A 41,843-nucleotide genomic window follows, 5' to 3' on the forward strand; every position below is an offset into this window, starting at 1 on the left:
TATCCCTGCCAAAAGTCATGGCGCTACATCGCCGGGGAAGCATATCCCACACAGGCTGGTCATTCGATTGGAATAATCCATCGATGAACTACCTGTATCATAGAACATTTTTGTGCCCTGTGCCGTATATCCACAAAGTAGGAATCAGGGGGAAAATCAGAAATTTCCACGATTGCGGAAAGTGTGATATAATCCAGTTAAACGGCAGAAATAAAACCACCGGAAAGGAGCGTGCGCCCATGAAAGTTGCAACAAGCATACAGGAACGCCTTTGGGAACTCCGCAAAGACAAAGGCTTAAATCTGGAAGAACTATCAAAGCTGACGGGCATTTCTAAATCAGCCCTTGGCAGTTATGAAAAAGAGGATTATAAGGAAATCAATCATGGCAACCTTATCACGCTGGCAGACTTCTATGGGGTTTCCGTCGATTATCTGCTGTGCCGGACAGAGAACAGGGAGCAGATCAACACGCCACTGACGGAGCTGCATTTGAACGATGAGATGGTGGCACTGCTGAAAAGCGGTCGGATTAACAACCGTCTGCTCTGCGAACTTGCCACCCATAAGGACTTTATCAAGTTTCTTGCGGACATTGAGATTTATGTGGACGGGATTGCCACCATGCAAATCCAAAATCTCAACTCCCTTGTTGATACCGTCCGGCATGAAATTATTGAACGGTATCGCCCCGGCGAAGATGACCCGCATTTGAAGGTGCTGCAAGCCGCACATATCAGTGATGATGAGTATTTCAGTCACATGGTTCTGGATGACCTCAACCTGATTATCCGGGATATTCGGGAATTCCACAAAAAGGACAGCGAGAGTGCGCCCCAAACTACCGTTGCCGATGAACTGAAAGAAAATCTGGAAGCGGTCGAAAATTTCAAGGGCAGTCGAGATGAAAAACTGGTTATCCTTTACTGCAAGCAGCTTGGTATCAACTATAAAAACCTGTCAGAAGAAGAATTTCGCTGGTTCATTCGTATTCTCAAAAAATCAAAGAAAATGGGAACACCTATCAGCCAGAGGAAAAAACGGTAAAGGAAAACCGCTGTTGCATGGTTTGTTGGATTCCATGTAGCAGCGGTTTGTGCTGTGGTTATTATTTCATTCGTTTTCTTAATATTCGGCGATAATTTGTTTCTCCCTTTGGTGCGTCCTGTATAATTTCCAACACACCATCTTCAAGCATTTTATCAATGCGATTGGAAATCCATACATCACTAATTCCAAGTTGATATTTTCCTAAAACATTACCTATGACAATAGCCATTTTGAATTGCTCTGGCTGTTCCGCAATTTCACGAAGAATGAAACTATCATATATATCTTCTGAAACGCTTTGCAATTTACCATTTAACATTGCACGCAAAGGTGCATTTTCATTTTGAAGTTGATTCCATTTCATAGTACAAGCTGAAAGAAATACAGGATTAGCTTTCTCTTGTAGAGTTATATAGTTTCCCCATTCGCCAGGAGAGACCTCGCCCCATGCTATTTTGGATGTCATAGTATTTTCTTTTCCATATTCCCATGTAGGTAACTTAACCAAATAAATTGTTGTCTGGCAGTTTAATGGTTGAAGTTGTTTCATAAGCCAATACATACCACAAAGCTCATCTGGATTATAGCTATACCAAATGCGAATTTCTTCCCCAGCTACATATCGTTCAATCACTGAGGTCAATGTAGTTTTAATTTTCTGTATTTTTTCTTCAACCTGATAATCTAAATCCTCTACAAAGCAGACAGACAGCATTTTCTTGAAAATATTTTTCCGCTGTTCGCCAATTCCATTATCAGAAATATCTCCCACACTAAGAGCCATATCAAAACAATAAACATCACTGCTCTTGCCTCCCAATGGAATAGCATTCTCCCAAGCAATGCGTTCTTGTTCCTGTGCTTGAAGCTGTGCCTTTTTCATTTCATCTGAAGATGGAACACTCCCGTCTTCGTGCCTCATAAATATTGAAACAGCACTTCCTCTATACTTTCCCTTGCCGTAAGTTTGGGCAATTTTCAAACTTCCACAGGCACTTTCACCAAATACAATTTCAATCATCTTATATACCTCCGATTTAATTGCTCCCGTTATGAATAAATCATCTCATACAAAACAATTTCTTCTGCCCTGTTGTGAATGTTATTGCAACGCTGCACCCATTCCATTTGTCGGGTACACTTCAATTCCTCTGTCACGCCCTCGGTAGCTTTCATCTGCTCCATGATAGTGTCTAACCGTTTTTGTGCCTGTTCATTCAGGTCTGCAAGATATGTCAACAATTCTCCGGTCAGTATCAATGTATTCAATCTGGCTGGGTGGACTTCTCTTAAATATTCCCGGTGCATTCGTCCGTACTTTCCGATAGGGCGGTGTTCCTCCGGCAGTTTCAAGCCTGGAATGTAGTAATCTCCGACAAGGATATAATCAATTCCGTTTTCCGTTATTCTTGGTTTCAATTCGCTCATGTTCCTTACCTCCTGTGGAAGCAGGCTCGTCTGGTACTAACTCAATCACATCAGTAATCTCACAATTCAGAGTTTCACAGATACGGGCTAATGTATCCATGCTGATGTGCTTTCCCTCTTTGCTCATGTTGGCAATCATATTTGTTGTCATACCAGCAGCAAGCCTTAAATCCTCTTTTCTCATATCACGCTCTAACAGTGTGTGCCAGAGTGGTTTATAGCTGATGTGCATATTGTTTTCCTGCCTTTCTATCCATACCACCGGGGCGGTTGCCCCGGCAGGAACTTTTCTCTTATTATAACACCAATCTTGTGAAATCACAATTTATTCTTGTAGCCTGCCGCTGATACCGTCTGGATTGTGCATTCCCTTTCTTTTTGTTCCCTTTAATTAGCCATGAACTGCTTTGCGCCCTGGCTTTTGGACGCAGGGTTATCGCCGCCGTAGCCTTCCATGAGGTTGATAACGCCCCAGATGCCGACCACGCCGCCGATCGCCGTGACCATCGTAGAGAGTGCGGAAACCGCAGAGCTGAAAAATTCCATAAAATTGTCCTCCTATGTTTTGAAAATGTGGATATATGAAAAACTGCCCGCCGATCATGCCAAATTGGTAGATCAGCGGGCAGGTCATACCGCTTCGTCAGCGGCCACCCCAAGGTCATAGACCTCGTAGGTTTCGTCCGGCTGCAAACGCAGCCGGTGAGATAGATATTGCTTGACATTCAAGGTGTATTTCTTGTTGGCATCCGCCGTATAGCGGTACATGGGATGCTGCGTCAGGTCGTACTTCTTGGAGTAAAAGGGACGCACACCCTGCAACTGCATGATGCACCGGCTCGACGGCATGACCGCCAATTCATCAACGCTCATCAGCTCTTTTCCGAGTTTCTGATAGTTCAGACCATAGCTGCGCTGACTGCCGCGGGTGTCGCTGGTGTTCATTGCGTCGATGGTTTCCTTGCCAAGCATAGTAGACACCATCTTGAGGCTGCTTTCCTCCTTGCCGCCCAGAAAGAGCATCGTGGAACAGCATCCGGCAATGGTTTCAGCGTTGTCCTTATACATTCCCTTGAGCTGGCTATAGGTCTGCAACACAATATGTGCTGATATATTGCGGGAACGAATGACACTGACCAGATGCTCCCAGTTCGGGATCTTCTGGTTCGCAAACTCATCGAAAAGGCAAGTCACATGGACCGGCAAACGCCCGTGATAGACCTTCAATGCGCGGTCGCACAGCACATTGAACATCTGCGAGTAGAGCATTGCGGAGAGGAAGTTGAAGGTCGGGTCTACATCGGATACGATGCAGAATAGTGCGATTTTTTCATCGCCCAGCTTTTCCAATTCCATTTCGTCATACGCCATCATGTCGCGCACTTCCTGAATATCGAAGGGAGCCAGCGCCGCACTGCACGAAATCAAGATAGATTTTAGCGTTTTGCCGGCGGCTTGGCGGAACTTGGTATACTGCTTCACTGCGAAGTGATCCGGCTCGCGTTTTGCCAGCTTATCAAAAAGCAGGTCTACGGGAGATTTGAAATTCTCATCCCCCTCGCGGCACTCGCAGGCATTGAGCATATCCAGCAGCATCGCAAAGTTTTTTTCTTCCTCCGGCGCTTCATAGTAAATATAGGCGATCAGCGCTTGGAGCAGCAGTGCCGTTGCCTGTTGCCAGAAATCATCGCCGCCCTTTTCCTTGCTCTGGGTGTTCGCCATGATAACTGTGACCAGCGAAAGTATATCGGTTTCACTGTGCAGATAATGGAATGGGTTATAGTGCATGGATGCGCTGAAATCAATGGTATTCAGGATCTTTAGCTTGTAATGTCCTTTCTTGATGAGAACTTGTCCCACTTCCTCCACGACCGTACCTTTCGGGTCCGAGCATACATACGATGCGTTCATCTGCAAAAGGTTCGGCTTGATATGATAGCGGGTCTTACCGGAGCCGGAGCCGCCCAGCACCAGTACATTCAGATTCACATTCCGCTTTTCCGGGTCCGCGATCTGCCCCAATGTCAGGCGCTCGGAGTCCGTCAGCAGGATATTCTGTGCGAAATCGTCGTTGATGAACGGCGCAATATCCTTCTGATTGCCCCAGCGGGCGGTGCCGTACTCGGCACCGTGGCGAAACTTCTTTGCGTTCTTTTTCCGGTAATACACCGTCAGCCACAGCAGAACACCGCAGCACATACCGACCAATAGGTCAAACGGGTGCAGGCTCGGCAGTGGATGCTCCATCACGCGCCCCAGCACCATGACCGTATTCATCAGACGGTCGATAATGTCCGCGCCGGTCGCCAACCGGTATGCCTGCCCCAGCTTGGTCGTAAGCAGACCGATCATGCCATACGGCAACAGTGCTTTGAGGGTGGCGGCATCCGGCTTTGAGATTTTCCTCATAGCGACACCTCCTTGTCCTTGGTTTTCGCCGGAGCCGCTTCCTTGTCCAGCACTGCGATCCGCAGCTTGGCAAGCTGTTCCCGAACAGACGGTTTCTTCTCACGCTGCACGACCTTTGCCGTATATTCCTGAAAGGCAGCGGTCATCGCATCGGCGTCCCGTGCCTTGAAGAAGATGAGATAGCGCGGCTTTTCCGCCGCGCTATCCTTTCTGACCGCAAAATCCACGCCGTATTTTCGCGCAACACGCTCAAAGGTGCGGATACTGGCGCTGGACACCTCAATGGTGGATGCACCGCCGCCTTGCTGCAACAGGTGCTTTACTGACTGCTTACCTCGGTAGACTTTCGGGTTCTGCGTTTGGCGCTGCATTTCTGCCAGCGCCTTGCGGATCAGACTTTTCAGCAGCCTTTCCGTCAGCTTTGCGCCGGTCGTGATCACAACCACTGTCTTTTTTTCCAGTTCCTCCTGCATGGTGCATCACCATCCTTTCGGTGCAGGGGAAACCGAAAATCACTTGCTCCAGCTTTCGCTCTCGCCCAGCACGGCGGTGTGAGCGTTGGCGGCTTCCATGACGGCGTAATATGCCCAATGGCGCTTCGTGACATCCGGGAAGGTGTTGAGCTTGCGGAGATTGTCCGCGATATAGTCCTCGTCCGCCTCACGTCCCAGCAGGCGGTTGACGATGGTGACGACCTCGGCACGGTTGATCTCGCGCTCTGCGTGGAACGAGCCGTCCCCATAGCCGTTGATCCAGCCGTGGAGCGCAGCGTACTTGATGTACTCCGCCGCCCAATAGCCGGAGGAAACATCGTGGAAGCCGCTGAACTGTTCCATGATCTCTGCGTCACCGCTGCCGTAAACATCAAAGAAGCGGACCGCCATCGTGGTAAATTCCGCGCGGGTGATAGCATCATTCGGGGCAAAGACGGTCTTGCTCTTGCCGTAGGTAATTCCATTGTTGGCGAGGTACTTCACATAGCCAGAGTACCATGCGTGTGCAGGAATATCCGCAAATTTGGTATTTGCCGCCGTGGAAATGGTGTCACCGTTCTTCTCCGCCAGCAGGCGGGCGAAGATCGCGGCGGCTTCCGCGCGGGTCATGCTGCGGCTGGGGCCGAAGGTGCCGTCCGTGTAGCCGACGATATAAACGCCGTGGCGCTCGGTCTGCTCCACTTCGGGGACGGTCAGCTCACCGTTTTTATCGGTCTTGCCCTTTTCTGTTTGGTTCAAATCGCCCTTGACAGTGATGTTCTTATTCTCCTGCGGGTTCTTCTTGTGGTCGGTGATAATGACCGTCACCTGATGCTTGGCGTCCAGATCCGTGCCGTCTGGCAGCTTCACTGTGATATTGCCGGTCTTGCCGATGGACACCTCGCTGCCGGAGATGGGGCGCTTCGTGTCCGTGCGGATGACCTTGACGGTCAGCGTCCAACGGTCGCCGTCCGCATCCTCATAGCCGCCGGTGACCTTGCCGTCCTCGTTGGTCTTACCGCTGCCGGTGGGGACGGTGATCTGACCGGCCTTGTCGGTCTTGTCGGAGGCGTAGTTGTCATTCTTGTCCGTAACGGAAATACTCATGTCCGGCACAGCGGACTTGTCCTTGACAAGCTGCACGGTCACGGTCGTCTGATCAGCGTAGTCCAGCAGGCGGCTGTTCGGCAGGCGGATGGAGATGCTGTTATCCTTGTGGAGTGCGACAGCGGCGTTTGCCACGGGATTTTTGGTATCGGTGTCCGTGACGGTCACAAGGTAGCCGCTCACAACGGCTTCACCCTTGCTGTCCGTGGTGCCGCTGTTGTAAATTTTCTCGATCTCTGCCGTTTCCAGCTTCTCGCCGCAGTTCTCGCACTCCTTGTGCTTGCTGCCCTCGGAGTCCGTAGTCGGCTCCTTGTCGATGATCCAATCGCCGGGCTTATGACCGGCAGGCTCAGTGTAGTCAGTCTTATTGCTGTCTCCGCAGCGGGTGCAGGTGTTGGTGGTGTAACCCATCTCCGTGCAGGTGGGGGCGGTCACTTCGGACTTGTAATCATGTCCCAGCGCGTTTTTCAGCACCGCACCGCACTTGGTGCAGAGCTGCGGCTGGGTGCAGGTGGCGGCATCGCCGGGAACATGACCTGCCGCCTCGTTGCCTTCGATGCGGTGATAGCCGCAGCGGGTGCAGCGGTATTCCATCACGCCCTCGCCGGTGCAGGTCGCATTGGTGACGAGCGTACCCTCATCCCAGCTATGGCCGAGTGCGTCAGTGTAGTCCGTGACAAAGCTGCTGCCGCAGCCGTCACAGCGGTGGATGGTCTTGCCGCCGTTTTCGCAGGTAGCGGCAATGACATGGGATTCGTAATTGTGGGGCAGTGCCGCCGTGATGTCCTCAATGTGACGATCTCCGCAGACGGCGCACTCGCGGACGGTGTAGCCGGGAGTCGTGCAGGTAGCGGCTACAGGATAAGTGCGGTATTTGTGTTCGCCCTTGGGCGTTGCCGTCTGCTTCATCTCGCCGCAGCGGGAGCACAGTTCCAGCAGCTTGCCGTCCGTTTCGCAGGTGGCGTCACGGATGACGATGCTCTGCCATGCGTGGCCCAGAGAGTCCACATAATCGCGCTTTTCGATCTTGCCGCACTCCGTGCAGAGATAGCGGTCATAGCCGAGGGTGGTGCAGCCGGCCTTGGTGCTGTCCAGCAGAATATACTTGTGGTTTTCACCACAGTCCTTGTCGGTGCAGCAATTTCCATTGCAATTCTTGTTCTGGCAGCCGCAGTTTGGATTTCCGCAGCCGCAGGCACAAGAGCCGTCATCCTTGGTGGATTCGTCATGCAACCAGACCTTTGCCACGCCGTTCTCGGTCATTTCCTTGCCCTTGTAGCTGTAGGTGATTTCGTAGTAGACCATGTACTGACCGGCTTCTGTGTAGTTGGGTGCAGAGGTCATGGTGCAGCTGTCTGCGCTATTGCCGTAGCGGATAGCGGTGCGGACGCCGGCTTCCGAGAGGTCGCTGACGGTGATCGTGTGGGGCTTGCCGTCCACCACGCCGTAATAGTCTGCAATGACCGCCTTTGCCGCCGTGTAGTCATAGCGGGCGTAGTCGCACAGGCTACACTTCTCCACCGTAGCGAAGCGTCCGTTTGCCGGCTGGGGCAGCACCTCTGTTACCATGCTGTGACGCTCCAGCTTGCGGCTGACCGTATGATTGGTGCCGTAGCAGAACGCGCAGTAGGTGCCGCCCTTGGTGGTGACAGTGTGATAGGTATCGTCCGTGTACTCGTAGGAAACGGTTTCGTCTAACTTCTGCGTGAACTCAGCCGCACAGTCGTACAGCCAGTACACATTTTTCAGATAGCCGTAGTCCGTCGTTGCCATGTTGGTGTTGATGCCGCCGCAGGTTTCGCAGACGGCTTTCGTGTAGTGATACCCGGTGTAAGTTGCGTCTTTGCCGGGAACGCCGTCCATCGTGTCACCCTTGCCGGTGCCGCCGACCAGCGTGCCGTCCGAGTATTTCACATTGCGGCTGAGTGCCGGCTGACCGTTCTTCGTGTACTCCGGCACACGAAAGGCAAGGAACGAAGTCTGCTTGCCGCATTCGTGGCAAGTAAAGGTTTCATGAGTTACAACGCTGTTGGCGTCCAGCTCATTGGTGCGCCCGGATGCCTGCATCCAGTGCTCGGCGGGGTCATGGTAGCTGTTCTGCTGCGCGGCAAAGGCGGTAGGCAGCATGGAGAATACCAGCGCCATGACCAGCAACAACGCTGCTGTTCTTTTGCCAGAAATCATTTTTGTCATAAGTTCCTCCTCGATTTTGTTATTCTTTCTTTTGTGGTACGCAGGGTTTTCCAAATGCTATATCACTCTCCAGTTCGTTACCCCATACAGCCCATCCGGGCGATTTGCGGCGGGCGAACAACTCAATACGCGGAACATCTCCCATAAGCTGCTCTATGCGTCTGCGCGCTTCCTCCGGTTTTTTTACTGTGCGCTTCGATATGGCTCATAATGACCTGATGCACACCGGCAGAGTAGCGCTTGGGATGCCCGCGCACTGCAAGCAAACACAATTCAGCGTTAGAACGGGTCCAAAATCCCATGCCCCAAAACAAGCTACTGCTTTTTCGGTTTTGCTTGATCCATACGAAAGCCACGGTTTTGAACTGGAATCCCCACGACTCTATGACGGACCATACTTCTCTGAGCATGGGGAGTGTCACCCACAGAAACAATGCACAATCATGGTCTGCCAAGTTCTGCACTGGCAGGGCGCACAATTCTTTCACGCTCATCGTTGGATAGTGGTTTTCTGCAACTCCGGCACCGCGCTTTCTCTGATAGCGCCACGGCGGGTCTGCGTAGATAACTTGATATTTAGGCTGTTTTTCCATTTTCGCCTCCGTTTCTGGAACTAAATTGCTTTCAACAGTGCTCCAGGGCGGCACGATGATGCGGCGCAGGATGCAAAAGAGTCTACGCCGCTGATCTCGGTTCTTCGTCATAGGTGTCCTTTCCCGGCTGATCGCCGCAGGCACCAATGACACGAAACGCGCACCAGGCGCGTTTCGTGCCACGGTGCGCGTGAGATTTTTCAGCGTAACTTACGCCGGATATGAAAAAAGCAGCTACCGATCGCCGTACAGGTCATGATTGACCAATGCGGTGTAGTAGCTGCTGAGGGTAGTTGGGGCGTTATAGAGCGATGTGAGCAGGTAGGCGCGGATATTGCGGACTTTGGTGGTGTTTTGGAGCATACTGTCCAGCACATACTCGATATGGCTGGCGTCCAGCTTGAGCAGGCGGCTTCGCACGACCTCCGTTGGTAGGTCCTCGCCGCCGATGCGGATCGTTGGCTTTCGGCTGGTGACGGTATCTACCAACAAGTCCATGATCTCGTCCAGCAGCTCATCGTCTGCGTGACCGTTCTGCCGGAGGTAGGCAAGGTCGATATTTTCTTCGAGAAGTTCTCTGTACTCGTCTGTCGTATCCATCGTATCTATCTGCTCCGGCTGATTCTCCGGCTCTGTGACTTCCGATTGTTCCGGATAGATGGATGGATCAGTATCACTGATGTAAGTATTATTCTTGTAGTTCTTATTATTACGCTCCGCTGGGGGGAAGTCATCATACTCACTAACAGGCGTTGCGGGTACTTCCTTTTTGGGGCGCTGACTTCCGGTTTTGGGAATAAAGTTCTTGACATAAATTTTAGCAGGTCTGCCCATGCCTTGCTTCTTGCGTTCGATAAGACCAACCTTCTCCAATTCGGCATACAGGGCGATTGCCTTGTTGTGACCGCAGCCAAGAGCACTCATGATCTCGCTCATGCGAAAGTAAATGAACACACGCCCATCCTCGTCCATCCAGCGGTTGCGTGCGGACAAGCTCATGCGATCCAGCATGAGCGCATAAAGCATCTTTGCCGACACGCTGAGCGTCTTGTAGGTGGGACTGAAAAGAATTTTGGGGATGCGGAAGAAAGTGTACTGCTCGGCTTCCAAGCCGTAATAATAATCCAAAGTGATAGGTTCTGACATGATGATTGCCCTCCATTTCTGCGACAGCGTAGGGCAATCTGGGCAGCAAAAAACGGCACCGTTCTAAAACAGTGCCGTTTTCTGCTTATTTTGTTGTAACCCAAGCCTTTTCAGCCGTCTTTTGTGTGATTTGGTTTTTGTTCCTTATCAACATCAGACCTTTGCGGGCTCCTTTTTTGTATCGAGAGAAAACAGGTGCTATGATGGGAAAAGTGCGGTGTATCGCATACGGTGCAGCGTATGCGATGGTTGTTTCGACTGCACCGAAAGCAAGCGCTGCAAAGCAAATTTTCTGCAGGAATTTTCACAAAACGCTTGACTTTTCCCTCCGGATTTGGTATCCTATTTAGGCAAGGTTTGATAGACCGTTGCAAATCCGGGTGTAGCGCAGCTGGTAGCGTGCTTGACTGGGGGTCAAGAGGCCGCAGGTTCAAGTCCTGTCACTCGGACCATGTAAAACCGCTTATTCGTAATGAATAGGCGGTTTTTTGTTGCTTTTGTGGCGTTTATGAATCTCGCAGACTGCATTAAAATTCAAGCCGAAACAAAACGGATGCCTCTCCAAGCACAGAGAAGCATCCGTTTTGCAATTTCAATTATTTAACGTAAAGGTATAGCCGCAGCACACAGCAAATCACGAAGCGACAATCACACGGATTTTTCCGCCATTTTCCGCCGTTTTATTGGCGTATACGCGGAAGCTCGTATAGTTGGATTTCGCCGTCTGCAGCGAAATAAACCTGTTCTGCTCCGAGATATAAACGCCGATATTCTCTGCCAGCTCGTAATAGCCGTCCTTGGTACGGACACCGGAGGAACCGTCAAATGCCGACGGCTTTACCGTGTCGATCAATGTCAGCTTGAGCGTATCCAGTGAGGTATTGACGATGCTTGCATCGGTTGAGTACCCTCTGGGAATGCCAATCGGATTGCCGTTTAAGCCGCTCGGCAGAGATACTACACGATATTCTTTATCCTCTACCGTTTTTCCGTTCTCCCAGTATTTAGGAATAACCGCATATGTATAGTTGTAGTGATCGGGGTCTTTTTCATATTCTTTCTGTTTCTCTTCAGACATATCATTCCAATTAGAGGGTATATGAAGATTTCCTTTGATCCGCTTGCCATAGCCAATACCATAAATCCAGCTTTCTCCGGTCACATCGCCCAGAACAATATTCGTAACCGTACCTGCATTATCCTGCACGGTATACTTAATCTGCGAAGCCGGAACCGAGGTCAGGTCAATATCGCTGACGTTGATCGCGTTCAGCGGTGCGCCGGAGAGCACCTCCTCATACACGCGTACCTTGGAGGAAACGGCGTTACCGCCCAGCTTGCCCTCCGCAACAGACCAGTTTCCGGCGGTCTTTCCGGAAAGCGTGCGGCGAATCAGGTCTGCCCCATCACCGGACTGGCTGACCGTAACCAGACGACCCATCACATCGGTTTTTACGTCCTTAGCGATCGGAATATCCCGCAGGGTCAGACCGTTTGTCAGCGTGACCGTAGCCTTTTTCCCGTCAATTTTGGTGACAATGCCCTGCATCTCCGCGCTGACGTCCTTTTTCGGATACGCAGCCGCAACATTGCCGTCCGCGTCAAACAGCAGCGTGATGTAATCGTTCAGCTTCATATCCTTGAACGTTGCCGCCGCCTCGGAGGAAACCGAGAATTTCTTTCCCAAAATCTCCACCTGAGAGGGATGGCTGTACGTTGTCGAGTCGGTCTGATATTTTCCGCTCAGCTTGGTATCCGAAACGATCGCCTGACGGTTTGCGGCATCGAGCGTCACAACATCGTACTTTTTCAGCTTGCTCGCGTCGATCTTCGCACCGTTTTTGATGATCGTATACTCCGCCGGAATCCTGCGCGATGTCGCCAGGCCGTAAACGAACGAGTGCGCGGCGCCTGCTGTCGTTTTCGGCAGGACTGCCATCAGCTGCAGCACACCGTACTCATTGTAGTACAGGGCCAGCGTGTCGCCGGACTGCAGGTTCGCCCATACATTTTCATACTCGCCCATGGCATGGTCGCGGCTGATATACAGCTTGGTCTTACGGTCCGGACGCAGTGTTCCGTTCGTAGTAACGATACGATCTGCTGCCGCATTGACAACCTCATAAGTTTCGGTCTTGTTGCCGTTCGGAATCACACCGACCGCAACCTTGCTGCTGCCCTTGCCGATAACGATCGTGCCGTATACGCCGATCATGCTGCTGTCCAGCGTACCGGCGGTCTTACGGGGAGATTCCGTATCCACAACACCGTCCTCATAGAACAATGCCGCATCCGCAGCAAGGGCGCTGTATGTCTTTCCGGTCTCGAGCAGAATGCAGTCCTTGACCGTCGAGGACGCGACCTTGTCGAGCAGTGTGCTGCCTTCTTCTCCCTTTTTATCCGTATTCAGAGCGTTCAGCAGAAGCACCGCCGCGTCTCCGCGCTTGACTGCGGCATGTGCATCCGCAATCGTGACACCGTCCGTCAGACCGATGGCCTGTGCCTGCGCGATATAGTCCGCAGGCCAGAACGGACCGACGTCCTCCTCTTTATAGCCCAGCATACGCAGCAGCATGGTGCAGACCTCACCGTAGCTGACAATCTTATCCGGGCCGAAGCTGCCGTCCGCATAGCCGCGGATAATGGTCTTTTCCTTCAGTTCCGGATGGCGTACTGCCGCGTTGATATACGACGCTGCCCAGTGCGAATGCTTAACATCCGGAAAAATCGTGTAGCTGGCATACGGACTTACATCCGTCACACCCATGGCGGTAACCGCTAGCTTGCAGAACTGCGCCCGCGTCAGCGCCTTGCCCGGTGCGAAGCTGCCGCCGCCTACGCCCTGCATGATACCCAGTGCATCCAGAACGGCGGCCGTCTGCGATACCCTGCTGTCTGAAATATCGGTAAACACCGCCGAAGCCGGTGCAACCATGATCAAGCCTGCCAGACACAGGCTGACAAATCTTTTTTTCATTTTCCTACCTGTCCTTTCCTTTTACTGCGTCCGCAGCGCATCTACCGGCTGCAGGTTCGAGGCTTTATTGGCGGGATACAGTCCGAAGATGATACCCAGCAGCGCAGAAAACAGAAATGCGCCGATGACCAGTCCCGCAGAGGGCAGTACGGTGAACTGCTCCACGGTCGGCATGTAGCTGTTCTGCGTTTTCGCAAGCAGCAGATTGCCCAGCACCGCCGAAAGAAAGCAGCCGAGCACAATGCCGATCACACCGCCGCAGCACGAGACCACCGAGGCCTCTACCAGAAACTGCCCGATAATATCCCGCTTGCGGGCGCCGATTGCCATACGGATACCGATCTCGCGGGTACGCTCGGTGACAGACACCAGCATGATATTCATGATACCGATACCGCCAACAAGCAGCGAGATTCCGGCGACACCGCCGCCGAGCAGCGCAAGCATGTTGTTGGAGGACTCGCTCTGCTCCTGCCACTGGCTGTCCGACGAAGCAGAAAAGTATCCGTTTCCCGCCTCGCAGCGGCCCTGCATAAAGCCCGGCAGAAGCTCGTCTGTCAGTTCGGTAATCGCTTCCTTGTCCGCCGCCTTCACGATATACTGGCGGTCTGCCATGCCGTATACACTCATCATCGTGCTCTGCAGCGTGTACGGCATCACAATCATCTGATCCTCTGTATTCAGCTTACCGTCATACTTGCCGGCATACACGCCGATGACCTCAAAGCCCTTGCCGCCAATCTGCAGCTTCTGCCCGATCGGACTCATCGCCCCGAAGAAATACTTGCGCAGTGTTTCTCCGATCACACAGACGCGGGCGCGCGTGCGGCAGTCCGCAGCGGAAATATCCCGTCCGGCGGAAATCGCATGACTTGTCACCTCGCCGTAATGCTCGTTGCCGAAGTACATATAGGTGTAGCCGCTGTTGCTGTCGTTGTTATCCAGCCTTTTGGCCCGGTACTGGATGCCGCTGTTCTGCCAGTCGTAATACTGGCTCTGCGGCGACCATGCAGCGATTTTGTCGGATAAATCATTCGTTATATAGTCCTCAAACTCCTGCCAATCGCGGTTTTTGGCACCGTATCCGTAGATGTTGATGCGGTTGACGCCCATCGCCTCATACTGCAGGCGCTGCAGCTTGCTCGTGCCCTGAATCGACGCCACGATAGCGATAACCGATGCCACACCAATGATGATGCCCAGCATGGTCAGAATCGAGCGAACCTTGTTGTTCAGGATGGACTTGAACGCCATACGAACCGTCTGCATCCAATTCATACGGCCCCTCCTTTCGTGTCCGAAATGATCCTGCCGTCCTGTATCGTCACGATGCGTTTTGCCATCTGTGCAAGATGGTTGTCATGCGTGATGAGGATGATGGAGGTTCCCTGCTCATTGAGTGCAGTCAGCTTGCGCATAATATCCAGACCGGAGGCAGAATCCAGATTGCCGGTCGGCTCGTCCGCCATGATGATCGGCGGTTTGGCTGCTACCGCACGCGCGATCGCAACACGCTGCTGCTGTCCGCCGGACATCTCGCCCGGACGGTGATCCATGCGCTTTTCCAGACCGACCGAGACTAACGCCTCCTGCGCCAGACGGCGTCGTTCCTCCCGCGGCATACCGCGGTAGATGAGCGGCAGCTCGACATTTTCGAGCGCCGTCAGCGCCGGAATCAGATTGAAGCCCTGAAAGATAAACCCGATCTCCCGGTTGCGGATACCGGACAGCACAGACGGCTTCATATCGCTGACCAGCTGCCCGTTTAGATGATAAGAGCCGTAGGTCGGAATATCCAGACAGCCGAGAATGTTCATCAGCGTGGACTTGCCCGAGCCGGACTGTCCGAGAATGCACAGGAACTCCCCCCATTGCACCTGCAGCGAGATGTCATCCAGTGCACGTACTTCGTTTTCTCTTCCTTCGTTGTAAATCTTGCTCATGCGCTGAACGTCAATTAACAATTCAGCGCGGCGCTCCGTGTCAGGAGTCTGCGCCTTTCTTTCCCACATAAGCGCGCCCTCCTCAACCGACTGACATACTGACTGACATGCCGTTATCCGACATATCGGCATACAGGTCGCTCGGTCCGGCGAGGAATACCTCGGTGCCTTCTTCCAGACCGCCGAGGATTTCCGTGTTGGTCGAATCGGCAATGCCGGTCTCGACCGGTACAAGCTGATAGTCTTCCGGAATGCCTTCGGTACCCTCGGGGATCGGCAGGGTTTCCTCAAACGGAATCTCGTTTCCGTTCTCGTCCGTCAGCGGCTTGGCGAATACAGCTGTGCCGCTGTCCGTGTTGACGATAGCCGACGACGGTACCATCAGGCAGCCGTAGGACGAGGCCGTCGTGATTTTATATTCGATAGACATGCCGCTGTAAATTTTCTGTCCCTCCAGCGGATCCACCGAAATGACCGCCTTGAAGGTCGGCATGCTGCCCTGCCCGTTACTGGAGTTCTGTGTCGGCTCCAGCGCAACCGACTGCACCTCGCCGGTCAGCGAAATCTCGGAGCCGTCCGACGCGTACATCGTCATAGTCGCCTGCTGTCCCTGCTGCACCGAGCCGATATCCATCGAGGAGACCTCGGCGTTGACGGCAATATCATTCAAATCAGCAACCACAACGAGCGTCTCCGAGCCGGTCGCCTCCTGTCCTTCAACGGCGTTCAGGCTGACAACAACGCCGTCTATCGGAGAGGTAACGGTCGAGTTCTGAATCTTCTGCTGCAGTTCGGCAATGTGTGCCCGCTTTTCGTCTGCAACCGTCTTTGCGCTGGCAACCGTGCGGTTTGCCGCCGCAATACCATTCTGCGCGGCTGAAATCTCATCCTGAGAAGCGTCACTCGACAGGGACATGATAAGCGCACCGCCGTTGTAGGTGCTGTAGCTTGTGCCGTTCAGCTTGATGATCTCGCCGCTTATCTGTGCAGTGACGGCTTCCTCGCGGCTGTATTCCAGTGTGCCTGCGTTCGCCGGATAGATCGCACCGAGGCGTCCGGCATTGATTGTCGCTGTGGCTGTCATGCCCTTTGTCAGCGAACCGGGGTTATTCACCGTAATGCCAACGCGGATAACGCGCACACCCGCACTCGAAATCTGCTGCGTTGTCTCGACCGACGATACCGTACCGCTCACCTCGCTCATCGCAGAAGCGATGGATACCGTGGCCGCCTGTCCGGTGCGAATGCTGCGGGCATATTCTGCGCTGAACGCCAGCGTCAGCTTCATCTGGCGGTCATTTACCATGTAGCCGATGACCTGTCCCTCGCTCACCTGCTCACCGACACGGAAGGACACATCCTTGTTGTCCGAATCCTTCGTCGGAATCAGTTTGCCGGTAAACGGCGCCGTGATGTGCAGACGGCTCAGTTTTCTCTGCGCCGCGCTCAAGTCGGACTGTGCCTTGGAGACCTCCAGCTGCGCGTCCGAGACACCGCGTTCCGCCTCGGTCAGCTCCTTTTGTGCATCCGCAAGCTCCTTGCGGGTTTCGGTCGGGTCGATTACCAGCAGCGGATCGCCGGTGTGCACCTCGTCGCCCTCGGCAACCAGCACCTGTGTTACCTTGCCCTTAACCTCCCGGCCAAGCTCCTCACGTTTTTTGGCAGCAGTAACACCGCTTCCCTCTATGTAGGTCTCCAGATCGCCGCAGCTGACCGCAGCCGTGGTTTGCGTCACATTCTCCGTGCCCGCATCGCGGGATTTCACCACAGCCCAGATGCCGCCGCCAAGCAGCAGCGCAATTGCCGCCGCCGTAATGCCGATACGCGCACCCTTGCTCAGTCTGCGCTTTTTGCGATTCATTTTGTCTGCGTATTTGTTGCGCTTGGGCGACGCCTCGGCTGCAGGCTCTGCCGCGATTTCATCCTGTACCGCAGGCACTGCCTGCGTCTGCTCTAAAGGCGGTTCTTCCTGTTTCTTGTGTCTGTCGAATAACCTCTTCTCGTTTTGACTCATACTATGATGTCCTTTCTGTTCTCTATCCATTATTGATAAAGCGGCATAGCCGCCTTATTCCCACGTAAATCTGTGCTTGCAAAAGGTTAAGCATCCTAATTTGAGTGAATATGACTTTTTCAGCGGCACCTCCACTGCCGCTTCCGATCGCTGTCAGACTTTCTCGGAATTCGTTCCCGTGTCCGCATATTGTACATTTGTGCATCGGACATATATCACCATCATATTAGCATATTGCACAAATCCTTGCAAGACATGTTTGCTTACAATTTAGTGAAAAACACATCCGGACGACTGGTGACGGGCGGAAACGATAAGTTAGAATAAGCTAACCCATCTGCAGTATATACCGTAACTAATAAGGCTGTATATGTCTGTGCTTTTCTTTATTATATGAGCAGAGCAGGTTTTATGCGCTGTCCAAAAGCAAATTTTCAACGCTTGTTTTCCTGCGCTGGCAAAACGCGTTTGCTTATCATATTTTCTGGCTTCCGTCACAGCATTTGCATCTCATATTTCGACCTTTGGTGCGCAACCTACTATCAGCAAAACCCAACACACCAAACCGAATCGAAAAGGAGCGAACAAACATGACTAACACGAAAAATGGTTCTAATCAGGGCATGGTACCGGAAGCACGCGCGGCAATGGATCGCTTCAAAATGGAGGCAGCTGCCGACCTTGGTGTTTATTCGCCACAAAAACTGCGGTGATTTTTGAGGTCAATAAACGCCAACGGGGGTTGGTGTTGACCTCCTTAAAGATTGACTGCTTTGTTGACTTCACGAATGGCCTCTCCGTTCATCTCGCCGATGAAGCGGTAGAAGATGCGGATGCTCTGGCGGTACGAAGTCCGAGGGCTTGCAATCTTCTGACCCTTCGGTAAAATCTTCTCGCCGATTTCAATGCGCTCGACGAATGTGTGCAGGATGTCACGATCCAGCTTTTCGATATGAGAGTATCGCTTGGCAATATCAAAGAACAGTGTATAGGCATTGCGGATGCTCTGGTCTTCCGAGGTGTCCGTAAGCAGCTTCTGCCGCTGTTCCTCCAGTGCCTGCCGTTCCTTGCCAAACCGCTCCATCATTTCGTCGAGCAGGTCATCGCTCAGGTTGCCTACGGCGTTATCCCGATAAGCCCGCTCAATCATTTTAATGATACGCTTGGACTTGGTTTCGATGTCTGCAAGGGTCTGTTCCTTATTCTCCACGCCCAGTGAAGCATTCGCCTGCCGGATGGCTTCCTGCGTAATCTGCTCAATCTCCGCTTCGTCAAAGGACAGCAATGCATTGAGGTCACAGCGAACAATTTCGAGCAGATCCTCATATTTGATACGTGCACCGTGCTGACAGCGGTTTATCGTGCGATTCGCCAGATTGTTGCATACCAGATACCAGTATTTCTTGCGCTCACCCTTGTAGACCGAGCCGCCGGAGCACATCGCTGCACCGCAGTGCGCACAGTATGCGATACCTCCGAAAATACTGTGTCGGAATGATGGGTTTGCTGCATTCGCCTTGGTGTTTTCGCTCAAAAAGTGTTCCGCCAAATCGAACTGCTGCTGTGTTACCAGCGGTTCATGGGTGTTTTCAGTGATGGCCCAGTCCTCCTTCGGCACAGGCAGTTTCTTCTTGGACTTGACATTGACCTTTCGCGTCTTGCCGAGAATGGTATGCCCCAGATAGACCCGATTGCGTAAAATACGCTTGACCGTTGTGTAATTCCAAAATTCAGATGCTCGTGCGGCACCGCGGTCAGTGAAGTTATCTCGAAACTCCACACGATATTTCAGCGGCGGACATATACCGTCCTCGTTAAGCTGCTTCGCAATACTGCGGCAGGATTGTCCCTCGGCCGCCAGCGCGAAAATCCGCTGTACGACCGGCGCGGTGTTTTCATCCGGGACAAGCTGGTCAGTAGTGCGTTCGGCCTTGCGGTAGCCATACGGCGGGCACGCGGCGTACTTTCCCTTTTTGCGCTTCATGTCAAGCGTCTGCTTGACCTTGCGCGAGGTATCACGCAGGTAAACATCGTTCATAGCAAACTGGAACGGTGCCATCAGATTATCGCCCATAGAGTCAAAATCGTTGCCCGGTGCCAGATAGTGGATACCATGCTCCGGGAAAAAGCGTTCCGCGTAGTAGCTAGATTCGGTCATATCACGGCCCAGACGGGACAGGTCTTTGGTAATGACCGTGTTCGCTTTTCCTGCCGCCAGGTGATTGAGCATTGCCTGAAAGCCCGGGCGTTCAAAGTTGCCGCCAGAATATCCGTCATCCACGAACTCACTCACGATGATGATGCCTTGTTTTTTACAGTAGTCCCGGATAATCTCGCGCTGGTTGGTGATACTTTCTGATTCGTTACCGTATTTCTTTTCTTCGTCAGACAGACGCAGATAGCTGTCAGCCAGCTTCAAGTGGTTCGTCATAATGTTCTCCTTTCCCGAACCACTCATTTACATACCTTTATTATATCATCTGTTTGGCTGAGTGGCTAATTTTGATGCCTTGTTTGGCCGTGGTAATGATTTCCTCGACTACAACATCCTGTGGTGTCTTGCTTTGCGTGAACACCCGTTCGATCACATAGGTTACAGGTCCTATCTGATATAAGTTTTCCTTGTCTTCCAAGTTATCACCTCTCGGATAAGTATTTCCTAAAAAGAGATTATTACTCTCTAAAATACGGTTTTATTGTAAAGTGGAGCCGCCGTATACACAGCGGCCCCGCTATTCTTCTATTGTCGGCGTTTGTACCCGTATCCTGTTCCTGATGGACTGCCTGTTGTGACAGGACACCGTATTCGGCACATTGGCACGCTCGCTCCGAAACCTCCTCTCTGGTGGTCGTGGCCTGCTTCCCCTGTGCAGTATCTAATACGGACGCTCATTTCAGTTTTCAAGGTGCAAAGGTGGAAAGGTTGAGAACAATCCTTACCAGCCTTTCACAGAGGACAACGAATTGTTATCCTCTGTGAAGGATTGGCAAGGTTATTTATCGCAGTTCAAAACGGTCAAGGATGGCTTTCACCAGTTTGAATTGGAGTTCTTGGTATAGTTCTTCATCGAAGCAGGTATAGACCGTGCCGCTGGCATCGTACAGTTCAAACTGGCTGAGTTTCAGCATATATCCCTGATAATGGCGCAAAATCTTTTCAAGCGCCGTATCATCACCATTTTTCGCCTTTACGATGGTGGATAACGGCACACGGCGGATGACCGCTCGGTTATGTTTCTGATTGTTTTTCAAGTAAATTCCTCATTTCCTTCAGTGCTTTGGTTCTGGCTGCCTGTATCGTACTTCGCACGACATGAAACCGTTCGCCAATCTGCTGGTCAGTCCTATCGCAAAAATAAGCAAGCAGAACGATTTGCCGTTTTCGTCTTGAAAGCTGGCGTAATGCCTGTGCCAGTGCATCATCGGTGATATTTATTGGTAACTCCAAATCATCAAACAGGTATTGTTCCAACGGGCAGATGGGGTCGTTATGTATCGGCTCAAATAGCTGGCCGTCCGGCAGTTCCGAAAACAAAACTTCCGTTGCATGGTGTCTCTGTTTGGCTCTGTACCAGTCCCTTGCAAAATTCCGCAGGACAGTTTTGCAGAAGCTATCGAACTTGCCTTCAATGCGGGAAATGTCTTTATCAGACCATTGCATAGTCCACACCCCCTTTCCGCGCATGGCGTTGATGGGGAGGTGCTGCTTTCTGTCCTGATACTGACTAATACGATTTAGAAAAGCAGAATGCCAATCTTGCCGGTTAAATTTCAAAAAAATTTAGAGTGCAGAATATATGATTATACAATCCAAATATCATTAGACGCAGTGTGAAGATACGAAAAAAGGCAGAACGGATAATCGTTCTGCCTTTGATAAATGTTTTTTGTCATGTAATTCTGCCAATCATTTCATTGAACTGTGCCTCAGTGATGCGTTTAATTCCCAATTCGATCGCCTTTTTATTCTTTGCCGTACCAGAATCCGGTGTATTGGTGATCAGATAATCAACAGTGGGAGAAAGCGTTTCTGTCAGTGATGCACCGCAGGTCATCAAGCATTCCTTCAGCACATCTATTTTCCTGTCAGATTCTTTTCCTTATTTTTGTAGAGAGCGCTCTCTCCAAACTGGCGAAGGAAGTCTTCCGGTAGCATGGGTTTACCAATCTTATAGCCTTGTAGCTTATCACATCCGAGTTTTTTCAGCAATTCGATCTGGCTGTCTGTTTCGATACCCTCTGCCACACAGCGCATATTCAAATCGTGGCATAGGTCGATAAGATGTCTGATAACAAGTTGTTCGCGGTCGATGTGTTCAGCCTTGTCGATCAAACTTTTATCAATTTTTGCAACGCTGATCTGCGGGAGGTAGAGCATTTCTAGGCAGGCAGCCTCGGTGCCAAGGTCATCAATCGCTAGCGAAATACCTCGTTGTTTCACTTCATCCAACAGGCTGCACAGGGATTCCAGCTGGATGTTTTGCGAAGATTCCGTGATCTCAAAGATAAGCTGCGCCGGGTCAGCACCGGTCTCGGAGAGAATTTGATCAATCCGCTCCAGAAAGTCTGGCTCCATCAGTGTGTTGCGTGAAAAGTTCACATTGAGTACAATATCTGGCCATACAGGTTTCCATTTTTGGATCAGTTCGCAGGCTTGTCGCAGCATTGTGAAGTCCACCATAGAGATCATGTGCTCGCACTCCATGATGCTGATGAATTCCACGGGTGTATGGATATTACCATGCGGATCAATCTTGCGGACGAGAACTTCTGCACCATAAACACGGTTATACTGGATGCTGTAAAGCGGCTGTAGATACGGGATAAAGGTGCTATCCCGAAACTCCTGCAATAGTGCGTCCAGATAGCCGGGGCGACTATCTTTTAATTCGGCATTTGCGGCATAGAACTTATTCTTTGCTGTCTGCATTGCTTTCTCTGCCTTGCGAACGGCAATACCCGTATCTTCTTCTTTTCCCCATACAAAACCAAACGATGCAATGTTTTTCTCGGCAAACAGCGCCGCCTCCAGTTTTTTTGCGGCGCTCATAAAAACCTTATAATCAACATCTGGCCAGATCATAACGAACTCATCGCCGCTGATGCGGTAGATATACTGCTGTTCGATGTGCTCGTTGAGAATAGTGCAAATCTTTTGGATCACTTTGTTGCCCATGTCATGACCGAGCGTATCGTTGATCCATTTCAGCCCATTGATGTCCAAAAATCCTACGCCTACCGGAAACTCCTTTCCGCGCAAATGCTCCAACATCTCGTCATAGGCCAAGCGGTTGTTTAGACCGGTCAGCGGGTCCTGATAGCTTTTTTTCGTCAGTGCTTCTGTAAGCAGCCGCTTTTGCAGCTCGTTTGCGATGATATAAGTAAGCTGCGTTAACAACGTCAGCGCATCCTTGTGGCTACGAGGATTATCTATTCCAAGAAAGCCGTGCAGTTTGCCATTTATAAAAATGGGAATGGCAATGAGACTCTTGATCCCCTGCGGATGCAGACAATCATACTCGAGGCGGCGGGTAGGATCATCCTTGAGGGCATCAACATCTCCGATAAAGATGATGGTATTCTGTTCCTGGTCCTCAAAACTATCCACCCATCGTGCTACTACATCAACGGTCACTGTCTGCAGATTCTCAATCTGCGGAGTGATACCATCTCTGCAAATTTCGTAGGTATTCCGAATAAGATTTTCCTTCCATTGAAATTCAAATATGTAGGTACGATCCGCATCGTAATGTTCGAGGATAGTCGTCAGCACAGAGTTGACCGCTGCTGTGAAGTCATCGTTCATGACAAGTTTTTCAATACAGTCAAGCAGCTTCTTTTCCACTGACAGATCGTTCCGTGCGCTATCCAGTTCTGTGGTCTGATTCAAGTTTTTGTGAATATCCATATCTGCAATTTCCTTTGTCTATCCCTGTATCAATCAGTAAATCTTTCTTTGCGCGGAATATATGGTATCATTCTGAGAACCTTCTCCAAGCGCTCCACCAGTGGTCAAGCGCTTGGAGAAGGCTGGGGCAAATGCCCCAGCTTTCCGTGAAAAATAGGAATCGTTCGCAACATCCTTAACTCTGGCTGTGTCTTGAACGGAGAAAAAACAACTCTACTCTCACTATGCCGCAAGCATGGTGAATGTATAGATATTTGCCGTCTTGGAGCAGCAGAGGGGATGTTGTCTTTCTTTGAGAGCTACTGCTCCGAAAATTCCTTGTTGTATTACTGATACCGCTTCCAATCGGGTACGCTCGTCAGCTTCGTCCAGCTTTCGCCGACCTCGCCCTGACGGTTGAAGTCATGGCTGTTCGTGGCCTCCTGTACGGCGAGATAGTGCCAGTCGGACGGCTTGTTGTCCGGCCACGTTACCATGCTGTCCAGCAGGTCGCTTTCGCTCTGCGGCATACGGCAGAGTACGCGGTTGATCATGGTCATAGCCTCAGCGCGGGTGATGCGGGCGTCGGGGTGGAATGTGCCGTCCGGGTAGCCCGAAATCCAGCCGAACGCCGCCGCTCTCTCGATCTCGTTTTCCGCCCAGTGACCGGAAATGTCGGAGAAGCTGCCGCTGTTCTCGACCGGTTTGGTGTTGAAGCGCGCACAGATCGCCGCAAACTCCGCACGAGTGATCGAGGCATCGGGGTCAAAGCGGTCCGCACGGCGGCCCTTGACGATACCGAGCTTTGCCATCGTGGAAACCGCCTTGTTGTGCCACTGGCCGTCCGAAACATCGGAAAATTCGTTGTCGGCGGTCAGATTTCCGTCGCGGATGTCCGCTTTGAGCAGTCTGAAGAAGATTGTCGCCGTTTCCGCGCGGCTGATATTGCCCTTCGGGTGTACCTTGCCGTCCGGGTAGCCGATGACGTAGGCGAAATGGTCGTCGCCGTTGAGCTTGTCCGGCACACCGGTAGCCTCCCAGCCTGCATAGACCGTCTTGTCGCTGTTCATCGTTACGCTTGTGATCTTCTGCGTCAGCGCCTTGTCCGCATACCAGCCGGTAAAGGTATAGCTCTCGCGGGTCGGGGTCTTGTCAAGCGTCACCTTCGTGCCGGAAGAATAGCGCTCATCCTTGTAAGCTGTGCCGCCGTTCGACTCATAGTGCAGCGTATAGCGGGTCGAATGATGGGAGGAGGAGCTGTTTCGGGTGTTAGTAAAGGTTACCGCTGCGGTGTCATCCTTGATGATACTGCCGCTGGCGTTGACAGACGTTGTGGTGTAGCCGTCCTTATCTGCCTCCGCCTCGGTTACGGTATAGGTGATTCCTGCAGGCAGGCCGACAGCAGTCTTGCTCTCACCGTGCTTCAGAACGAAGGTTGCGACTCCATCGGCAAAAATCATCTCACCAAATGTGCCGTTGATGCTGGTATCGCCGAGCGTCACGGTGAAGTTGAACGCCTTAGAGGTATCTCCGTTGTTTCCGGCTACAGTCTTGGTAACGGACAGATTGCCGTGCGCCGCCGTCCAACGACCGTAAAGAACCGTATCCGCATTCAGAACCGTACCGTCCACATACGGCACCGAGCATGAAGTATCCGTGTACCAGCCATCAAAGGTATATCCCTGGTGGGAAACCTGCTGTGCTTTCGCCGTATATGCTCTGCCGGTACGGATATAATCATTCGCAGGGGGGGTTACATCGGTGGGGTTATCCGTGCTGACCCACTGATACTGGATTTTAACAGCCGGTACATAGGTCATCCAGTCCGTCTTTCCTGCCGCCTTGCTCTGTCCAATGACCAGACCCTCCGGCATTTTCCAGCTCGGGACGAAAATGCCGTCCTCGTCCGCCTTTGCTGCCGCAGTGTCACCGCCCGCGTCCGTCGTATAACGAACAAGCTGCGTACCGATTTCGGTATTCTCTACCGTGCGATCCTCGCTGTGGATCTGAATCGGTTTTGCGGTGCTTGCGCCCGTGTATGGGGAGATTACATTGATATAACGGCCTTCCTTGGAAATAGAGTCGCCCGCTGTCAGATAGACATCGTTATTCGTGCTGATCTCAGCATCATTCCCAAGATTGAAGGCAGTTCCTACAAAAACACCGTCACCTAAGGTCGAAAGCCGTGCTTCCTCAGTCAGAGAATTGTTATTATCCTTGATGACACCGCCTGTCATGGTATAGGTGCCGCTGTAAATGCCGCCGCCTACTTTTGCAACATTATTTTCAATAGAGCCGCCGGTCTGCTTAACAGCAGAGCCTTCGCGCAAGCATACACCGCCACCACTCCGAAGGGCTTTGTTTTTGGAAATCGTACCGCCGGAAATCGTTACATTCGTTGCTTGATACAGAAAGACACCGCCGCCGAATTGATACGCGCTATTTCCCGTTAGCGTGCCGTCCTTGATATTCAGCTCAGTTACGCCGAAGAATGCTGCGACTGCGCCGCCGCTTCCCCGTGTAACCTTATTGCCGGAAATTTCGCCGTTTTTAATATTGATTGTAATTTTCTGACTTCGCTGTGGGAAGGTGACAATACCGCCGCCGTAGTCAAGTGCCTTATTTCCGGTGATTTTGCCGCCATTCATTTCAAAAGAGGCCGGTGTAGCTGTAAACAATGTATCGCCGCCGCTTGAGTTGGCGTAATCCGCAACATAAACACCGGCACCGTAACTGCCCTGACCAGATGTCTGGTAGGTGCTGTTGTTGGAGATCGTACCATTGTTCATAACCATCGTTGAGCCAATGATCGCGACACCGCCTCCGCCATTCGCCGTATTGCCGCTGATCTCGCCGCCGTTCATGGTGAAGGTACTGCCGTTGCCGATCAGAATGCCGCCGCCCAATTCGTAGTTGCGGTTTGTATTGTTACGAATGATCGCGCCGTCTTCCATTGTTATGTTGACGCCATTATTCGCCAAAACACCGGAACCAAACTGCATTGCCTTATTGTTCTGTAAAATTGCGCCGCTGTTCAGCACGATGGTGCCGCCGTTCGCCGCCTTGATGATCGAGTCGGTTTCCGCAGCGTGTGTTGCATCCACAGTACACTCTGCGCCATCAATCACAATGTTACTCAGTGTCAGCGAGGCAGACGCACTGACGAGTTCGATCATATAGCCGCCGAGCCCATAGCGGTGCAGTGTCTTTCCGCCAAGGTCCCAAGTTTCCGTCCCCGTGACCTGATAAAAACTTGAAAGACAAATATCCTTGATATTCTTTTCGTTTGCTAGCTCGTTTGCCTTTTCAATCGTCTTTACAGCAGTCGTTTTGCTCAGTCCGTCATTATCATCTGCGCCATGCTGCTGGTCGAGATAAATGGCAGCTTCCGGGGTGGTCGAGTTACCTGTCTCTGTGCTCTCTCCGTCTGCCGCAAAAGCAGCAGTCGGAAGCATGGTCATGAGCATTATAACCGTCAAAATACTTGCAATAATTCTTTTATTCATAATGTCCTTTTCGAATAACGCTATTGTACTAAATTTCCTGTATATCGTTTTAACTTTTTTACTGATACCGCTTCCAGTCAGGTACGCTCGTCAGCTTCGTCCAGCTTTCACCGACCTCGCCCTGACGGTTGAAGTCATGGCTGTTCGTGGCCTCCTGTACGGCGAGATAGTGCCAGTCGGACGGCTTGTTGTCCGGCCACGTTACCATGCTGTCCAGCAGATTGCTTTCGTTCTGCGGCATACGGCAGAGTACGCGGTTGATCATGGTCATGGCTTCAGCGCGGGTGATGCGGGCGTCGGGGTGGAATGTGCCGTCCGGATAGCCCGAAATCCAGCCGAACGCCGCCGCTCTCTCGATCTCGTTTTCCGCCCAGTGACCTGAAATGTCGGAGAAGCTGCCGCTGTTCTCGACCGGTTTGGTGTTGAAGCGCGCACAGATCGCCGCAAACTCCGCACGGGTGATCGAGGCATCGGGGTCAAAGCTGTCCGCACGGCGGCCCTTGACGATACCGAGCTTTGCCATCGTGGAAATCGCCTTGTTGTGCCACTGTCCGTTCGAAACATCGGAAAAACCGTTGTCGGCGGTCAGATTTCCGTCGCGAATGTCGGATTTGAGCAGTCGGAAGAAGATCGTCGCGGTCTCAGCGCGGCTGACGTTCGCGTTCGGGCGAACGTTGCCGTCCGAGTAGCCAATCACATAGGCGTAGTGGTCATCGCCGTTGAGTTTGTCCGGCACACCGGTAGCCTCCCAGCCTGCGTAGACCGTCTTGTCGCTGTTCATCGTCACGGTCGTGATCTTCTGCGTCAGCGCCTTGTCCGCATACCAGCCGGTAAAGGTATAGCTCTCGCGTGTCGGGGTCTTGTCAAGCGTCACCTTCGTGCCGGAAGAATAGCGCTCATCCTTGTAAGCCGTACCGCCGTTGGATTCGTAGTGCAGGGTGTACTTAGTAGAGCTACCGGACGAACCACCAGAGGAACTGTTGTGATTACTTTTCCACTGCGCGGTAAAGGTTAATACATTATTTTCTTGTGTTTTTTGCCAACCTACAAATGTATAACCATCACGTGTTGCATCAGGGATGGTTATCGATTTTGTAACCGTCAGCGTTTGTTGCTCGCTATTCTTGCTGTTATCCCAAACCGAATCAGGCCAATTCAGCGCACCTTCATTAGGATCTACAACAATATCTGTACCATAAGCGAGTTGATCAGTAGCTTCTTGACTTGTACTACTATTCTTGTAAGTTACTTCAACATTAGGTAAAATTCGTTCGGTTACATAGGTTAACCATTGCTGATGGCCTGATTTCTGACTATGTCCAATCAGCAATCCGTCCTGCATATACTGACTTGGTACAAAAAGCATACTACCATCAGCATTCAACGCTGCATTCTCACCACCTGCATCGTCGGTATAGATAACAAGTGGCGTACCATCTGTAGCCGGCTCAGATTTTTGATCTTCTACACTTACATCCTGACTGGTGATATTGATTGGATTCGACTTCGTGGCACCTGTAAACGGAGCTGTAATCGTAATATAGGCACTCGGAATGTTATTCGCTGCATCAGCACCCTCCAACGCAACATCATTATTCTGGTCAATAACGACCTTGTCCTGAATCTCAAAAGTCGTACCACCAGATACATAAACACCATTGCCAGAGTTTGCAGTATTATTAGTAATTTGGGTATCACCGTCTACATGAACTGTTCCTTTTGCGAGGCAGATACCACCGCCGCAGCCATCAACAGCATCTGCTTTATTGCCGGTTACATTGCCACTATGAATCGTCGCTGTACCATAATTTATAATACCGCCGCCATGTGCAGATGCAATATTACCACTAATATCGGTACCATTGAGCACTACATTGCCTTCATCATTAGCAATACCGGCACCGCAACCATTATATGAAGAATACCGACTGTACGCATCTTTTTTTACAGCGGCATTATTTTGAATTGTAGTGCCATTTAATGTAATAGTATGCTGATCATCATCCGTATAGATACCACCTCCACATACGGCAGAGTTATTGGAGATGTTGATGGTATCATCCATTGTTGCATTTGTACCGGTAATATACATACCGCCGCCAATAAACGAACCTGTGTTACCGGTAATATTCACATCAGACATAGAAAGCGTGCAGTCTTCAATATAAAGGCCGGCACCTTGCCACCATACAACATATCCACGGTTGCTATCTGGTTCTTTTGTAGTAGGATTGTATCCATCACCACGACAAATATTATCGGTGATATTCACACTTTTCAAGGTTAAATTCGTATCTTCAGCTAAGATGCCAACACCACGCATGGCCATATTTTTGCTAAAGGTTGAGTCAGAAATCTTGGTCGTGCCACCGCGTAGCCACACCGGACCTACACTATTAGCTGCACCATTTTCTTCGGCAGAACCGCAACCTTCAATTTTGCAGTTGGTCATGGTAACATCCGAGTTAGTACCTTCAATCTGAATCACACCACCAATACTATTACTATTGCCCCAATATGTTGTATTGGCAACGGCGCATTCGTTCATGCTGACTTTTGAGTTTTTTGCATAAATTAGTACGCCATTATCACCTATACAATTTGACATAGCAACATTTTGCATTGCTATAGTTGCATTAACTGCATAGATTGCGCCATATCCACTACCTGCGAGAGTATAGCCAAACTTAAAATCACGAAACGACACATTAGAGAGATTCAACGTTGTTCCACTATCAGCTTCAATCAACCCTCTGCTCTTTTTTCTTTCTGTGGAATCCAGTAATGTAATACCATTCTCTGTTCCGCTAATGCTTAAGGAGGCATTGTTGGTTAACTTAAAAATCGGATTAGTAGAGTTTGCCTCAGATTGAAGTGTTCTGGTAATAGAGATGTCGCCTGCGGTCGCAGAAAGCACTACTACTTTACCATCTATATCCAACTCTGAATCAGCAGTCAAGGGTGCAGTAATATCCGCACGGAGATATTCATCGTCAGTAAGAGCAGCAACAGATGCTTTCAAATCAGCCCAATTTGATACACTTACCGTTTTCTCAGTGAGCGCAGCTACATCATCTGCTGCCAGTGCAGCCGTTGGCCATAGTCCAAGAATCAGACTAAATGTCAACAACCACGATAACACTTTTCTTTTCACATCTAATCCCCGCTTTTCTACAAATTTATTAAGTATCATTTCTGATACCGCGTCCAGTCGGGGACGCTCGTCAGCTTCGTCCAGCTTTCGCCGACCTCGCCCTGACGGTTGAAGTCATGGCTGTTCGTGGCCTCCTGAACTGCGAGGTAGTGCCAGTCGGACGGCTTGTTGTCCGGCCACGTTACCATGCTGTCCAGCAGATCGCTTTCGCTCTGCGGCATACGGCAGAGTACGCGGTTGATCATCGTCATGGCTTCAGCGCGGGTGATGCGGGCATCGGGATGGAATGTGCCGTCCGGATAGCCCGAAATCCAACCAAACGCCGCCGCTCTCTCGATCTCGTTTTCCGCCCAGTGACCGGAAATGTCGGAGAAGCTGCCGCTGTTCTCGACCGGTTTGGTGTTGAAGCGTGCGCAGATTGCCGCAAACTCCGCACGAGTGATCGAGGCATCGGGGTCAAAGCTGTCCGCACGGCGGCCCTTGACGATACCGAGCTTTGCCATTGTGGAAATTGCCTTGTTATGCCACTGTCCATCCGTTACATCAGCAAATGTGTTTTCAGTGGTCAAGTTGCCATCACGCACTTCCTCCTTGAGCAGGCGGAAGAAAATCGTTGCAACTTCGGCGCGGCTGATGTTCGCGTTCGGACGGACAGTGCCATCGGAGTAACCGACTACATAGGCGTAGTGGTCATCGCCGTTCAGCATATCCGGCACATTGGTTGCTGTCCAACCGGCATAAACCGTCTTGTTGCCCGTCATTTTCACATTGGTGATCTTGTCGGTCAGTGCTTTGTCGGCGTACCAGCCGGTAAAGGTATAGCTCTCACGTGTCGGGGTCTTGTCGAGCGTCACCTTCGTACCGGAGGAATAGCGCTCATCCTTGTAAGTTGTGCCGCCGTTCGACTCATAGTGCAGCGTATAGCGGGTCGAATGATGGGAGGAGGAACTGTTCTTTGCCCACTGTGCGGTATAAACGGCATTGTCCGTTACCGTTGCGGCTACGGACGGCTCCCAGCCGGCAAAGGTATAACCACTGCGGGTCGGTGTACCGCCAGTGAAAGCAGGGGTGGGGGTTCCGCGGCGCAGGTCGCTGGTTACCTCATCCGCAAAGCTGGTGCCGCCGATACCGTCTGTGTAGGTAACAGAAAACTTTTGGATCGCTCCGTACAGAACAAGGCTCTTCGCCTGAGAAGAAGCTCCCGTTTCTGCCGTATAATCGGTATCCGTAATAATTTCCTTATGGTTGTGTGTAAAATGCGACAGATACGGCTCGGCATCTGCTACGCTATAGGTTTCTGTGCCATAAGTAATCGTACCGGGGGCAACAACCACTCTGCCATCCAAAGACTCATCATCATAAGAGGTCAGTTCGTAATTCTGCATGGAATCAGATGCGCCTACCAATGTGACATAGCGGTTAGTCTCGATTGCTCCAGTGCGGAAATTAGTCGTACATCCTACGCGAATATCTCCGCTGACATTCATCTGTGTTCCATCCAGATAAAGCTCACCGCTCTGCTCGATTGCGTTGCCGCAATAAAGGCGCTCGGAATAACTATCATCTGTCGGATAGCCACTCGTTGCCTGGTTATCCGAGATGGTGCCACCCAGTAGATATACAGCGGCATTGGGATTTGCACCGCTGTTGCCGGAACGGATTGACAGACCTCCGCCATAACCGGCTTCATTCTCTCGGATGCTGCCTCCGGTCATAAACATCTGATCTCCATGGGCAGAGAGGTACACACCGCCACCGGCAGAGTTTGCTTTGTTGCCGGAAATCGTGCCGCCGCTCATTGTAAGCGTGTCAGTATAATTCTGTGTATTGTTGCCGAACAAGCAGATAGCACCACCATAGTTTCGAGCGATGTTATCTGTGATTTTAGCATTGCCCGACAGCTGGATGCTGGTATTGCCCTGCCAATAAATATCCGCCGCATACGCCGATATAGCACCGCCGTATCCAGCCTGGTTATCGGAAATTGTACCACCGGACATAATAAAAGCATTCGTCAGGCTGCCTGTATCACGAGTACCGATAATAGAAATCGCACCGCCAAAGGCACTGACATTGCTGGTAGCTGCGTTTCCGCTGATTGTACCTCCACGCATGGTCAGTTTGGCAGGAGCATCATAGGCAGTATCATAATCCGCACGACAAGCACGGATCATAATCGCTCCACCGTGTGCGCTGGCGGAACGATTAACGCCGTTGATCTCGTAAATGTCACCAACGGCAGTATTGTTGCTGATCTCGCCACCGTTGATCTCCATTTCGCCGCTGAGATAGACAGCACCCCCCCATTCGGCAGAACAGCCGGTGATACTGGAGCTATCCTCCATCGTCAGTTTGGCGCCGTTATCTACAACGATGCCGCCACCGCAGTCGCTGGTACCAGTCGTTCCATCCTGATTGATTGCTCGGCCATTCCGAACAGTCGCACCATCTGCAAGGATAAGCTGACTGCCAGGGCAAACACGGACGCAGCGAATATCCTGTGCCTCAGCATCAATCGTCACATTTTCAAGCGTGAGGTTCGTCTTTGTAGCTGTGCCGTATTCAACACCAACCTCAATCATATAAAGGTCAGTAGAAGTGTCTTTTTGATAGGTAATCTTCTTTGCAGTTTCACCAGCTTTACCCGTCAGCGTTACTGATTTATCACCAGTCAGGACAAGCTTTCCCACCAGTTTAATGTCGGAAAGCAGGCAGATGGTATCCCCATCGACCGCCTGCGTAAATGCCGCACCAATTGTTTTGAGGGGTGTGCTCTCATCACCAACGGCTGAATCGTTACCGGTTTCGGATACATAGATGACTGTACCGCTGTTTACTCCGGGAACTGCAGCGGCTAGCGCAGCAGTCGGAAGCATGGTCATGAGCAGACTCAGTGTCAACAGCCATGACAATAATTTTGTTTTCACATCAAATGCTCCTTTACATATAGTAATACCCACCAAGGCAATATCCTGACAGGTTTCTGATCTTGCGCGGCAGTTCTTTCGTCCGCCGCATTGATGCTGTGCTGTCCTCCTTCCGTGCAATGGCAGTTACGAGATGTCAAAAGGTGTACTTTTTGGCATCTCCACTGCTTATATTTTTTCTCTATTATAGCACTGTTGCATAGTAATTACTACTATTAATTGTATATCTTACACAATGTAAACCTCGACTAACAAAAAAGTACACATTCTTGTAAAAATACATTTCTTACGATAACTTGGCGTTTTGATAGATTGCTGCTCGATAACGAAATGTAGACAGCGGCATCCCACATTCTTTAGCTGCTTCGGTTCCGGTAATTTCACCGTGCTTCCAGCGTTGGTAGACGGTGCGGAAATTAGGTGGCAATGGTTTTGGCAATCTTCCAAACCGTACACCTCTCGCTTTTGCAGCCGCGATACCTTCTGCTTGCCGCTGGCGGATATTAACACGTTCGTTTTCCGCAACAAAGGACAACACTTGTAATACGATATCGCTGAGGAAGGTTCCCATCAGATCCTTTCCACGCCGGGTGTCTAGCAGTGGCATATCCAGCACGACAATATCAACGGCTTTCTCTTTCGTCAGAATACGCCATTGCTCCTGAATTTCGTTATAATTTCGTCCAAGTCGGTCAATGCTCTTGATATAAAGCAAATCGTCTTTTTTCAGTCGCTTTATCAGTTTTTTGTAGCGCGGTCGTTCAAAATCCTTGCCGGATTGTTTATCAATAAAAATATTCTTTTTCGGCACTTGTAATTCGTTCATTGCGATAAGTTGCCTATCCTCATTTTGTTCCCGTGTGGAAACACGGACATATGCGTAGATTTCTGCGATGATTAACACTCCTTTTAACAGTTGATGTCACACTTGAAAATCAGAGAATCCTGGCAACTTTAGTATAACAGATGTTTCTGCGTCACAAATTGTTGACGAATCAGAGTAGTAAACCTCTTAAATGAGTAAATCCCGGTACGGTAGTTGCACCGTACCGGGATTTTTTGTACTTTTTGATTAAAAACAATCCGGCCTGCCAATGCTCACAAATCCCTGCAAACCTGTCAGCACCACATTATTCTGCGAACTGGCGCAGTGGATGATAAGCGGATCACCGTTGCTGTCCTTGCCAACGAAAACGCCTACATGAGTATCGCCGGGATAAAACACCAGATCACCCGGCTGTGCTTCGCTCCATGAGATGGATTTGCAATGGTCATGCTGACTGGCTGCGCCGCCGCCATGTCCAATCACATAGCCCAGTGAATTGTTGAATACCCAATCGACGAAACCGGAACAGTCCAGTCCGTAAGGGCGGATTGTTCCGGTCGTTCTGCTTCCGGCGGCGGTGACGCGAGTGGGTTTGCCCCAATGGGAATCCCAACCGATGGCGCTGCTTTTGCCGCCCCAGAAGTAATTCACTTTGCCGAGAAGCGAATAGGCTTTTTCCGCCACAGCACGCCGCCGCTCGGAAATGTCCTTGGGCATGGCGGCAAGCATGGCGCGGATTTGCGCTTCGTCCAGCGTGACCTCGCCTCCGTAGGTCCCCACCAGCTCTGCCAGCATTTGCGCGTACTCCGGCTTCAGCACTTCCTCCAGTGCTTCACGCTGGCTCTTATTGAAGTGGTAGAAGTCCGGCATATCGGTTGCTTTTTTGCTAGTAATAGTGATATGCAAAATGGTTTCCGTGCTGTCCTCACGCTTGATGGTCTGCACATAGTAGCTGACGGTATTCATATCCCAGAACACCGTGCGAATAAGGTCGATACGCTCCTCGTCGATGGTGACAACATCGGTAGCGTCGGCATCGGCCCCAGCCGTTTTGACTGCAAACACAGCGACAACATCTGTCCAGTTGGTAATGGAAAGGTCACTGCCGCCATCCGGCTCTCGATGGATCACCACGCTGTCTGCGGGATTCTCAGCCTGTATCTGGTTGATTCTCGCAGAAAACTCACTGTTGATGAGCGCGACGGCCTGAGGAACGGATTGTGCATCGCTGTCGTTGCCAGACCAGAATACACCAAACGGAGTACCGATAACAGCCGCAGCACCACCAATTATCAAAATCAACGCAATGAGCGCACCGGCACCGCCCAGCAAACCTACTGCCGCCCGTGCAACGGCCTGTCCTGCGCGAATGACTGCTTTCTTGACCCGCTCAAAGAGTTTTACTGTGCGTTTGGCGGTCTGCGCTGTCTTTTGCGTGGTTTCCTGCATGACCTGCTGCTGCACCCGCTGCCTGGCTCTTGCCGTGACCTGTGCCTGTGCTTTGGCCGCCGCCTGTTGGCGCACCGCGGTATCCTGCCGCCCCGTGAATAGCTGTTCACGGAGCGGCTTTTTCTCTTTCGGCGCTGTGGCAGATGATTTTCGCCGTTTGGAGGTATGAGGCTGTTCAGTGTGCCTGGGCATATCAGCATTGAAGGATGACAAATCCACTTGCTGCTCTATCGCAGTAATATCCATACGCACCTGTGCGGCTTCATGCTTTTCGATGGTAGCCGCAGTTTCTCGGCGGTGTTCGGTCTGCTTTTTCGCTTGTGCCTGCCGAAATCTTTGCTTGGCACGAGTAACTTGCGGCGGTTCGGTTTGTACCGCTGCAGAGGGTGAAGCGCCGTTGTCTTTTGGCTCGGCGGCGCTGAACTTGCGGTCGAATTGCTTCTGTGCCAGCGCCTTGCCGGAGCGGAACGCCGTGCGGCTGCTGATTTCCGCCGCACGCTGTCCCTTGGTCTGAAACCGTTCCACCGGCTCTTGATAAGGTGAAGTCTGTTCTTCCTCCGGCGTATCATTCTTGTTCTTGAACTGCCGCCGAACAGCCTGTTTTGGCAGAAAGGCGGTGGTCTGCCGGGTCTGAATATCCCGGTTTTTCGGGCGTGTTCGTATCTCTTTCACAACAAGTCACCCGGCTTTGTCGTCATAAGGCGGTACAGCGCCGTGTTGCGTGGGAACTGGTTGATGAACGGCACTTTTGCGCCGCCGACTTTGATAAGGCCATGTCCCGACTCCGCATTACTGATATAGGAAAGCTGTTCTTCCGAAATGCGGGGCATTTTTACAAGCTCCTGCTGATCGGTGGGAGCCTGCGACAGCATGAGCAGGAACTCGGAGTTTGCCAGCATATTCTTTGCTGTGGGAGAACGCAGACAGTCGGTAACATTCTGTGTAATGCCGGTCGCGGCGGCGTTTTTCTTGCGGAAACGCTTCCAGCTTTCTTCGAGGAAGTTGCTGCTGTACTCATTGGCGAAGAACAGATAAATCTCATCAATGTAGATCCATGTGCGCCGTCCGCGCTTGTGGTTTTCAATGACACGGTTCAGAATCGCGTCCAGCATGACCAGCATACCCACGGTTTTTAGCTGACTGCCGAGGTCAAAAATATCGAACAGCATAATGCGGTTGCTCATATCCACATTGGTCTGATAGGCGAATACATCCAGTGTGCCATCTACGAACAATTCCAGTGCCAGCGCGATGGACTGGGCCTGCGGCTCCGGCTGGCGCAGCAGTTCCTCACGGAAGTCTTTCAGTGTAGGCGGATTGCGGTAATCTTTGATATACTCACGGTACACATTGCCTACGCACCGCCCGATGATAGAACGCTCTTTCGCGCCCACCGGCTCCGGCTTCATCAACTGCTCGCACAGGGACATGACAAACTGGCTTTTCAAAATCAGGGGATCGTCCGCTTTGCCTTCTTCCTCGCCGTAACCGCTGGTCATATCCATCGCGTTGATGTGGTTGGGACTGCCTGCTGAAATCTGCACGATTTCGCCGCCCAATGCCCGCACCAGCGGCGCATACTCGCGTTCCGGGTCAACGATGATAATATCATCGTCGGTAGAAAGCGCGATAGAGGTGATCTCCTCCTTGGCCGCAAAGGACTTGCCCGAACCGGACACGCCCAGAATGAAGCCGTTGCTGTTCAAAAGCTGTCGGCGGTCGCAGACGATCAGATTGCGGCTGGTGGCGTTCACACCGTAGTACACGCCACCGCGGTGTCGAATCTCCTGCGAGGAAAACGGCACCAGACCGGCGGCGCTCTCGGTGGTCAGTGTCCGCAAGGTGTCAATTCGCCGCAGACCGTAAGGCAAAACGGTGTTCAGCGCATCCTCCTGCTGGTAGGTCAGCACGCTCATTTCACAGTTCTTGCCGCCTGCAATGCTGCGGATGGTGTCGGTGTCAGCGTCAAGCTGTGCTTTGCTGTCCGCCACATGAACGAGGGTCATCACGCACAGAGTCATGCGCTGGTCGCGCATGGTCAGATCGTCCAGCATGGAACGCATCGTGTCCCGTGCATCGGTAAGCTGCATGGGCGGAATGGCGGAGAAATTGTTGTTCTGATTCTGCTTGTTCTGCCAACGGGTAATATCCGTTTCCACCGCAAGGGACTGGTTCTGTATCTCTTTCAGCGCCTTATCCGTGGGAATAGGCTGGATGTCGATGGACCAAATCAGATTGCGGTTGAGTTCGGTCAGTTCTTTTACAAAGCTGTCCTCCAAATAGGCCGGATAATCCTTGAGGAACAGTACGCGGCCCACTTTGCTGTCCGAAAGTTCAAAATAGTTAGAGTGAAACTGGATACTGTCCGGACAGATGGAGTCCTTGAACGAGTGTCCGCGCTTGGCCACAGTATCGAAATCAAAGCGGAACGAATCCTCCTCACCAATACGGAAAAAGTCATGCAGGATACCCAGCCGTTCCTTGTTGTCCAGTTCGTACAGCTTGGAGTTCAGCTTTTTCATGTTGGCGGACAGGTCGCTGCCCACACGGGCAAAGAAGCTGCGCGCCTCCTCAATGCTGCGGCGCTCCACGGAAACCGTGATGTACCGCTCCTGCACAATGCCGTTGCCCTCTGCGGCTTTGTCGAGCAGCATACGATTGTATTCCTTGCGGTAATCGTCGCGCCCGTCCTGCTTGGACGGCATGAGCATTTCTTTCTGAAATTCCAGCGGATTCAGCCGTTTGTTGACGATGGAGATTTTCGTGATCGCGTCGGTCGGCAATGCCTTTTCCAGCGCACAATACTGGATGAGCATTTCCTTTTTATCTTCCTCGTCCGCCACAGCGTAGTTGATGTCGGTGAAGCGCCAGCAACGGCTGAATTTGCCGTCCACCTCCCAGATACCATCCCGGTGGATGCGGCGGATGGGAATGGACTGCTGGGCCGTTTTCGGCAGGCGTACAGAAGCACGCTCTTTCTTTCGTCCGAATTTCTTCACTTGCGTTTCCTCGCTTTCTTTTCTGGAATGTGTAGAAGCTGTTCATACAGGTTTTCGCTCTTATACAGCCGCCGTCCGGCATACAGAATGTGGGTCTTGAACATCGCCCAAAGCAGCCGCTCAAAGGAAAGACCGTTGTATTGGAAAAAGCCTGCGACCGCAAGCGGTGCGGCACAGAGCATACACAGCCAGCTGGCGTTTTCCTTCCCAATGGGGTCTTTGAGTAAAAAATAAGCTCCCACGGCAACTGCAACAGCGCCGAGAGAGCAGCCGAACTGCCTTGCAGACAGTCCGAAAAAGATGGATTCGTGATAATTTCGCACTTCACGATTGATACGGATTTCCATAGTCACCTCCAAGAAAAAGAGGAGTGCGTTTGCACTCCTCACAGGGTTTATTCGATTTGATGGTCACGGATTTTGCGGTAAAAGGTCACGAGCCAGCTTAGTGCCGTTACACCGAGAATGGCGAACAGGATACCATCCGCCAGCGCCGTGTGGTGTGCCGCCCAGTCCAGCCAGACGGTGTTGCCGAGGATCACATAAACCAGCGCAGGCCCCAGCCTCAGCTTGATGAGCAGCTTGAACCACAACGGGAGCAGCAGAAAAAATAAGATGGGGAAAATAATTTGTCTGAACATGGTCAGCACCTCCTTGATGGTACCAGTGTAACGCAGTCTGGGGTTTCGTGCAAAAAATCAGCTTTGCTGTTCTGATAAAATCATAGTAAAACTTCTGTCCGAAAAAACGGACAATTTACAGTGCCATCATCTCTTTCACAATGCGGTCTGCGCCCTTTACCAGCCCTACGAGCACCAGCATATTGAAGATGGTTTCCGCCAGATAGCTCCACACCATCGTCACCGCCGAAGCGTCCGGGTCTGCGATACCCGGTGCGCCGCCGCCGGTAAAGGCGGCAAATATCATGCAGGCCAGTACAATGACTGCGCCCTCCATGCACACGCCGAGGTAACTTTTGATAAAGGTGCGTCCGGTATTCGAGGTCACATCGCCTGCAAAGGTGGACAGTGGGATAGGCGCAAGCGCCGTGTACATATAGAGCCGAAAGAAACGGCTGTACACGGTCATTATCATCACGAAAGACAGTGCCGTGATGAACACGCTGCCTAAAATCGTCACCAACCACAGCGGTATACTCGCCAGAAAGCCTACCTCGTCAATGGCAGTCTTGATTTCCTCCGGGAGCGTCACAGACGCGCCCGTGAGATTGCCGAGATTGCCCGCCACCGTGCTGACGATACCGCCGCAGATGGTAAAAAGCGTGGTCATAATGTCCATGCCGTAGGTCACGGCGGTTTTTGCCGCCACGAAGCGGATAAAGTGCCGCAATGCCTGTTCCGGTCTGCGGAAGTCCTGAAAATTCGCTGTGCTGCGGAAAATGCTGATAGCAAAGAACAAAATCAGCAGTCCATAGCCGATGGCCTGCAATGCGGTGTTGATGTTCTGGCATATCGCCCAAATTGCACCGTTCTTGAAGTGCTGCGGCGTTTCGCTCACCAGTGACCATATCTCGGTCAGCTTCGAGTTCCATGTGGCAAAGGCACCCTCTAAGTTTTCTACAATCCAGTTATCGTCCAAGTTATCACCTCCAGAAAACAGCCGCCTGTTCCATGAAAAAACAGGCGGCTGTCACTATTTATATCGTTTACTTCAAGATCAGATCCAGAATTTCTTTCGCAAATGCAATCACCAGACCGCCGAAGAAAGTCAGAAAGCCGGTGCTGCGCTGAGAGGGGTCATGGGACTGCAAGCTCAGACCGATCTGCACCACACCCCAGCCCAGCAGGATCACGCCGATGGCTTTGATTGCGGAAAAGACAAAGGTGGACAGGTTGTTGATAGCGGTCAGAGGATCTTCACCTGCGGCGAAAGCGGGCGTACAGACGGCGCAGGCCAGCACGCAAGTCAGCACAACGGCGAAGTAACGCTGTTTTGCCTTGCGCGTCCGGTCGGTGGGGTTCAGAGTGGGTTTCTTCGTCATGTTCGGTTTCCTCCAAGATTTCAAGATTTTCGATGTTGATCTCATGCGGCAGGTCGTTCTGCTCATAGCTGGGAATGTCAAACTTCTTTTGATAGGGCGGCTTGCCGCCGTCAGCGGTCAAACGGTAGTTCGGATGCTTCTGAATAGGATATTTGTCGTCCATCACCGGGCGTTCGCCGCGAATAAAGATGAGCGCCTTGCGGTTGTCCAGCATCCGCACCTCGTCCGGCATGAGCAGTTCGCGGCCTGCGTTCTGGTAGTTGGTGCTGCTGGAGCCGCTGCGTCCTTTCGTCACGCCGCGCGTGCGGGTGTCGATGGTGGCCTTGCCCAGCAGCTTAGAAATGTATTCGTGGGTGCTGGCCTCGTTGCCGCCCAGATAGAGCAGTGTGTCGCAGTTGCCGGTCACATTCTCCCAGCTGTCCTTCAACAGCTTCTTGAGCTGCGCCATGTTCTGAATGACGATATTGATGGAGATTTCACGGCTGCGGCAGGTTGCCAGCACGCGCTCAAAGTCCTCCGGCAGTGCGACATTGGCGAACTCGTCCATCAGCACGCGCACCGGAACCGGCAGTCTGCCGCCGTATTTATTGTCTGCGGCATGGTACAGTTCGCGGAACGCCTGCGAGTACATCAGACCCACAAGATAGTTGAAAGTGGTATCCTCATCGGGAATAACGGCGAAAATGACGCGCTTGCGGTCGCCCAGTGTGCCGAGCGACAGGTCATCGCGGCTGGTCAGGTGCGCCATTTCTTCCGTGTTGAACGCCGCCAGTCGAGTGGATGCAGATACCAGAATGGATTTTGCGGTTTTCGGTGATATATGCTCTAAGTGACTTCTTAATCATGATTTTGTCATGGTTAGTGAAGCAATCACTTAGAGCATTTTTGTTTCAGGAGGTACAGCTATGAGAAACGAAAAAATCACCCCACTGTACGAGCGCCTGAGCCGGGACGATGAGTTACAGGGCGAGAGCAATTCCATATCCAACCAAAAACAGATGTTGGAGGATTTTGCTCGCCGGAACGGGCTGCCAAATCCTACGCATTTTACAGATGACGGTATCTCAGGCACCCGGTTTGACCGCCCCGGATTTTTGGCGATGATGGAGGAAGTGGAGGCAGGGCGTGTAGAGGCAATCGTCATCAAGGACATGAGCCGGTTAGGACGCGACTATCTGAAGGTCGGTCAGGTTATGGAGGTTTTGCGGCAGCGTGGTGTTCGTCTGATTGCCATCAACGACGGTGTAGACAGTCTGAAAGGTGATGACGATTTTACCCCGTTCCGCAACATCATGAATGAATTTTACGCCCGTGATACCAGCCGGAAAATCCGCTCTGTGTTTAAGTCAAAAGGCATGAGTGGTAAGCACCTGACAGGCACCGTGATTTACGGCTACTTATGGGACGAAAAGCGGGAGCATTGGCTGGTAGATGAAGAAGCCGCCGAAGTGGTACGCCGTATCTTTTCCCTCACGCTGGAGGGATATGGGCCTTATCAGATTGCTTGCAAACTATCCGCAGACCGGATTGAAATTCCTGTCGTACACCTTGCCCGCTTCAACGAGGGTGTGAACCGTTCAAAGCCGGTCAAAGACCCCTATGGATGGGGATCATCTACCATCGTGAACATTTTGAAAAAGCGAGAGTATTTAGGGCACACCATCAATTTCAAGACCCGCAAGCACTTTAAGGACAAGAAAAGCCACTATGTTTCTGAGGACGAATGGACGATCTTTGAGAATACCCATGAAGCCATTATCGA

Annotated in this window: 30 protein-coding genes, 1 tRNA gene and 3 pseudogenes; 4 read left to right on the forward strand and 30 right to left on the reverse strand. The window is 51.6% G+C overall.

Annotated elements, in window-relative coordinates; translation table 11 throughout:
• Positions 1-239: 239 nt before the first annotated feature.
• Complete coding sequence (locus IEY11_RS03460) at positions 240-1,046, forward strand: helix-turn-helix domain-containing protein (RefSeq protein ID WP_008372835.1); 807 nt, start codon at positions 240-242, stop codon at positions 1,044-1,046.
• Positions 1,047-1,107: 61 nt separating this feature from the next.
• Here IEY11_RS03460 and IEY11_RS03465 read toward each other — a convergent pair whose 3' ends face one another.
• The 9 genes and pseudogenes from IEY11_RS03465 to IEY11_RS03505 all read right to left on the reverse strand — a co-directional run bounded on the left by IEY11_RS03465 (position 1,108) and on the right by IEY11_RS03505 (position 10,398).
• Positions 1,108-2,070 (reverse strand): DUF3658 domain-containing protein, encoded by a 963-nt coding sequence (locus IEY11_RS03465; RefSeq protein ID WP_005335911.1) that lies wholly within the window; start codon positions 2,068-2,070, stop codon positions 1,108-1,110.
• A 29-nt stretch (positions 2,071-2,099) separates the two neighbouring features.
• Positions 2,100-2,477 (reverse strand): TnpV protein, encoded by a 378-nt coding sequence (locus IEY11_RS03470; RefSeq protein WP_005335912.1) that lies wholly within the window; start codon positions 2,475-2,477, stop codon positions 2,100-2,102.
• Positions 2,437-2,799: a helix-turn-helix domain-containing protein gene (locus tag IEY11_RS03475; RefSeq protein WP_005335920.1), complete on the reverse strand. Its 363-nt coding sequence runs from the start codon at positions 2,797-2,799 to the stop codon at positions 2,437-2,439. The genes IEY11_RS03470 and IEY11_RS03475 overlap by 41 nt, the downstream gene beginning before the upstream one ends.
• Positions 2,800-2,870: 71 nt before the next feature.
• A pseudogene (locus IEY11_RS03480) lies at positions 2,871-3,023 on the reverse strand (Maff2 family mobile element protein); the annotation flags it as partial.
• 84 nt (positions 3,024-3,107) lie between these two features.
• Positions 3,108-4,886: a VirD4-like conjugal transfer protein, CD1115 family gene (locus IEY11_RS03485; RefSeq protein ID WP_188885811.1), complete on the reverse strand. Its 1,779-nt coding sequence runs from the start codon at positions 4,884-4,886 to the stop codon at positions 3,108-3,110.
• On the reverse strand, positions 4,883-5,359 hold the full coding sequence (locus IEY11_RS03490) for a PcfB family protein (RefSeq protein ID WP_118760671.1): 477 nt from the start codon (positions 5,357-5,359) through the stop codon (positions 4,883-4,885). Before IEY11_RS03490 ends, IEY11_RS03485 begins: the two co-directional genes overlap by 4 nt.
• A gap of 39 nt (positions 5,360-5,398) precedes the next feature.
• The gene (locus IEY11_RS03495) at positions 5,399-8,659 is read right to left on the reverse strand and encodes an S-layer homology domain-containing protein (protein WP_188885812.1); all 3,261 of its coding nucleotides are present in this window, start codon (positions 8,657-8,659) and stop codon (positions 5,399-5,401) included.
• Between the two features lie 19 nt (positions 8,660-8,678).
• Positions 8,679-9,252, reverse strand: a pseudogene (locus tag IEY11_RS03500) (MT-A70 family methyltransferase).
• Between the two features lie 234 nt (positions 9,253-9,486).
• Positions 9,487-10,398: a DUF6017 domain-containing protein gene (locus IEY11_RS03505; protein ID WP_188885813.1), complete on the reverse strand. Its 912-nt coding sequence runs from the start codon at positions 10,396-10,398 to the stop codon at positions 9,487-9,489.
• Between the two features lie 376 nt (positions 10,399-10,774).
• On the opposite strand from IEY11_RS03505, the gene IEY11_RS03510 reads away from it, so the two are divergent.
• Positions 10,775-10,850 (forward strand) — tRNA-Pro (locus tag IEY11_RS03510).
• Between the two features lie 182 nt (positions 10,851-11,032).
• Here the strand turns inward: IEY11_RS03510 and IEY11_RS03515 are convergent.
• The 4 genes from IEY11_RS03515 to IEY11_RS03530 are packed head-to-tail and all read right to left on the reverse strand — an operon-like array spanning position 11,033 to position 17,332.
• Positions 11,033-13,375, reverse strand: coding sequence for an S-layer homology domain-containing protein (locus tag IEY11_RS03515; protein WP_188885814.1), 2,343 nt, complete (start codon positions 13,373-13,375; stop codon positions 11,033-11,035).
• 21 nt (positions 13,376-13,396) lie between these two features.
• Positions 13,397-14,653 (reverse strand): ABC transporter permease, encoded by a 1,257-nt coding sequence (locus IEY11_RS03520; protein ID WP_188885815.1) that lies wholly within the window; start codon positions 14,651-14,653, stop codon positions 13,397-13,399.
• Positions 14,650-15,387 carry an ABC transporter ATP-binding protein gene (locus IEY11_RS03525; RefSeq protein ID WP_188885816.1) on the reverse strand — a complete coding sequence of 246 codons (738 nt, stop codon included), beginning with the start codon at positions 15,385-15,387 and terminating at the stop codon, positions 14,650-14,652. Before IEY11_RS03525 ends, IEY11_RS03520 begins: the two co-directional genes overlap by 4 nt.
• A gap of 13 nt (positions 15,388-15,400) precedes the next feature.
• On the reverse strand, positions 15,401-17,332 hold the full coding sequence (locus IEY11_RS03530; protein WP_188885817.1) for an HlyD family efflux transporter periplasmic adaptor subunit: 1,932 nt from the start codon (positions 17,330-17,332) through the stop codon (positions 15,401-15,403).
• A gap of 590 nt (positions 17,333-17,922) precedes the next feature.
• On the opposite strand from IEY11_RS03530, the gene IEY11_RS03535 reads away from it, so the two are divergent.
• Positions 17,923-18,045, forward strand: coding sequence for a small, acid-soluble spore protein, alpha/beta type (locus IEY11_RS03535; protein ID WP_118479547.1), 123 nt, complete (start codon positions 17,923-17,925; stop codon positions 18,043-18,045).
• A 44-nt stretch (positions 18,046-18,089) separates the two neighbouring features.
• Here IEY11_RS03535 and IEY11_RS03540 read toward each other — a convergent pair whose 3' ends face one another.
• The 17 genes and pseudogenes from IEY11_RS03540 to IEY11_RS03620 all read right to left on the reverse strand — a co-directional run.
• Positions 18,090-19,763, reverse strand: a complete 1,674-nt coding sequence (locus IEY11_RS03540; protein ID WP_188885818.1) for a recombinase family protein — start codon at positions 19,761-19,763, stop codon at positions 18,090-18,092.
• Positions 19,764-19,803: 40 nt separating this feature from the next.
• The gene (locus IEY11_RS03545) at positions 19,804-19,965 is read right to left on the reverse strand and encodes a hypothetical protein (protein ID WP_188885819.1); all 162 of its coding nucleotides are present in this window, start codon (positions 19,963-19,965) and stop codon (positions 19,804-19,806) included.
• Between the two features lie 364 nt (positions 19,966-20,329).
• Positions 20,330-20,584 carry a helix-turn-helix domain-containing protein gene (locus IEY11_RS03550; protein ID WP_188885820.1) on the reverse strand — a complete coding sequence of 85 codons (255 nt, stop codon included), beginning with the start codon at positions 20,582-20,584 and terminating at the stop codon, positions 20,330-20,332.
• The gene (locus IEY11_RS03555; RefSeq protein ID WP_188885821.1) at positions 20,562-20,993 is read right to left on the reverse strand and encodes a sigma-70 family RNA polymerase sigma factor; all 432 of its coding nucleotides are present in this window, start codon (positions 20,991-20,993) and stop codon (positions 20,562-20,564) included. Before IEY11_RS03555 ends, IEY11_RS03550 begins: the two co-directional genes overlap by 23 nt.
• 229 nt (positions 20,994-21,222) lie before the next feature.
• Positions 21,223-21,405 (reverse strand): BRCT domain-containing protein, encoded by a 183-nt coding sequence (locus IEY11_RS03560; RefSeq protein ID WP_117490412.1) that lies wholly within the window; start codon positions 21,403-21,405, stop codon positions 21,223-21,225.
• Between the two features lie 2 nt (positions 21,406-21,407).
• Positions 21,408-23,240, reverse strand: coding sequence for a GGDEF domain-containing protein (locus IEY11_RS03565; protein ID WP_188885822.1), 1,833 nt, complete (start codon positions 23,238-23,240; stop codon positions 21,408-21,410).
• A 326-nt stretch (positions 23,241-23,566) separates the two neighbouring features.
• Positions 23,567-26,725, reverse strand: a complete 3,159-nt coding sequence (locus IEY11_RS03570; RefSeq protein WP_188885823.1) for an S-layer homology domain-containing protein — start codon at positions 26,723-26,725, stop codon at positions 23,567-23,569.
• Positions 26,726-26,783: 58 nt separating this feature from the next.
• Entirely contained in the window at positions 26,784-29,918 is a 3,135-nt protein-coding gene (locus tag IEY11_RS03575) for an S-layer homology domain-containing protein (protein WP_194461858.1), read from the reverse strand.
• On the reverse strand, positions 29,915-32,806 hold the full coding sequence (locus tag IEY11_RS03580) for an S-layer homology domain-containing protein (protein ID WP_188885825.1): 2,892 nt from the start codon (positions 32,804-32,806) through the stop codon (positions 29,915-29,917). The genes IEY11_RS03575 and IEY11_RS03580 overlap by 4 nt, the downstream gene beginning before the upstream one ends.
• Before the next feature lie 286 nt (positions 32,807-33,092).
• Positions 33,093-33,632 (reverse strand): recombinase family protein, encoded by a 540-nt coding sequence (locus IEY11_RS03585; RefSeq protein WP_243183940.1) that lies wholly within the window; start codon positions 33,630-33,632, stop codon positions 33,093-33,095.
• A gap of 246 nt (positions 33,633-33,878) precedes the next feature.
• Positions 33,879-35,753 carry a C40 family peptidase gene (locus IEY11_RS14775; RefSeq protein ID WP_243183941.1) on the reverse strand — a complete coding sequence of 625 codons (1,875 nt, stop codon included), beginning with the start codon at positions 35,751-35,753 and terminating at the stop codon, positions 33,879-33,881.
• On the reverse strand, positions 35,750-38,080 hold the full coding sequence (locus IEY11_RS03595; RefSeq protein ID WP_188885826.1) for a VirB4-like conjugal transfer ATPase, CD1110 family: 2,331 nt from the start codon (positions 38,078-38,080) through the stop codon (positions 35,750-35,752). Before IEY11_RS03595 ends, IEY11_RS14775 begins: the two co-directional genes overlap by 4 nt.
• Positions 38,077-38,427, reverse strand: a complete 351-nt coding sequence (locus tag IEY11_RS03600; protein ID WP_188885827.1) for a PrgI family protein — start codon at positions 38,425-38,427, stop codon at positions 38,077-38,079. Before IEY11_RS03600 ends, IEY11_RS03595 begins: the two co-directional genes overlap by 4 nt.
• A gap of 47 nt (positions 38,428-38,474) precedes the next feature.
• Complete coding sequence (locus IEY11_RS03605; protein WP_188885828.1) at positions 38,475-38,720, reverse strand: hypothetical protein; 246 nt, start codon at positions 38,718-38,720, stop codon at positions 38,475-38,477.
• 115 nt (positions 38,721-38,835) lie between these two features.
• The gene (locus IEY11_RS03610; protein WP_188885829.1) at positions 38,836-39,678 is read right to left on the reverse strand and encodes a hypothetical protein; all 843 of its coding nucleotides are present in this window, start codon (positions 39,676-39,678) and stop codon (positions 38,836-38,838) included.
• Between the two features lie 67 nt (positions 39,679-39,745).
• Positions 39,746-40,000 (reverse strand): glutamyl-tRNA amidotransferase, encoded by a 255-nt coding sequence (locus tag IEY11_RS03615; RefSeq protein WP_242988057.1) that lies wholly within the window; start codon positions 39,998-40,000, stop codon positions 39,746-39,748.
• Positions 39,957-40,898: pseudogene (locus tag IEY11_RS03620) on the reverse strand (VirD4-like conjugal transfer protein, CD1115 family); the annotation flags it as partial. The pseudogene IEY11_RS03620 and the gene IEY11_RS03615, both read right to left, overlap by 44 nt.
• Positions 40,899-40,986: 88 nt before the next feature.
• On the opposite strand from IEY11_RS03620, the gene IEY11_RS14780 reads away from it, so the two are divergent.
• Positions 40,987-41,843, forward strand: an 857-nt coding sequence (locus IEY11_RS14780; protein ID WP_407926639.1) for a recombinase family protein, incomplete at its 3' end; no start/stop codon positions are given.

The organism is Butyricicoccus faecihominis (genome assembly GCF_014648015.1).
Lineage (GTDB): Bacteria > Bacillota > Clostridia > Oscillospirales > Butyricicoccaceae > Agathobaculum > Agathobaculum butyriciproducens.

What these genes read in the sequence shown, in the direction of transcription:
- IEY11_RS03460 (WP_008372835.1), top strand. Translation starts at nt 240, where the DNA reads ATGAAAGTTGCAACAAGCATACAGGAACGCCTTTGGGAACTCCGCAAA.
- IEY11_RS03465 (WP_005335911.1), bottom strand. Translation starts at nt 2,070, where the DNA reads ATGATTGAAATTGTATTTGGTGAAAGTGCCTGTGGAAGTTTGAAAATT.
- IEY11_RS03470 (WP_005335912.1), bottom strand. Translation starts at nt 2,477, where the DNA reads ATGAGCGAATTGAAACCAAGAATAACGGAAAACGGAATTGATTATATC.
- IEY11_RS03485 (WP_188885811.1), bottom strand. Translation starts at nt 4,886, where the DNA reads ATGAGGAAAATCTCAAAGCCGGATGCCGCCACCCTCAAAGCACTGTTG.
- IEY11_RS03490 (WP_118760671.1), bottom strand. Translation starts at nt 5,359, where the DNA reads ATGCAGGAGGAACTGGAAAAAAAGACAGTGGTTGTGATCACGACCGGC.
- IEY11_RS03495 (WP_188885812.1), bottom strand. Translation starts at nt 8,659, where the DNA reads ATGACAAAAATGATTTCTGGCAAAAGAACAGCAGCGTTGTTGCTGGTC.
- IEY11_RS03505 (WP_188885813.1), bottom strand. Translation starts at nt 10,398, where the DNA reads ATGTCAGAACCTATCACTTTGGATTATTATTACGGCTTGGAAGCCGAG.
- IEY11_RS03515 (WP_188885814.1), bottom strand. Translation starts at nt 13,375, where the DNA reads ATGAAAAAAAGATTTGTCAGCCTGTGTCTGGCAGGCTTGATCATGGTT.
- IEY11_RS03520 (WP_188885815.1), bottom strand. Translation starts at nt 14,653, where the DNA reads ATGAATTGGATGCAGACGGTTCGTATGGCGTTCAAGTCCATCCTGAAC.
- IEY11_RS03525 (WP_188885816.1), bottom strand. Translation starts at nt 15,387, where the DNA reads ATGTGGGAAAGAAAGGCGCAGACTCCTGACACGGAGCGCCGCGCTGAA.
- IEY11_RS03530 (WP_188885817.1), bottom strand. Translation starts at nt 17,332, where the DNA reads ATGAGTCAAAACGAGAAGAGGTTATTCGACAGACACAAGAAACAGGAA.
- IEY11_RS03535 (WP_118479547.1), top strand. Translation starts at nt 17,923, where the DNA reads ATGACTAACACGAAAAATGGTTCTAATCAGGGCATGGTACCGGAAGCA.
- IEY11_RS03540 (WP_188885818.1), bottom strand. Translation starts at nt 19,763, where the DNA reads ATGACGAACCACTTGAAGCTGGCTGACAGCTATCTGCGTCTGTCTGAC.
- IEY11_RS03555 (WP_188885821.1), bottom strand. Translation starts at nt 20,993, where the DNA reads ATGCAATGGTCTGATAAAGACATTTCCCGCATTGAAGGCAAGTTCGAT.
- IEY11_RS03565 (WP_188885822.1), bottom strand. Translation starts at nt 23,240, where the DNA reads ATGGATATTCACAAAAACTTGAATCAGACCACAGAACTGGATAGCGCA.
- IEY11_RS03570 (WP_188885823.1), bottom strand. Translation starts at nt 26,725, where the DNA reads ATGAATAAAAGAATTATTGCAAGTATTTTGACGGTTATAATGCTCATG.
- IEY11_RS03575 (WP_194461858.1), bottom strand. Translation starts at nt 29,918, where the DNA reads ATGATACTTAATAAATTTGTAGAAAAGCGGGGATTAGATGTGAAAAGA.
- IEY11_RS03585 (WP_243183940.1), bottom strand. Translation starts at nt 33,632, where the DNA reads ATGAACGAATTACAAGTGCCGAAAAAGAATATTTTTATTGATAAACAA.
- IEY11_RS03600 (WP_188885827.1), bottom strand. Translation starts at nt 38,427, where the DNA reads ATGGAAATCCGTATCAATCGTGAAGTGCGAAATTATCACGAATCCATC.
- IEY11_RS03605 (WP_188885828.1), bottom strand. Translation starts at nt 38,720, where the DNA reads ATGTTCAGACAAATTATTTTCCCCATCTTATTTTTTCTGCTGCTCCCG.